The sequence below is a fragment of the uncultured Bradyrhizobium sp. genome, assembly GCF_936943645.1.
In the GTDB taxonomy this organism is placed as follows: Bacteria; Pseudomonadota; Alphaproteobacteria; order Rhizobiales; family Xanthobacteraceae; genus Bradyrhizobium.
On record NZ_CAKZJO010000040.1, the window covers coordinates 1 to 57,269 of the forward strand.

The 57,269-nt window shown below is 64.4% G+C and carries 49 protein-coding genes and 1 tRNA gene (1 of these 50 running past the window's edge); 20 read left to right on the plus strand and 30 right to left on the minus strand.

The genetic code is table 11. The features are described from left to right. Positions 1-106: 106 nt before the first annotated feature. Both phbB and Q0743_RS04870 read right to left on the minus strand, forming a co-directional pair. Complete coding sequence (phbB, locus tag Q0743_RS04865; protein ID WP_100180835.1) at positions 107-832, minus strand: acetoacetyl-CoA reductase; 726 nt, start codon at positions 830-832, stop codon at positions 107-109. A 263-nt stretch (positions 833-1,095) separates the two neighbouring features. Continuing rightward, positions 1,096-2,274 carry an acetyl-CoA C-acetyltransferase gene (locus Q0743_RS04870; RefSeq protein WP_298240453.1) on the minus strand — a complete coding sequence of 393 codons (1,179 nt, stop codon included), beginning with the start codon at positions 2,272-2,274 and terminating at the stop codon, positions 1,096-1,098. Positions 2,275-2,588: 314 nt separating this feature from the next. Here Q0743_RS04870 and phaR point away from each other — a divergent pair, with 314 nt between their 5' ends. Further along, complete coding sequence (gene phaR / locus Q0743_RS04875; protein WP_298240454.1) at positions 2,589-3,179, plus strand: polyhydroxyalkanoate synthesis repressor PhaR; 591 nt, start codon at positions 2,589-2,591, stop codon at positions 3,177-3,179. Between the two features lie 43 nt (positions 3,180-3,222). Then, positions 3,223-3,843, plus strand: a complete 621-nt coding sequence (locus tag Q0743_RS04880) for a trans-aconitate 2-methyltransferase (RefSeq protein ID WP_298240455.1) — start codon at positions 3,223-3,225, stop codon at positions 3,841-3,843. 125 nt (positions 3,844-3,968) lie between these two features. On the opposite strand, the gene Q0743_RS04885 is transcribed toward Q0743_RS04880, so the two are convergent. Continuing rightward, the gene (locus Q0743_RS04885) at positions 3,969-4,856 is read right to left on the minus strand and encodes a branched-chain amino acid aminotransferase (protein WP_298240456.1); all 888 of its coding nucleotides are present in this window, start codon (positions 4,854-4,856) and stop codon (positions 3,969-3,971) included. Between the two features lie 117 nt (positions 4,857-4,973). Between Q0743_RS04885 and Q0743_RS04890 the strand changes: the two genes are divergently transcribed. Then, positions 4,974-5,909: an alpha/beta hydrolase gene (locus Q0743_RS04890; protein WP_298240457.1), complete on the plus strand. Its 936-nt coding sequence runs from the start codon at positions 4,974-4,976 to the stop codon at positions 5,907-5,909. Positions 5,910-5,951: 42 nt separating this feature from the next. Here the strand turns inward: Q0743_RS04890 and Q0743_RS04895 are convergent, their stop codons facing one another. Continuing rightward, positions 5,952-6,197: a hypothetical protein gene (locus Q0743_RS04895; protein WP_298240458.1), complete on the minus strand. Its 246-nt coding sequence runs from the start codon at positions 6,195-6,197 to the stop codon at positions 5,952-5,954. 227 nt (positions 6,198-6,424) lie between these two features. Between Q0743_RS04895 and Q0743_RS04900 the strand changes: the two genes are divergently transcribed. Together Q0743_RS04900 and Q0743_RS04905 are read left to right on the plus strand one after the other, a co-directional pair. Beyond that, positions 6,425-7,282 (plus strand): hypothetical protein, encoded by an 858-nt coding sequence (locus tag Q0743_RS04900; protein ID WP_298240525.1) that lies wholly within the window; start codon positions 6,425-6,427, stop codon positions 7,280-7,282. Positions 7,283-7,463: 181 nt separating this feature from the next. After that, the gene (locus Q0743_RS04905) at positions 7,464-9,047 is read left to right on the plus strand and encodes a sensor domain-containing diguanylate cyclase (RefSeq protein WP_298240459.1); all 1,584 of its coding nucleotides are present in this window, start codon (positions 7,464-7,466) and stop codon (positions 9,045-9,047) included. A 16-nt stretch (positions 9,048-9,063) separates the two neighbouring features. On the opposite strand, the gene Q0743_RS04910 is transcribed toward Q0743_RS04905, so the two are convergent. From Q0743_RS04910 to Q0743_RS04920, 3 genes are all read right to left on the minus strand, one after another. Next, the gene (locus tag Q0743_RS04910) at positions 9,064-9,624 is read right to left on the minus strand and encodes a carboxymuconolactone decarboxylase family protein (RefSeq protein ID WP_298240460.1); all 561 of its coding nucleotides are present in this window, start codon (positions 9,622-9,624) and stop codon (positions 9,064-9,066) included. 128 nt (positions 9,625-9,752) lie between these two features. Then, entirely contained in the window at positions 9,753-10,898 is a 1,146-nt protein-coding gene (locus tag Q0743_RS04915; protein WP_298240461.1) for a PLP-dependent cysteine synthase family protein, read from the minus strand. Positions 10,899-10,943: 45 nt separating this feature from the next. After that, positions 10,944-11,408: an Lrp/AsnC family transcriptional regulator gene (locus tag Q0743_RS04920; protein ID WP_298240462.1), complete on the minus strand. Its 465-nt coding sequence runs from the start codon at positions 11,406-11,408 to the stop codon at positions 10,944-10,946. 159 nt (positions 11,409-11,567) lie between these two features. Here Q0743_RS04920 and Q0743_RS04925 point away from each other — a divergent pair, with 159 nt between their 5' ends. Beyond that, positions 11,568-12,584 (plus strand): 1-aminocyclopropane-1-carboxylate deaminase, encoded by a 1,017-nt coding sequence (locus tag Q0743_RS04925; protein WP_298240463.1) that lies wholly within the window; start codon positions 11,568-11,570, stop codon positions 12,582-12,584. A gap of 208 nt (positions 12,585-12,792) precedes the next feature. On the opposite strand, the gene recQ is transcribed toward Q0743_RS04925, so the two are convergent. The 4 genes from recQ to Q0743_RS04945 all read right to left on the minus strand — a co-directional run bounded on the left by recQ (position 12,793) and on the right by Q0743_RS04945 (position 18,066). Then, positions 12,793-14,658, minus strand: coding sequence for a DNA helicase RecQ (gene recQ / locus Q0743_RS04930; protein ID WP_298240464.1), 1,866 nt, complete (start codon positions 14,656-14,658; stop codon positions 12,793-12,795). A gap of 247 nt (positions 14,659-14,905) precedes the next feature. Then, positions 14,906-15,649 carry a polysaccharide deacetylase family protein gene (locus Q0743_RS04935; protein WP_367184845.1) on the minus strand — a complete coding sequence of 248 codons (744 nt, stop codon included), beginning with the start codon at positions 15,647-15,649 and terminating at the stop codon, positions 14,906-14,908. Positions 15,650-15,711: 62 nt separating this feature from the next. Next, positions 15,712-16,752 (minus strand): homoserine O-succinyltransferase, encoded by a 1,041-nt coding sequence (locus Q0743_RS04940; protein WP_298240466.1) that lies wholly within the window; start codon positions 16,750-16,752, stop codon positions 15,712-15,714. Positions 16,753-16,764: 12 nt separating this feature from the next. After that, entirely contained in the window at positions 16,765-18,066 is a 1,302-nt protein-coding gene (locus Q0743_RS04945) for an O-acetylhomoserine aminocarboxypropyltransferase/cysteine synthase family protein (protein ID WP_298240467.1), read from the minus strand. Positions 18,067-18,572: 506 nt separating this feature from the next. Here Q0743_RS04945 and Q0743_RS04950 point away from each other — a divergent pair. After that, positions 18,573-19,871, plus strand: coding sequence for a TadE/TadG family type IV pilus assembly protein (locus tag Q0743_RS04950; protein WP_298240468.1), 1,299 nt, complete (start codon positions 18,573-18,575; stop codon positions 19,869-19,871). Between the two features lie 54 nt (positions 19,872-19,925). On the opposite strand, the gene Q0743_RS04955 is transcribed toward Q0743_RS04950, so the two are convergent. Further along, complete coding sequence (locus tag Q0743_RS04955; protein ID WP_298240469.1) at positions 19,926-21,506, minus strand: amidase family protein; 1,581 nt, start codon at positions 21,504-21,506, stop codon at positions 19,926-19,928. 312 nt (positions 21,507-21,818) lie between these two features. Between Q0743_RS04955 and Q0743_RS04960 the strand changes: the two genes are divergently transcribed. Then, positions 21,819-22,874, plus strand: coding sequence for an AI-2E family transporter (locus tag Q0743_RS04960; RefSeq protein WP_298240470.1), 1,056 nt, complete (start codon positions 21,819-21,821; stop codon positions 22,872-22,874). 96 nt (positions 22,875-22,970) lie between these two features. Here the strand turns inward: Q0743_RS04960 and Q0743_RS04965 are convergent. Then, a tRNA-Ser gene (locus Q0743_RS04965) sits at positions 22,971-23,060 on the minus strand. 193 nt (positions 23,061-23,253) lie between these two features. On the opposite strand from Q0743_RS04965, the gene Q0743_RS04970 reads away from it, so the two are divergent. Continuing rightward, positions 23,254-23,595, plus strand: a complete 342-nt coding sequence (locus tag Q0743_RS04970; protein ID WP_298240471.1) for a hypothetical protein — start codon at positions 23,254-23,256, stop codon at positions 23,593-23,595. 52 nt (positions 23,596-23,647) lie between these two features. Here the strand turns inward: Q0743_RS04970 and Q0743_RS04975 are convergent, their stop codons facing one another. The 3 genes from Q0743_RS04975 to Q0743_RS04985 form a co-directional block, all read right to left on the minus strand. Next, a complete protein-coding gene (locus tag Q0743_RS04975) occupies positions 23,648-25,111 on the minus strand; it encodes a trehalose-6-phosphate synthase (protein WP_298240472.1) in 1,464 nt (487 codons plus the stop codon). Positions 25,112-25,353: 242 nt separating this feature from the next. Further along, complete coding sequence (otsB, locus tag Q0743_RS04980; protein ID WP_298240473.1) at positions 25,354-26,172, minus strand: trehalose-phosphatase; 819 nt, start codon at positions 26,170-26,172, stop codon at positions 25,354-25,356. Between the two features lie 4 nt (positions 26,173-26,176). Then, positions 26,177-27,661: an MFS transporter gene (locus tag Q0743_RS04985; protein WP_298240526.1), complete on the minus strand. Its 1,485-nt coding sequence runs from the start codon at positions 27,659-27,661 to the stop codon at positions 26,177-26,179. Between the two features lie 180 nt (positions 27,662-27,841). Between Q0743_RS04985 and Q0743_RS04990 the strand changes: the two genes are divergently transcribed. Continuing rightward, on the plus strand, positions 27,842-28,210 hold the full coding sequence (locus Q0743_RS04990; protein WP_298240474.1) for a DUF3175 domain-containing protein: 369 nt from the start codon (positions 27,842-27,844) through the stop codon (positions 28,208-28,210). 290 nt (positions 28,211-28,500) lie between these two features. Here Q0743_RS04990 and Q0743_RS04995 read toward each other — a convergent pair whose 3' ends face one another. Further along, positions 28,501-30,534, minus strand: coding sequence for a methyl-accepting chemotaxis protein (locus Q0743_RS04995; protein ID WP_298240475.1), 2,034 nt, complete (start codon positions 30,532-30,534; stop codon positions 28,501-28,503). A gap of 371 nt (positions 30,535-30,905) precedes the next feature. After that, entirely contained in the window at positions 30,906-32,945 is a 2,040-nt protein-coding gene (locus Q0743_RS05000) for a methyl-accepting chemotaxis protein (protein ID WP_298240476.1), read from the minus strand. A gap of 248 nt (positions 32,946-33,193) precedes the next feature. Here Q0743_RS05000 and Q0743_RS05005 point away from each other — a divergent pair, with 248 nt between their 5' ends. Beyond that, the gene (locus Q0743_RS05005) at positions 33,194-34,360 is read left to right on the plus strand and encodes an FIST N-terminal domain-containing protein (protein WP_298240477.1); all 1,167 of its coding nucleotides are present in this window, start codon (positions 33,194-33,196) and stop codon (positions 34,358-34,360) included. Beyond that, positions 34,357-35,715 (plus strand): hybrid sensor histidine kinase/response regulator, encoded by a 1,359-nt coding sequence (locus tag Q0743_RS05010; RefSeq protein WP_298240478.1) that lies wholly within the window; start codon positions 34,357-34,359, stop codon positions 35,713-35,715. Before Q0743_RS05005 ends, Q0743_RS05010 begins: the two co-directional genes overlap by 4 nt. A 7-nt stretch (positions 35,716-35,722) precedes the next feature. Here Q0743_RS05010 and Q0743_RS05015 read toward each other — a convergent pair whose 3' ends face one another. The 5 genes from Q0743_RS05015 to Q0743_RS05035 all read right to left on the minus strand — a co-directional run bounded on the left by Q0743_RS05015 (position 35,723) and on the right by Q0743_RS05035 (position 41,057). Continuing rightward, entirely contained in the window at positions 35,723-36,409 is a 687-nt protein-coding gene (locus Q0743_RS05015; RefSeq protein ID WP_298240479.1) for a response regulator transcription factor, read from the minus strand. Positions 36,410-36,513: 104 nt separating this feature from the next. Continuing rightward, positions 36,514-37,200 (minus strand): response regulator transcription factor, encoded by a 687-nt coding sequence (locus Q0743_RS05020; protein WP_298240480.1) that lies wholly within the window; start codon positions 37,198-37,200, stop codon positions 36,514-36,516. Positions 37,201-37,323: 123 nt separating this feature from the next. Then, on the minus strand, positions 37,324-38,514 hold the full coding sequence (locus Q0743_RS05025; protein ID WP_367184847.1) for a transporter substrate-binding domain-containing protein: 1,191 nt from the start codon (positions 38,512-38,514) through the stop codon (positions 37,324-37,326). Positions 38,515-38,642: 128 nt separating this feature from the next. Continuing rightward, positions 38,643-40,358, minus strand: a complete 1,716-nt coding sequence (locus Q0743_RS05030; protein WP_298240481.1) for a PQQ-dependent methanol/ethanol family dehydrogenase — start codon at positions 40,356-40,358, stop codon at positions 38,643-38,645. A 249-nt stretch (positions 40,359-40,607) separates the two neighbouring features. Then, on the minus strand, positions 40,608-41,057 hold the full coding sequence (locus Q0743_RS05035; RefSeq protein ID WP_298240528.1) for a carbon monoxide dehydrogenase subunit G: 450 nt from the start codon (positions 41,055-41,057) through the stop codon (positions 40,608-40,610). Positions 41,058-41,564: 507 nt separating this feature from the next. Here Q0743_RS05035 and Q0743_RS05040 point away from each other — a divergent pair. The 4 genes from Q0743_RS05040 to Q0743_RS05055 all read left to right on the plus strand — a co-directional run bounded on the left by Q0743_RS05040 (position 41,565) and on the right by Q0743_RS05055 (position 46,607). Then, positions 41,565-42,050 carry a (2Fe-2S)-binding protein gene (locus Q0743_RS05040; RefSeq protein ID WP_298240482.1) on the plus strand — a complete coding sequence of 162 codons (486 nt, stop codon included), beginning with the start codon at positions 41,565-41,567 and terminating at the stop codon, positions 42,048-42,050. A gap of 85 nt (positions 42,051-42,135) precedes the next feature. Beyond that, positions 42,136-44,478: a xanthine dehydrogenase family protein molybdopterin-binding subunit gene (locus Q0743_RS05045; RefSeq protein WP_298240483.1), complete on the plus strand. Its 2,343-nt coding sequence runs from the start codon at positions 42,136-42,138 to the stop codon at positions 44,476-44,478. A gap of 15 nt (positions 44,479-44,493) precedes the next feature. Continuing rightward, the gene (locus Q0743_RS05050; RefSeq protein ID WP_298240484.1) at positions 44,494-45,294 is read left to right on the plus strand and encodes a xanthine dehydrogenase family protein subunit M; all 801 of its coding nucleotides are present in this window, start codon (positions 44,494-44,496) and stop codon (positions 45,292-45,294) included. A gap of 203 nt (positions 45,295-45,497) precedes the next feature. Then, positions 45,498-46,607 carry a CaiB/BaiF CoA-transferase family protein gene (locus Q0743_RS05055; protein WP_298240485.1) on the plus strand — a complete coding sequence of 370 codons (1,110 nt, stop codon included), beginning with the start codon at positions 45,498-45,500 and terminating at the stop codon, positions 46,605-46,607. A gap of 102 nt (positions 46,608-46,709) precedes the next feature. Here the strand turns inward: Q0743_RS05055 and hppD are convergent, their stop codons facing one another. Continuing rightward, positions 46,710-47,828, minus strand: a complete 1,119-nt coding sequence (hppD, locus tag Q0743_RS05060) for a 4-hydroxyphenylpyruvate dioxygenase (protein WP_298240486.1) — start codon at positions 47,826-47,828, stop codon at positions 46,710-46,712. A 121-nt stretch (positions 47,829-47,949) separates the two neighbouring features. Between hppD and Q0743_RS05065 the strand changes: the two genes are divergently transcribed. After that, positions 47,950-48,429 carry an Lrp/AsnC family transcriptional regulator gene (locus Q0743_RS05065; RefSeq protein ID WP_298240487.1) on the plus strand — a complete coding sequence of 160 codons (480 nt, stop codon included), beginning with the start codon at positions 47,950-47,952 and terminating at the stop codon, positions 48,427-48,429. A 71-nt stretch (positions 48,430-48,500) separates the two neighbouring features. Then, entirely contained in the window at positions 48,501-48,812 is a 312-nt protein-coding gene (locus Q0743_RS05070; RefSeq protein ID WP_298240488.1) for a DUF1272 domain-containing protein, read from the plus strand. A gap of 118 nt (positions 48,813-48,930) precedes the next feature. Here Q0743_RS05070 and fahA read toward each other — a convergent pair whose 3' ends face one another. The 5 genes from fahA to Q0743_RS05095 all read right to left on the minus strand — a co-directional run bounded on the left by fahA (position 48,931) and on the right by Q0743_RS05095 (position 54,639). Beyond that, positions 48,931-50,202, minus strand: coding sequence for a fumarylacetoacetase (gene fahA, locus Q0743_RS05075; protein ID WP_298240489.1), 1,272 nt, complete (start codon positions 50,200-50,202; stop codon positions 48,931-48,933). Between the two features lie 210 nt (positions 50,203-50,412). Continuing rightward, positions 50,413-51,759, minus strand: a complete 1,347-nt coding sequence (gene hmgA, locus Q0743_RS05080) for a homogentisate 1,2-dioxygenase (protein WP_298240490.1) — start codon at positions 51,757-51,759, stop codon at positions 50,413-50,415. A gap of 2 nt (positions 51,760-51,761) precedes the next feature. Beyond that, positions 51,762-52,718, minus strand: a complete 957-nt coding sequence (locus Q0743_RS05085; RefSeq protein ID WP_298240491.1) for an MBL fold metallo-hydrolase — start codon at positions 52,716-52,718, stop codon at positions 51,762-51,764. 36 nt (positions 52,719-52,754) lie between these two features. Next, a complete protein-coding gene (locus Q0743_RS05090) occupies positions 52,755-52,979 on the minus strand; it encodes a DUF2783 domain-containing protein (RefSeq protein ID WP_025032749.1) in 225 nt (74 codons plus the stop codon). A gap of 16 nt (positions 52,980-52,995) precedes the next feature. Next, positions 52,996-54,639: an FAD-dependent oxidoreductase gene (locus Q0743_RS05095; protein ID WP_298240492.1), complete on the minus strand. Its 1,644-nt coding sequence runs from the start codon at positions 54,637-54,639 to the stop codon at positions 52,996-52,998. 108 nt (positions 54,640-54,747) lie between these two features. Here Q0743_RS05095 and Q0743_RS05100 point away from each other — a divergent pair, with 108 nt between their 5' ends. Then, positions 54,748-55,290 carry a MarR family transcriptional regulator gene (locus Q0743_RS05100; RefSeq protein WP_298240493.1) on the plus strand — a complete coding sequence of 181 codons (543 nt, stop codon included), beginning with the start codon at positions 54,748-54,750 and terminating at the stop codon, positions 55,288-55,290. A 225-nt stretch (positions 55,291-55,515) separates the two neighbouring features. Here the strand turns inward: Q0743_RS05100 and Q0743_RS05105 are convergent, their stop codons facing one another. Then, positions 55,516-56,322, minus strand: a complete 807-nt coding sequence (locus Q0743_RS05105) for an N-acyl homoserine lactonase family protein (RefSeq protein ID WP_298240494.1) — start codon at positions 56,320-56,322, stop codon at positions 55,516-55,518. A gap of 381 nt (positions 56,323-56,703) precedes the next feature. On the opposite strand from Q0743_RS05105, the gene Q0743_RS05110 reads away from it, so the two are divergent. After that, a protein-coding gene (locus Q0743_RS05110; RefSeq protein ID WP_298240495.1) for a caspase family protein crosses the window boundary here: on the plus strand, positions 56,704-57,269 show its beginning. It continues 979 nt past the right edge of the window; 566 of the gene's 1,545 nt are visible here — the first part of the coding sequence; its start codon is at positions 56,704-56,706; the stop codon falls past the right edge of the window.

The window sequence follows — 57,269 nt, forward strand, 5'->3', positions numbered from 1 at the left end:
CCATCCACGTTCATCCGTGGCGACGGTCGTTGTAAGGCCGTGGATGCCCGGGACAAGCCCGGGCATGACGGGACATTGGCTTATGATCGCACCTGATGCGATCGCATCACACCATGTACTGGCCGCCGTTGACCGTCAGCGTCGAGCCGGTGATGAAACCGGACTCGTCGGCCGCGAGGAACACGACCGCGCGCGCGATCTCCTCGGGCTCGCCGAGCCGGTTGGCCGGGATTTGCGGGATCACGTTCTTCTCGAGAACGTCCTTCGGCACCGCCTGCACCATCTCGGTGTTGATGTAGCCGGGGCAGATCGCGTTCACGGTGATGCCGCCCTTGGCGTTCTCCAGCGCGAGCGCCTTGGTGAAGCCGATGTCGCCGGCCTTCGCCGCGGAATAATTGACCTGGCCGAACTGTCCTTTCTGGCCGTTGATCGACGAGATCGAGATGATGCGGCCGAACTTGCGCGAGCGCATGCCCTCGATGACCTGGCGTGTCATGTTGAAGAGCGAGCCGAGATTGGTGTTGATGACGGCGTTCCACTGCTCGAGCGTCATCTTGTGGAAGGCGGTGTCGCGGGTGATGCCGGCATTGTTGACGAGCACCTCGATCGGCCCGAGATCGGCCTCGACCTTCTTCACGCCTTCGGCACAGGCATCGAAACTGCTGACGTCCCATTTGTAGACGGCAATGCCGGTCTCGGCCTTGAACTTCTCCGCGGCCGCGTCGTTGCCGGCATAGCTCGCAGCAACCTTGTAGCCAGCCGCCTTCAGTGCCTTGCTGATCGCAGCACCGATGCCCCGCGTACCACCCGTGACCAATGCAACACGTGCCATATCGTATTCCTTCCCTTGGACTCTTCCTTGGACTCTTCGGACGTTTCTGGAGTGATTGTTTTTAGCGTTGGATTATGCGGGTGGTTTGACGGACATCAAGAACAAAACGCCCGGCGTTGAGCCGGGCGTTTGTATTTAGTCGAGGCCTGCGCGGTTGCGAAGAATATTTGATTTGCAACCGCTGCCTTTTTAATCGCGTGCAACGCACTCACCGACGTGTGCAGCGCACGCGCAACAGCATGTCAGCTTCGCGTCAGTTACCTTCAGTCGCGCGCCAGACACATCGCGATACCCATGCCGCCGCCGATGCACAGCGTGGCAAGGCCCTTCTTCGAATCGCGCTTCTGCATCTCGTGCAGCAAGGTCACCAGCACACGTGCGCCGGATGCGCCGACGGGATGACCGATCGCGATCGCGCCGCCGTTGACGTTGACCTTGGAGGTATCCCAGCCGAGGTCCTTGTTGACGGCACAAGCCTGCGCTGCGAAGGCCTCGTTGGCTTCGATCAGATCGAGATCGCCGACGTTCCAGCCGGCCTTCTTCAGCGCGGCGCGCGAGGCCGGGATCGGGCCCGAGCCCATGATCTTCGGATCGACGCCGGCCTGCGCCCAGGACACGATGCGCGCGAGCGGCTTCTTGCCTTCCTTGGCCGCCTGCTTGGCGGTCATCAGCACCACGGCGGCGGCGCCGTCATTGATGCCGGAGGCAGAGCCCGCGGTGACCGTGCCATCCTTCTCGAAGGCGGGACGGAGCTTGGCCATCGCGTCGAGCGTCGCGCCATGACGCGGATATTCGTCGGCACTGACGACGGTGTCGCCCTTGCGGCCCTTGATGGTGACGGGGACGATCTCGTCGTTGAACTTGCCCGCCTTCTGCGCCGCCTCGGCCTTCTGCTGCGAGGCGACCGCGAACTCGTCCTGCTGGGCGCGGGTGATCTGCCACTGCCGCGCAACGTTCTCGGCGGTGTTGCCCATGTGGTAGCCGTTGAAGGCATCCCACAGGCCGTCCTTGATCATGGTGTCGACAAACTCGACCGCGCCCATCTTGACGCCGCCACGCAGATACTGGGCGTGCGGGGCCATGCTCATGGATTCCTGGCCGCCAGCGACCACGATTTCGGAATCGCCGTTGAGCAGCGCCTGATAGCCGAGCGCAACCGTGCGCAGGCCGGAGCCGCAAAGCTGGTTCACACCCCAGGCCGGGCTCTCCACCGGGATGCCGGCGGCGATCGAGGCCTGGCGGGCCGGGTTCTGGCCCTGGGCGGCGGTCAGGATCTGCCCCATGATGACTTCGGAGACGCGGCCGGGCTCGATGCCAGCGCGCTCCAGCGCGGCCTTGATGGCGACGGCGCCGAGATCATGGGCGGGAAGGGTCGCGAACGCTCCGTTGAAGCTTCCGACCGGGGTGCGGGCGGCGCTGACGATGACGACATCGTCTGACATGGGCATCTCCTGAGGCTTGAGGTTCTTTGAAAGGGGCAGGCGGGGCTAAAGAAACGGCTCGCCAGTCTCGTGAGCCATCCTGTTAACGTCGTTGAGGCATGTCAATCGGCCGGCGACCGAATTCATGCCGCAGCGCATTCAAAATAGCGTTCTTGGCGCTTTCGCAAGCAAGATTTTGCTCCGCGATTAACCGTGCCGCACAAAACGGTAGCGTAAGCCCTTTGAAAATGCTTATTTTGTTGCGTTGCGTACTCTTCCCGCCCTGCGGCATGGCCCGCCGGGTTCCCGTTCTCCGCGTTTGCAAGTGAGAGCCCATGGCGAAATCAGACCAACCCACGACCATCAAGAAATACGCGAACCGCCGGCTCTATAACACCGGGACGAGCACCTACGTGACGCTGGAAGACCTCGCCGCGATGGTCAAGGATGGCGAGGATTTCCTGGTCTATGACGCCAAGACCGGCGACGACATCACCCGCTCCGTGCTCGCCCAGATCATCTTCGAGCAGGAGAACAAGGCCGGCCAGAACCTGCTTCCCACTACCTTCCTGCGCCAGCTCATTCGCTTCTACGGCGACAGCATGCAGATGGTGGTGCCGAAATATCTGGAACAATCGATCGCGACCCTGACCCAGGAGCAAGAGAAGTTCCGCAAGCAGATTGCCAACACGCTGTCCGGCACTCCTTTTGCTCCGTTGGAAGAACAGGTCCGCCGCAACATGGAGCTGTTCCAGCAGACCTTCTCGATGTTCAAGCCCTTCGCCCAGCCGCAGCGCTCGACGGCGGCCGAGCCGGAACCCGACGCGAATGCCGAGGCGCCGAAGGACAGCAACATCGACGATCTGCGCCAGCAGATGAAGGAAATGCAGGATCGCCTGGAGCGGATGTCGAAGAAGGACGAGTAGGTCATCCTTCTCCTCGGCAGCCGAACGAGCCGGAGGATACGACATGTCCGACCGAAGCTCCCATTGGGACGGAGTCTACGCCACCAAGGGCGAGGCCGAGGTCAGCTGGTTTCAGCATAGCCCCTCGACCTCGCTCGCGATGATCCGGGCGGCCGGCCCAGATCATGACGCGGCCATCATCGATATCGGCGGCGGCGCGTCCCGTCTGGTCGATGCATTGTTGCAGGACGGATATCGCGACGTCTCCGTGCTGGATCTCTCCGCCAACGCGCTTGACGCCGCCAGGAAGCGCATCGGCCCCGCCGCATCAGCGGCCAACTGGATCGTTGCCGACGCCACGACGTGGCAGCCCGCGAAGACTTACGAGGTCTGGCACGATCGTGCTGCCTTTCACTTCCTGACCGATCCCCGCGACAGGGCGGCCTACGTTGAACGCCTGCGGTCTGCGGTTGCCCCCGGCGGCCACATCATCATTGCGACGTTCGCGCCCGACGGTCCGGAGAAGTGCAGCGGCCTGCCGGTGCAGCGCCATGACAGCGCGAGCCTTCTGGCGGAGCTCGGGCCGGATTTCGAGCTGGTCGAGACCCGGCGCGAGACGCATCATACGCCGTGGGATTCGACGCAAGCGTTTCAGTTCAGCCGGTTTGGGCGGCGAGGCTCGTGAGCGAACGCCGCACGCGCCACAGGCTCGTCATTGCGAGCGCAGCGAAGCAATCCAGACTGCCGCCGCGGAAAGATTCTGGATTGCTTCGTCGCAAGGGCTCCTCGCAATGACGGAGTGCGCGGCGCCTACGCCGCCAGCTTCACCGCATGCGCAAAATCCCAATAGAGCTTTCGTGCCTTGGCGTAGAACGGGCCCGGCTTCAGCTCGCGCTCGTCGATGCGGATCACGGGCGCGACCTTGGCGAAATTGCCGGTGGAGAAGATCTCGTCCGCCGCCAGGAAATCGGCATAGCGCAGCGTCTTCTCGACCACGGTGACGCCGTCGCCGCGCAGCAGGCTGATGACGCGCTGGCGCGTGATGCCGTTGAGGAAGGTCCCGTTCGGCACCGGCGTGAAGACCACACCGTCCTTGGCCATGAACACGTTGGAATTGCCGAACTCGGCGACGTTGCCGAGCATGTCGAGCATCAAGGCGTTCTGGAAGCCGCGCGAGGCGGCTTCCGCAAGCGCGCGCGAATTGTTCGGATAGAGGCAGGCCGCCTTGGCCTCGACCGGCGCGCATTCGGCGGTGGGCCGGCGGAACGGCGACAGCGTGATGGCGTTGCCTGTTGGCTTCGGCATCGGCGCCTCGTAGATGCACAGGCACCAATTGGTGGTTTCAGGATCGAACAGCACGCCGCCGCCCGAGCCGTTCTGCGCCCAGTACATCGGACGGACATAGAGCTCGGCATTGGCCGCAAAGCGCGCAATGCCTTCGGTCGAGAGACCGAGCCAGGTGCCGGTATCGACGACCGGCTTCAGGCCGAAATTGATCGCGGATTGGTTGGCGCGCGCGACGTGACGGTCGAGATCGGGCGCGACGCCCTCGAAGGCGCGCGCACCGTCGAACACCACCGAGCCGAGCCAGGCCGCATGCGTGCGCGGCCCCATGATCGGCACGTTGCCGTCGTGCCATTTGCCCTCGAAGAAGGTCCAGCTCGGCGAGTATTCGATCGGTTTCTTGATCTCGGCCATATCAGGCCTCCTTTGGCGTGATGCCGCATTATAGCGCCACTATTGGGCGCAACATCTAAAGGATTCCCTGCGGGGAAGTGGTGGGCTACCCTGTCCTGCCAGGAAAAGGGAAGCAGCATGCCGCTCGATCCGCTCGCAAAGCGCTTGTTGACCATGATGGCCGCGGCTGCGCCACAGGCGAGAGCCCGGCCGAGCGTGGAGGCGCGGCGGCAATCGCTGGCAAAACTGATGCAGTTTGCCCGCACCGATGCGCCTGGCGTGACGACGCGCGACGGCGTGCTGCCCGGCCGCGTGGGCGAGGTGCCCTATCGTCTCTACGCGCCTGCAAATGCCGAGGAGCTTGCGCCGGGCTTCGTGTTCTTTCATGGCGGCGGTCTCGTTGCCGGCGGCATCGCCACGCATGACCGCATCGCGGCAGCGCTGGCGCATGCCACCGGCTGCCACCTCGTCTCGGTCGACTACCGGCTCGCGCCGGAGCACCAATTTCCCGCCGCCGTCGAGGACGCGATCGCCGCCACCGAATGGGTTGCGCGCGAGGCCGCCTCGCTCGGCATCGACGCGGATCGCCTGGTGGTCGGCGGCGATTCCGCCGGCGCAACGCTCGCGGCCATCGTATGCCAGGAAGCGGCACAGACCGCAGGCCTTGCCATCGCCGCGCAATGTCTGATCTGCCCAGTGCTGGATTTCGAGGAGACCTCGCCCTCACGCGAAGCCTTTGCCGAGGGCCATCTGATCGACCGCGTCACGATCGAGGCTGATCTCGCCGACTATCTGCCTGAGGGCATCGACACCGCCGATCCCCGCGTGTCTCCCCTGCGCGCAACACGGGTCGCTGGCCTGCCGACCGCGATCATCCACACTGCCGAATACGACCCGATGCGCGATGAAGGCAATGCCTATGCCCGCAAGCTGCTCGCCGCGGGCGTCGCCGTCGAGCATGTCTGCCACGACGGCATGGTTCACAATTTCCACGCCATGGGGGCCATCCTGCCGCAAGCGCAGCTGGTGCTGTCGCAGATCGGCGAGCAGGTGCGGCGAGCGGTGGAGAGATAGGGCACTTTCTTACCCTCACCCGTCGCGGGAGAAGGAAGAAATTTACGCGCGCGCGTCGATCACGGCCCGGGCGGCCATGACGTAGTCAGGCCAATGCGTGTCCGCATAGCGCTCCGCCCGGCGGGCACAGGTGACGTCGGGCGCATGCGCGGCCGCGATCATGCGCGCAAAGCGTTCCTCGGCAACCGTCGTGTCATCGGGCACCGGCGCGGGCGCAGCCGCCGCGGCGGCGGGAGCGACGGCAAGCCCCGCCATTCCAGCGAGCAGGATGCGGCGTGACGTGGTCATGGCTGTCGTCCTCCGTTGTCCGGCCGATCTCGACCGGCGAGCGAGTCAGTGCGATCGCGGCAAGGTAGCCGCGCCCGTCGATGCAGTCCATGGTTTGCGGATAGCGCTTGACCGCGGGAATGATCACGTTCCATCTAGCTCACGATTTCGCCAGCACGGCCCACGCGTCGGATTGTCACGTGTCCCCTCACCGCCCACCGCTTCGTCCGACCTTGCGCATTATCGCGATGGCACTGGCCTGTCTGGTGGCTTCGGCCAGCGCGGCCTTCGCCGCCGACGATGAGGAGGATGCACCGGCGAAGCCCGCGACCCCGAACCTCTATCTCGATCTGCGTACGAGCTATGCGACGATCCCGGCGGGGACGCTCGGGCTGGGCTTCGGCACCACATCGCTCTCGACCGCGCTCGAGGCTTTGGCGGTGCGCAGAGGTGTGACACTGCCGAACGGCCTGCCTGCTGCGAAATCGATTGCCGTCGACCTGCCGCTGACCGTCGATGTCACCGACCGCGTCTCGCTCTATGGCGGCGTGTCGGGCTCGACGACCGACATCGGCGGCGGCTGGTCGACGTTCGACGTCACGAGCTGGAACATTGGCGTGCAGGCCGACCTCTACCGCCAGGATGGCGGCTCGATTCCGACCATCACGCTGCAATCGACCCTGACGCAATCGGTGCCGAACGAGCAGGGCATGACGAATTCGTTCAACAACATCCTGGAATTCGACTACGCGCTCGACGAGGACGAGACGCGGGGCTGGCTGGCCGGCATGCAACATACCTACACCACCATCGCCAGCCCGTTCGCCAGCATCCGGCCAAACACGATCCTCTATGCCGGCGGCTATTACCAATGGCCGAGCAATTGGAAATTCACCGGACGCCTCGGCGTGCAGTCGTTCGGCGGCGCGCAGCTCGCCGGCCGGACGCTGGCGGAGTCCTTCACGCAGCCGATCCTGCGGCTCGACCTCGATCGCATGGATGACAACGACAACCGCTTGTTCGGCATCACCGCGCAGATCGCCTGGATGCCGAAGCCGTCCTACCAGCTGACCCTGCGAACGCCGCTCTACGCCGTGCGGAACTGACTGCGGCCACGCAGGATTTCGATGATGCGCAGCATCGGCAGTCGCCGCCGGGTGGCCGCACCGCTCCGTCAACCAATTGTTAATCCTCATCCCAAAACCCCGATTGCGTTACGCCGCCGCAAGGAAGCTTGAGCCAAACTGGACCGACCTTTCGCATCGTGTTCGCTTGGGAGGCCCGCGAATGTCCCATCTGGTTCCGGAACGGACGTTGCTTGCTGGGAAGATCTTCTTCAATTTCGGCCAGTCCACGATCGATTGCGTCGTACGCCGGCTGACCGAAGAGGCCGCAACGCTGGAGATGGAGAGCAGCCTCGGCGTGCCCGAGCGTTTCCAGCTCAGGCTGGCGGGACGCGAGATGCTGTCCTGCCGCGTGATCTGGCGGTCCGACCGGCAGGTCGGCATCGCCTTCGAGCAACCGAACGGCATCGAGCGCCACGCCGGCGAGGAACGGGGACGCTCGTCCGACGCGATGATGCGCGGGCAGATGCTCGCGCTTCGCGCGGCGCTGGATTTCGTCCCGCTCGGCATCGTGTTGCTCGATGCAAATCTGCGCGCCAGGTTGATCAACCACGCGTTCCGGCAGATGTGGCTTTTGCCGGATGACGTCGCCAACAGCTATCCGTCATTCGTGACGTTGATGCATCATGGCCGCGATACACTCGCTTACGAGATCCTGCCGGCCGAACTCGATGCCTACGTCGCCGAGCGGGTTCGTCACGTCCAGGCGGGTGACGCCTCGCCGCTCGATCTGCGCCGCACCGGCGGCGACGTCGTTCGCATGCAATGCACGCCGCTGCCCGACGGCGGGCGCATGCTGACCTATACGCCCGTCACCGACATCGTGCACTATGCCGACGAGCTCAAATTTCTGCGCGACGCGCTCGAAAATGTCGAGGACGGCGTGCTGCTGCTCGATCGCGATCTCAACACCAGCTTCATGAACCGGCGGATGCGCCGATTCTGGGAAGTCAGCGAGCAGGAAGCAGCGAGCCGGCCGACCTATGCATCGCTGGTGAGCCGGGCCCATCGCGCAAGCGCGCCGAACCTGCCGGCAAATGAACTGACGCGATTTCCGGCCAGGCGGGTCGCAGAGGTCAAGGCCGGCGACCACGTCCGCGACCTGCAGACGCCGGACGGACGGCGCATCAGGGCCCATTGCACCACGATGTCGAATGGCGGCCGCATGCTGACCTATGTCGACATCACCGACCTCACGCAAAAGGCGGCGATGCTGGAGACGCTCGCGACCACCGACCCGCTCACCGGCCTCTATAATCGCCGCCACTTTCTCGAGTGCCTTGATGCCGAAGGGAGCCGGTTCCAGCGCTACTATCGCTCTGTCTCGGTGCTGATGCTCGATATCGACCACTTCAAGTCGGTCAACGATCGCTACGGCCATGCCGTGGGCGATGCCGCGATCAGGGCCGTTGCCTCCGCCTGCCTCGACGGCAAGCGCAAATCGGACATCGTCGGCCGTCTCGGCGGCGAGGAGTTTGCGATTGTGCTGCCCGAGACCAGCCTGTCGCGCGCGAAGACCGTCGCTGAACGCATCCGCAAGCGCGTGATGAGTGCGCAGATCGTGGCTGGGCACATTCAGTTCGGCGTCACCGTGAGCATCGGCATCGCGGAGGCGACCGCGAGCATGTCGGGCGTCGACGCGCTGATGAGCGCCGCCGATTCGGCGCTCTACCAGGCCAAGGCCGAGGGCCGTAATCGCTGCGTCGCCTTCGTGCCTCCCTTGCCGGCCGACAAGGCGGCGGAGTGACCGAAGGCTGCTTCTGTTACTCCGGCACGGGCACGTCGAACGTGTTGAGCGTGACCGAAACCATGCAATAGACGCCGACGAGATAGGACAACTCCGCCGCGCCGTGCTCGCCGAATTCCTTCACGCCAGCGCGATAAGTCAGCTCGGGCAGCACGCCGCCGCTCACCAGTGCCGAAGCCATGTCGTAGGCGACCGCCTCCTGCTTGGTGAGATCGGCCGGCCGCTGGCCGGCGACGATGGTCGCGAGCTTCTCGTCGGAGAGGCCGCGCTGCTCGGCCACCAGCACATGGGCATAGAGCTCGTAGCCGGAACGGAAATGCGAGCCGGTGACGAGGATCGCGACCTCGCGCACCGGAGCCGGCAGCAGCGGGTTCGACGCGATCGCCTTGACCAGATCCCACACAGGCTTGCCGAAGCGCGGCTCGCGGACCCAGGGATTCCAGGGTCCGAGCAACGCACCGTCCTCGCGCATGTTCACGAAGCCCTTGAAATGGTCCTTGATGCCGGCCCGCATGTCGTCATAGAGCGGCTTCTGTTCGGCGGTCAGATCCTTGGGATCGAGAATGGGAAGGCGCACGGCGGGAGTCTCCTCGTTGAGAGGGCGCGAGGCTCGCCTGCTCCCCCGCGCAAGGCAAGTGAAGTTGCCGTGACGGCCGTGCAATTCTGCAAATGGCGGGGAGACATGGATTGGAGCCCGTCGAGGCTTCACACGTTCTGCGGATTGACGACGTCGTCGACGTCCAGCGCCAGTGGCGCACCTGTCTCGAGGAACGACGACAGCGCCGCTTCGAACGGCGCCGGATCGAGACCGCGCGCCTTCAGCCATTCGCCCTCATAATAGGTCTGTCGATAGCGCTCGCCGGAATCGCAGATCAGCGTCACCAGCGACCCTGCTACGTTCGCCTGCCGCATCTCGGACGCGAGGCGGCACAATGCCAGGAAATTGGTGCCGGTGGAGCCGCCGACCGCCCGACGCAGCCGGCGCGACAGCACGTTCATCGCCGCGATCGTCGCCGCATCCGGGATCTTCATCATGCGGTCGACCACACCAGGCACGAAGGACGGTTCGCAGCGCGGCCGTCCGACGCCCTCGATCAGCGACGGCCGGTCGCAAACACGGGAGCGGTCCTGCGAGCGGAAGCAGTCAAAGAAAGCGGAGTGCTCGACATCGGCGACGCACAGCCGCGTCGGATACTGGCGATAGCGCAAATAGCGGCCGATGGTGGCCGAGGTGCCGCCGGTCCCCGCGCCCATCACGATCCAATCCGGCAGCGGACGCGGCTCGCCCTGCAATTGGCTGAAGATCGATTCGGCGATGTTGTTGTTGCCGCGCCAGTCCGTGGCGCGCTCGGCGAAGGTGAACTGGTCCATGTAATGGCCGTTCAGACGGGCGGCGAGCGCAGCCGCCTCCGCATAGAGCGCGCGGCCGTCGTCGATCAGATGGCAGTTGCCGCCATAATGCTCGATCGCCGCGATCTTCTCCGCCGAGGTCGTGCGCGGCATCACGGCATAGAAAGGCACGCCGATCATCTCGGCGAAATAGGCCTCCGACACCGCGGTCGATCCCGAGGAAGCCTCGACCACGGGCGTGCCTTCGCGGATGTGACCGTTGCAGAGCGCGTAAAGAAACAGCGAACGCGCCAGGCGATGCTTCAGGCTGCCGGTCGGATGCGTGGACTCGTCCTTCAGATAGATGTCGATGCCCGACAGCGCCGGCACGATCAGCCGGATCAGGTGCGTATCGGCGGTGCGGCACTGGTCGGCCTCGATCGCGGCGACGGCTTCGTCCACCCAGCCGCGCCGATAGGTCGGCCCGGCCGGATTGTGCTGGCGGAAGGGGAAAGTCTGCATCGAACGAATCTTTCATGATGCGTTTCGCGCATCAATAGCCTTCGCTCAGAATTCCAGCGGCGCGTTGTCGACGACCTCCTTCATCACGAAGAACGTGCGGGTCTGGCGCACGCCGGGCAGCGCGATGAGCTGCTCGCCGTGGATGCGGTTGAAATCCTCCATGTCGCCGACCCGGATCTTGAGGAAATAGTCGAAGTCGCCGGCGACCAGGTGACAGTCGAGCACGAATTTCAGTCTTGCGATCGCCTGCTCGAAGGTCGCAAAGCTCTCCGGCGTCGAGCGGTCGAGCACGACACCGACCATCACCAGCGTGCCCTTGGCCACCTTCTTGGGCGCGACCATGGCGCGCACGGCGGCAATGAAACCGTCCTCGAACAGCCGGTGGGTGCGGCGATGGCAGGTCGCGGGGCTGATTGCCACGGTTTCCGCGAGCTCGGCATTGCTCAGTCGGCCGTTATTCTGCAGCAATCTCAGGATCTTAAGGTCGGTGCGATCAAGCCGGGCAGCCATGAAAGAAGCTTTCATATAGTTCCAATAACTTGAGAGATTTCTTAGCACTATTCGTCGTTAGCGCAAGAATTCGCGCAATGTGGGCGCAGTATTTGAGAGCACATTTTCAGGGAGCGGTGCTAGGCAGCAGCCAGCATCAACGCCAATCGGGATGACCCCATGAAGCTCGACAAATTTCCGCGCTATCCGCTGACCTTCGGCCCGACGCCCATCGAGAAGCTGGAGCGGCTGTCGAAGCATCTCGGCGGCAATGTCGAGGTCTATGCCAAGCGCGAGGACTGCAATTCCGGCCTTGCCTATGGCGGCAACAAGCTGCGCAAGCTCGAATACATCATCCCCGACGCGATCGCCTCCAACGCCGACACGCTGGTCTCGATCGGCGGCGTGCAGTCGAACCACACCCGCATGATCGCGGCCGTCGCCGCCAAGATCGGCATGAAGTGCCGCCTGGTGCAGGAAGCCTGGGTGCCGCACGAGGACGCCGTCTATGACCGCGTCGGCAACATCATGCTCTCGCGCATCATGGGCGCCGACGTGCGCCTGGTCGACGACGGCTTCGACATCGGCATCCGCAAGAGCTGGGAGCAGGCGATTGAGGAAGTCAAAGCGGCGGGCGGCAAGCCCTACGCGATCCCCGCCGGTGCCTCCGTGCACAAATTCGGCGGCCTCGGCTATGTCGGCTTCGCCGAGGAAGTGCGCAAGCAGGAAGCCGAGCTCGGCTTCAAGTTCGACTACATCGTGGTCTGCACCGTCACCGGCTCCACCCATGCCGGCATGCTGGTCGGCTTCGCCGCCGACGGCCGCGCCAGAAGGGTGATCGGCATCGATGCATCTTTCACGCCTGATCAGACCAAGGCCCAGGTGCTCGATATCGCGCAGAACACGGCAAAGCTCGTCGAGCTCGGCAAGGATCTCGTCGCCGACGACGTCGTGCTGATCGAGGACTACGCCTATCCCGCCTATGGCGTGCCCTCGGAAGAGACCAAGGAGGCGATCCGCCTCACCGCGCGCCTCGAGGGCATGATCACCGACCCCGTCTATGAGGGCAAGTCGATGCAGGGCCTGATCGACCTCGCGAAGAAAGGCTATTTCGAGAAGGGCGCGAAGATCCTCTACGCCCATCTCGGCGGCGCGCCCGCGCTGAACGGATACGCGTATGCGTTCAGGAATGGGTGAGGGAGGCATAGCGCTCGCGCCTCAGACACCGCCGTCGTCCCGGGCAAGCGTCAGCGCAGACCCGGGACCCATACGCCGCGGCAGTCGTTTTGCGAAGACTCGGAGTTGCCAGCGCGTCGCAGCAACTTCGTCTTGTGGCCATGGATCCCGGATCTGCGCGCGCTTTGGGCGCGCTTGTCCGGGATGACGGTGTGGAGAGATCGGGCGCCTACCGCGTCCTGACGATCTGCAGCAGCTCGTCGCCGTAGTGCTCGAGCTTCTTGTCGCCGATGCCGGGGACGTTGCGAAGCTCGTCCAGCGTGGTTGGCCAGGCCCGGACGATGCCGTCGATGGTGGCATCGTGCAGCACGACATAGGCCGGCACGCCACGCTCGCGCGCGATGTCTGACCGCCAGGACCGCAGCCGCGCGCGCAGCTCGGGATCGACATCGCCTTGGGGCGTGCCCGCCGAGGGCGCGAGATCGCTGCGCCGGGACTTGGCGCGGCTGGCGCGAACGCGGGTCTGCGGCGCCTCCTCGCGCAGCCAGACCTCCGTTTCGCCGCGCAGCACGCCGCGTGCGCTCTCCGTCAGCTTCAGCGCGCCATAGGCTTCGCTGTCGCTCTGCAAATGGCCCATCGCCACCAATTGCCTCAGCACTGTGCGCCACTGCTTCTCGTTGAGCTCGCGGCCGATGCCGAACACCGACAGTTTGTCGTGGCCGAACTGCGTCACCTTCTCGGTCAGGCGGCCGACCAGCACGTCGATCAGATGCATCGCGCCGAAACGTTGCCCGGTGCGGTAGACGCAGGACAACAGCTTCTGCGCCAGCACCTTGCCGTCACGCATCTTCGGCGGCGTCAGGCAGTTGTCGCAATTGCCGCAACTCTCACCCATCACGATCTCGCCGAAATAGGCGAGCAGGCGCCGGCGCCGGCAGTGCGGCGTTTCGGCAAGGCCGACCAGGGCATCGAGCTTGCCGATCGAGACCCGCTTGAAGTCGTCGGAAGCGCTGGACTCGTCGATCATGCGGCGCTGCTGCACGATGTCCGAGAGGCCGTAGGCCATCCAGGCCGCCGACGGCTTGCCGTCGCGGCCGGCGCGGCCCGTCTCCTGGTAATAGGCCTCGATGCTCTTGGGCAGGTCGAGATGGGCGACGAAGCGGACGTCCGGCTTGTCGATGCCCATGCCGAACGCGACGGTCGCCACGATGACGATACCGTCCTCGTTGAGAAAGCGGTCCTGGTTGCGCGAACGGACACTGCTGTCGAGCCCCGCGTGATAGGGCAGTGCCGCAATGCCGGCGTCATCGAGCGCGGCGGCGACCTCCTCCACCCGATTGCGCGACAGGCAGTAGACCACGCCGGCATCGCCCATGTGACGCTCGCGGATGAACTCCTTGAGCTGCGACACGGCGCTGCGCTTGTCGACGATCTCGTAGCGGATGTTCGGACGATCGAAGCTGGAGACGAATTGCGGCGCGCCGGTCAATTGAAGCCGCTCGACAATCTCCTTGCGCGTCAGCTCGTCGGCAGTCGCGGTCAGCGCGATGCGCGGCACGTCGGGAAACCGCTCGGCGATGACGGAGAGGCCGACATATTCGGGCCGGAAATCATGACCCCATTGCGAGACGCAATGCGCTTCGTCGATCGCGAACAGCGCGACCTTCGCCTGCGCGAGCAGCGACAGGCAGCGTGGCGTGACCAGGCGTTCCGGCGCGACATAGAGCAGATCGAGATCGCCCGCGAGCAAGCGCCGCTCGATCTCGGAGGCTTCCTGGAACGACAGCGACGAATTCAGCGCCGCGGCATTGACGCCGGCCTCGATCAGTCCCGCGACCTGATCTCGCATCAGCGCGATCAATGGCGACACCACGATGCCGCAGCCCTCGCGCAGCAGCGAGGGAAGCTGGTAGCACAGCGATTTGCCGCCGCCGGTCGGCATCAAGACCAGGCAATTGCCGCCATCCGTGACGTGCCTGACGATCTCACCCTGCGCGCCGCGGAAACCCGGCAGGCCGAACACCGAATGCAGCACCGACAGCGCGTCGCGGCCGTTGGCCGGCGCAGGCAGCGAAGCAGTGGAAGGAGCGGACATCGGAGGCTGGAACCAGGACCGTGGATTCGTCACAAGGCCAGTCGCATGGCGGGACGAGCGTGGCAAGACCGTTTGAGGGGCGCACCGCTGCTTCCACTCCCTCTCCCCGTTCTTACGGGGAGAGGGGTGGGGTGAGGGGCCTCTCTCCCCGCATGAGATCGTCGACGGACCTGTACCCCCCTCACCCGGATCGCATCTCCGATGCAATCCGACCTCTCCCCGCAAGCGGGGAGAGGTGAAGTAAATACTACGCCCCGATCCTTCGCAGCGCTTCGGCCACCGTCACGATCGGCATGTTGCGCCGTCCAGCGGCCTCCAGCGCATGGCGCATCAGCTTCGGCGTGCAGCCATAGGGGCTCGGCGCGTTCGCAACGTCATGGCCGTAGAAGATGAGCCATCCCCCGCTCGCGACGGCCTCGTCGAAATAGCGATCGACGCCTGCTTTGTCGATCTCGCGATCGACCAGGGGCGAAGCGCGCAGGAACTGGAGATCGATGACGTCGCTGTTGACGCCGGGGAGGATGCCGCGCGCCGAACGGAAAGCCTTGGCGAGCTGCGGCTTGCGCCAGACCGAGGCGATCCCATAGGGATAGGCGAAGTTCTCCAGATTGATCGACGAATCGATCGCGCGGAAATAGCAACGATTCTGGTCGATCTCGCGCGCCATCGCAGCCTCGTCGAGATTGGCCGAGCTCTGGTGCGAGAAGGTGTGGCAGGCGATCTCGTGACCTCTGCGGTGAAGCCGAACGATCGCATCGTCCGACAAGCCGTGCCAATGATCCGACGGTTGACCGATCAGGCTGCCGGCGAGATAGAACGTGCCTCGGCCGCCATGCTGTTCCAAAAGCTCGGCCCCCTCGCCTGCGGCGCTGTCGGGGGCATCGTCGAAGGTGAAGCTCACGATCGGCGCGTGCGCCGGCAGCCGGTGCGGCGCGGCGCGGAAATGCCGGGCCAGCCGATTGCTCACGCGTCCCTGGAGTGCCGACCACACGATCGCGTTCCCGTGATTACATATTTCCGTACTGAAACATTCGCGTGCCGGTCGAGGCAAGCTTAACGCCTGGGTAATCCTAACGCGGAACCAACGTCTTTCGATTGACGCGCAGGAACCGACGCCTCGGCTTCAGCGCTGAGATATTGCAGCCAATTGCGGAAAAGCACCGCCGCCGCGCTGCCGGCGCCGATATCCGCCCGCAAATTCAGCGCGGGCAGCTCGTTGGTGAGGGCCGGGTGGCGCTGGTGCGCCGCCTTCTTCTCGAAGCGGGCGAGTTTCTCTTCCGTCGCTGCGTCAAAATAGCTCACGGGCAGGCGCGGATAATTATCCCGCTCCCGCGCGAGATAGCGGCCGATATCGCGCAGATATTCGCGCTGGAGCGACAATGCGTCGTATTCCGGGTGACCCTGGAAGAACACAAAGCGGCTGGCATACTGGCGGACGAAAACGTCGACGCCGGCCGTCTCGGAGCGAGTCAGCACCTGATACCCGGCCTCCACCAAATCGCTCTCCGCGATCTCGTTCAGGCGCGAATGCGAGACCTTCAGTGGCCCCGATGCGGCGCGCGTCATGGAATCACTCGTCACGACATCGCAATCGAAGATGCCGTGGCATTTGGCCGGCAACCGCCGCCGGGCGATGCTGTCCAGATGCAGCACCGCCGCATGCGCGGCAAGGCACGACCAGATGGTCGAACGCGTGTTGGCCTTGGCCCAGTCGATGAGCTCGGTGAGGTCGTGCCAGTACGGCTCCTGGTCTAGCTCGGGCGCCACCGGCTCCGCGCCGGTCACGATCAGCCCGTCGAATTTCTGCTTCTTCAGATCGGAGAGATCGGAATATTCGCTCTCGACATGCCACCGCGCTTCCGGCGATCGCTTCACGCTCGGAAGCGAGAAGCAGTGGAAGCGGATGCGGCACGGGCCTGCTGCGGCCTGGAGCAGCTTCATGAACTGCCGCTCGGTCGCCTTCAGCGCCGGATCCGGCATGTTGTTGACGAGCCCGATCGTAAGTTCGGCGCCGTGATCGCGCGCGAGATCGCGCTCGGTCGGCACCAGTGCCGGGCTCGAGATGACTTGATCCCTGTCGATCAAGATCGTCATTGGCGGAGCCGCCTACTCCGCGGCCTCGAGGCGCGCCGACCCGCAGGCCTTGTCCAGCGCCTGGTCGATGTCCTCGATGATGTCGGAGATGTGCTCGATGCCGATCGAGAGGCGGATGGTTTCCGGCAGCACGCCGGCCACGCGCTGCTGCTCTGCCGACATCTGGCGGTGGGTGGTCGAGGCCGGATGGCAGGCCAGCGACTTGGCATCGCCGATATTGACGAGGCGCGTGATCAGCTTCAGCGCATCGTAGAAGGTCTTGCCGGCTTCCATGCCGCCCTTGATGCCGAAGGTGAACAGCGAGGAGGCGTTGCCGTCCAGATACTTCTGGACCAACGGGTAATACGGACTATCGGCGAAGCCGGTGTAGTTGACCCAGGCCACACGGGAATCGCCGCGCAAAAACTCGGCGACCTTGCGGGCGTTCTCGACGTGGCGCTCCATGCGCAGCGCCACGGTCTCGATGCCCTGCAGCAGCAGGAAGGCGTTGAACGGTGACAGCACCGAGCCCATGGTACGCTGATAGACGCTGCGCGCGCGCTCGATATAGGCGGTCCGGCCGAAGCGCTCGGCATAGACGAGGCCGTGATAGGAGGCGTCCGGCTTGTTGTAGGCCGGGAAGCGCTCGGCGTATTTCGCCCACGGGAAGTTTCCGGAATCGACGATGGCGCCGCCGAGCGTGGTGCCGTGACCACCCAGGAACTTGGTCAGCGAATGCACGGCGATGTCGGCGCCGTAGTCGAACGGCTTGAGCAGGATCGGGGTTGCGACCGTGTTGTCGACGATCAACGGCACGCCATGCGCATGCGCGACCTTGGCCAGCGCCTCGATGTCGCAGACATTGCCGGCGGGATTGCCGATGGTCTCGGCGAACACCGCGCGGGTGTTCTCGTCGATCAGCTTCGCGACCGCATCCGGTCCGTCGCTCTCGGCGAAGCGGCCGGTGATGCCCTGCCGCGGCAGTATGTGCGAAAGCAGCGTGTGGGTCGTGCCATAAAGCTGCGGCACGGAAACGATGTTGCCGCCGTGATCGGCGACGTTGACGAAGGCGAAATGCAGCGCCGCCTGGCCGGTCGCGACCGCGAGCGCGCCGACGCCGCCTTCGAGCTGGGCGATGCGCTTCTCCAGCACCGCGCTGGTCGGATTGGCGATGCGGCTGTAGCGGAAGCCTTCGGCTTCGAGATTGAAGAGCGCCGCGCCGTGATCGGCGCTGTCGAAGGCATAGGCCGCGGTCTGGTAGATCGGCACGGCGACCGCGTGCGTGGTGGCTTCGGGCTCGTAACCGGCGTGAATAGCGATCGTCTCGTTGCGCATCGTGCCACCTCCGCGTGGGCGGGCCGCACTTATTGGCCTGGAATGAGGCATGTGCGTTGTCCGCCTCGCCCGTGTTAGAGGCGGGTGGTAAAGCGGACAATAATTCGCTTAGAGATCGAGGAAGTAACCCTAACACTTGTGGGCGAATTGGCCGGAATTCGGGTTAAAGCGCATTAACGAATTTGCACCCTTTGGCGGTCCGACCAGAAGCGCCGTCCGCTTCGTGGCAACGGCGCAGCATGCGCCTCCGTCCGGGGGCATCGATCCGGGACCCGTGCCGGGACGCCGGCCCAGCTTCGCAAGATCATCCTCCGCCGCGACACGATCGAGCGCCCCGCCGTCGCAATCGTCACGGCGAGGCCATCGAATCATTTCGCGACATCTCTCAAGGTCCCGGCGACACGATCCGCAATCAGCGGACATCAGCGATCATGCAACGGTCAATCGTTGCGTAAGCTCGTGGATTTTACGCTCGCGCATCGTTCTTTGCTTTGGGACATGCCGGCTTGACGAACGCCAATGAAAGTCACCTGCTCTCGCGCTTTGCCGCCGACCGGCGCGGCAACATTGCCGTCATCTTCGCGCTTGCGCTGTTGCCGCTGCTGTCCTTCGTTGGCGCCGCCGTGGACTACTCTCTTGCCACCCGAGCGCGAGCGAAGCTGATCGCAGCACTCGACGCCGCGGTGCTGGTCGCGACGGCAAAGAGTGAAATCACCAACAGCGCGTCGACCGCGCAGAGCGATGCGCTGAACACCTTCGCCGGGCAGATGTCGGCGACCGGCCTGACGGCGAAATCGGTGACCATCACCGTGACCGACAGCGTCACCACGCGCACCGCCACGGGAACGGCGTCGTCGTCCGTGACGACCTATTTCATGGGAATCCTGGGTCACAAGACCCTGGAGTTTTCGGCTTCCTCGAGCGCGGCGGCCTCGCTGCCGTCCTACATCGACTTCTACGTGCTGCTGGACAACTCGCCATCGCAGGGGCTTGGCGCCACCACGGCCGACATGACCGCGCTCCAGAGCGCGACATCCGACAGCTGTGCCTTTGCCTGCCACGACACCTACACGTCCAGCTCGAAGAAGACCAAGCAGACCAACAGCTACTACTCGATCGCGAAGAAGCTCGGAATCAAGATGCGGATCGACCTGGTGCGCGACGCGACGCAATCGCTGACGGATACTGCGACCGCGAGCCAGCTCGTCAGCAATCAGTATCGGATGGCGGTCTACACCATGGGCAGCGATTGCAGCTCGATCGGATTGACCACGATCTCGGCGCTCACGTCGAGCCTCTCCTCCGTCAAGACCGCGGTTTCCGCCGTCGACCTGATGACCATTCCCTACACAAACTACAACAACGACATGTGCACCGACTTCGACGGCATATTGTCGTCGATGAACGGCGCGATCCCGACACCCGGAGACGGTTCGTCATCCTCGCCGCAGAAATGGCTGTTCTTCGTCTCCGATGGCGTTGCCGACTACTATTATCCTTCGAGCTGCAGCCAGACCGTGATCGCCTCTTCGGGCCGATGCCAGGAGCCGCTGACAACGACGATCTGTGACACCATCAAGGCGCGCGGCGTCAAGATCGCGGTGCTCTACACCACCTATCTCGCGATCACCAACAACAGCTGGTACAACACCTACATCGCGCCATGGCGCAGTTCGATCTCGACCAAGATGCAGGCCTGCGCGACGTCCGGCTATTACTACGAGGTTTCGAGCGATTCGAGCATCAGCGATGCGTTGAGCGCGCTGTTCCAGAAGGCGATCACTTCCGCGCGTCTCACGAACTGATCGATCCTTCCCGAGGGCTCCGCGCGTGGGGTGCGCAGCCCTCGGGAGCGGTGGTCAGTCCATCATCTCCCAGAGGCGACGAACGAGCACGCCCGCACGCTTCTCGATCGCGGCCGCGGCATCGAGCGCGAGATCCTCGCGATAGCGCCCGGCAATGAGCTGCACGCCGATCGGCTTGCCGTCGTGGACGGCCACCGGCACCACGGCGCCGGGCAGGCCGAGCACGTTGATCGCCGAGATGAAGCGGATCTCGCCCCAGAAGATCTCCTGCACGCGCTCGGCGCTGACGGTGTCGTCGCGCGGGCCGGGCGTCGGCTTCACCGTGGTCGGCGCCAGCACGACCGGATAGTCCTCGAAGAACAATTGCCAGGCGCGAATGTGGCCGTTGCGCGCGGCGGTCGCCTGCATCCAGGCCTTGAGATCGAGCACGTTCGCCTTGGCCTTCATGCCGCCCCAGGCCTTGTGGAAGTCTTCCGACGTGACCTTCAGCATGCCGGCCTCCTGCATCACCACCGTCTCGTTGGTGATGATGTCGCACCAGGTCTGCCAGACGCCGTTGATGTCGGGCACCTCGACTTCGCTGACGCGGTAGCCGGAACGTTCGAGATGGTCCGCGGCCTGGCGCAGCGCCGCGGCGACGGAGGGATCGACGTCCATGTCGTCGGGGATCTTGGCCAGCGCCACCTTGATCGGCCCCTTCGGCTTCTCGCCGACCAGCGGCGCCGGCACCCACCAGGGATCGCGCGGATCGCGCTGGCTCATCACCTCCAGCCCAAGGCGAACGTCGGCGACATGGCGCGCCAGCGGCCCCTGCGCCGACATCAGATGCGCCAGCATCGGCCGCTCCGCCGTGGCGCTTGCGTTGAATGCGGGGATGCGCCCCTGCGTCGGCTTGATGGTGGCAATGCCGTTGCAATGCGCCGGCCAGCGCAGCGAGCCGCCGATGTCGTTGCCATGGGCGATGGTGCCGATGCCGGCGGCGACCGCCGAGCCTGCGCCGCCCGACGAGCCACCGCAGGTGATATCGGGATCCCAGGGATTGAGCGTCAGCCCGTGCAGGGGATTGTCGGTGAAGCCGCGGAAGGAGAATTCCGGCGTGTTGGTGAGCCCGATGACGATCGCGCCCGATTTCTTCAGGTTGCGCACGACCGGCGCATCCGACGGGGCGATCAGGTCCTTGTTGGCGGGCACGCCGTTGAAATTCGGCCGGCCCTGGTAATCGACGTTTTCCTTGATCGTGATCGGTACCCCGTGCAGAAGGCCGAGCGCAGCTCCCTTGGCGCGCTGCTTGTCCGCCGCATGGGCGGCGGCAAGCGCCTCCTCCGAGAGATCGACGACGACGGCGTTCAGCTTCGGATTGACCGCGCGCATCCGTTCGAGATGCGCTTCCACGGTCTCGACTGCCGAGATCGCCCCGGAGCGGATTGCGGCTGCGGTCTCCACCGCCGACCATTGCCAAGGCGCGCCCTTGGGACGCGGAGGTGCAGCCGGCTTGCGCGGGGAGGCCTTCTTCGCACCTGACTTCTTCGCACCTGACTTCGCAACAACGCCCTTCCGGGCTGAAGATGTCTTGCGCGATGCTTTCGTTGCCGATTTCTTGGAAGCAATCTTCTTGGCCGCCGCCTTCTTCGCCACCTGGTACCTCCTTGAGTTACGCGGCGCGAGGTTACGGAGGCGGATCGGACCTGTATAGGTGCGTTTCTGCATGGCGCGCTGGCGAGAGCCGCCAATGCGACCAATCGTCAGGAGACGTTGCCGCACCCCGCGCCATTCGCAAGACCATGTCGCGAAGCACAGCCGTCAACTGGGACCATGGCCGTCGCACGCGCGTCCGATTGACTCAAATCAAGCGGCCGCGCGTCAGGCCCGTCATATGCATGCTCATGATCGGCAGCTTGCTTTTCGCGCCATAGCCAGACGATGAAACAGGACGGTCAGACTCGCCCCATGCTCCACGCGCCGCAAATTCCGGATCGCAGGCTGGCTTCGATCAATCTGGCCGTGGTCATCGCTCTGGGCCTCGCCATCAGTGCGTTCATGGCAAAGCCATTCCTGGCGGCTCTGGTCTGGTCGACGACGCTTGCCGTCTTGTTCGCGCCGGTCGATAACGCGATCAGCAAGCGCGTCGGGTCCCGCGGTCTTTCGGCCCTGATCACGACCATGATCACTGCATGCATCGTGGTCGTTCCGGCGATCCTGATCGCGGGGACCCTGCTCAACGAGGCCGTCAAGAGCGCGGCGCTGGTCGTGCCCATGTTCGACGCGGAGGACTGGACGCGGCTCATGGGCGAGCATCGCTGGCTGGCCCCGGCGCTGCAATGGCTGCACGACAAGGTGGATTTTCCGGATTTGATACGAACGGCGACGGCGGCGCTCGCCAACTGGAGCGGCTCGGTCCTGCGCGCCTCCTTTTCCGGAGTGGCGAACCTGCTGTTGACGTTCTACTTCCTGTTCTACCTCTTGCGCGATCGGGAAAAGATTGCGGAGGCCGCGGAGCTTCACCTACCGCTGTCGGAGCCTGAATTCTCGCAGGTCGTACGTCGGATGATCGACACGATCTTCGCGACGGTGTTCGGCACCCTTGCGGTCGCGGCGCTGCAGGGTGGTCTCGGGGGATTAATGTTCTGGTGGCTGGGCCTGCCCGCTCCGGTGTTCTGGGGCGTGCTGATGGCCCTTCTCGCGATCGTTCCGTTTCTCGGCGCCTTCGTGATCTGGGCGCCCGCCGCTGCGTTTCTCGCCCTGAGCGGCGCTTACAGCTCCGCGGTCATCTTGGCGATCTGGGGAACGCTGGTCGTCGGGCTCGTGGACAACGTGGTCTATCCAATGCTGGTCGGCAACAAGCTTCGGATGCACACCATGCTGTCGTTCATCGCCGTCGTCGGTGGGCTGGTGTTTCTCGGAGCGCCGGGTGTGGTGCTCGGTCCGTTGCTGCTCGCGGTCACCCTGACCTTGCTGCAGATCTGGCGCGGCCGGGCCGCAGCCCCGACCGAAGCGCGGCCGTAACCTTCTCCGACGGCCCGGAGACGGGCGAGCCGCGTCGAGCGGACAACCTCAAAAGTTCCGCGACAAGCCAAATTCGTATTTGATTTCAGATGGATATGGCGGAGAGAGTGGGATTCGAACCCACGGTACGGTTTCCCGCACACACGCTTTCCAAGCGTGCGCCTTAAGCCACTCGGCCATCTCTCCGGAGCGCCTCTCTTGAAGGGGCGCTGATGATTTTGCAAGTGATCGCGGGTCAATCCGGTCGATTTTCCGCAACTTGTTGTAGTTACAAGGTAATATCCGTTGCGCCAATCCGCCGGCCCGCCACCCCGGCTGAACCCGAGACGGGTTTGGCGCGACGATTCACGGGAAGCCGCCAAACACTCGCAGGGACCCCATGACCATCCGCAAGACCTTCGCCGTACTGAGCCTGATCCCGGCCCTTGTCCCCGCCTTCGCCGTGCCGGCAGTGGCCCAGGTCTGCACCCGGCAGGGCGTCGACGTGAGCTGCGACGACGGGCGGCGCGGGATGCTGTCCGGCGATGCCATCCTCTGGCCGGACGGCACGCGCTCAAGCTCGACGCCGCATCCGAGCGTGATCATCGGCAACAAGAGCTCGGTGCATGTCGGACCCGGCGTATTCGTCGGCCAGGGCAAGGGCATGGTGCCGATGGACGATCCCAACGCGCCGAACAAGCGGCAATGTGCGATCCTGGATGGGGTTTCGTATTGCTATTGAGGTGCGCTCGTCCTTCTCCCCTTGTGGAGAGAAGGGAGGAGCACCGAGCCTCTTAGATCAACCGCACGCCTGAGATCGCCGACTTCAGCCAGCGCAGCGCCTGCGGCGGTTGGGACGCGAGCGGGGCGACGGCGGCCTTCTCGGTCCGGCACGTCTCGAGCTCGGCGACGAAATCGGCCGACCATTGCTGGATGGTGTGGCCGCGCAGCTTCTTCATCATCGCGTCCCAGCGCATCTTGCGCTCGGTGAGCGGCATTGAAGCTGCGACTGCGATCGCGCGCGCCATGCCGTCGATGTCGTGCGGATTGACCAGGAGCGCGGCGTCGAGCTCGTTGGCGGCGCCCGCGAATTTCGACAGCACCAGCACGCCGGGATCGGCCGGGTTCTGGGCTGCGACATATTCCTTGGCGACGAGGTTCATGCCGTCATGCAGCGGCGTCACCACGCCAATTTGCGCGGTGCGATAGAGACCCGCGAGCACGGCCTGGCTGAAGCCCTTGTTCAAATAGCGGATCGGCGTCCAGTCGACCTCGCCGTGCCGGCCGTTGACATCGGTGACGAGGCGCGCGACCTCGTTCTGGAGGTTGCCATAGGCCTCGATCGCGCCGCGCGAGGGATTGGCGATCTGAAGCAGCGAGATGCTGCGCGCAAACTGCGGCTGATCGGTCCAGAGCCGGTCGAAGGCGCTGATGCGGTTGACGAGGCCCTTGGAATAGTCGAGCCGGTCGACACCGATCGCGAGACGTTCGCCGTTGAGGCTGCGCCGCAGCCGCGACACGTCCGGATGCGAGGCGGACTTGGCGGCATAGGCTGCGAACTTCTCCGCGTCGATCCCGATCGGGAAGACTTCACAGCGCGTGCGGCCATGCTGAGAGATCGCAACATTATCCTCGATGGTGAGGCCGAGCTCTCCGCCGACATAGCCGAGGAAGTTCTGGCAATCCTCGTTGGTCTGGAAGCCGAGCAGATCGTAGGCCAGCATCGCATTGATCAGCTCGCGATGATTGGGCACGCCCTGCATCACCGCAGCGACGGGCCACGGCGTATGCAGGAAGAAGCCGATCGGATCGTCGACACCGAGGTCGCGCAGCTCGGCACCGAGCGCGAGGAAATGATAATCCTGCACCCAGAACGCCGTCTGCGGTTTGCGAAAGCGCAGCAGAGCGCGCGCCATGAAGGCGTTGACCTCGCGATAGCTGACATAGTCCTCGCGCGAGACGCGGATCAGGTCGCTGCGCGAATGCAGCGCCGGCCACAACGCAGAATTGGCAAAGCCTTCGTAATAGCCACCGTAATGTGCCGCCGGCAGATCCAGTGTCGCGATTGCGCCCGTGCCCAGTGCTTCGATTTCGGCGAACGGTTCCTTCTGATGGCCATCACGCACACGGCCCGAGGAACCCACCCAAATCGCGCCCGAATGTTCCACCACCGGCAGCAACGCCGCCGCAAGACCGCCCGTCATGGGCTCGTTAGGTTTGCCGCGGGCGACGCGATTTGAAACGACGACTAAATTCACAGGTCGTCCCCTCCTGTTTCATTCCACCCCGTTTAACTGCCGTTCATCAATATGGTTCCTGATCATCGTTTCAACCAATTGAAACCAAAATCGGGCACGTGCGTTGGAACTGGTTTCCCTCGAGGGAACCCGGAATTTTGCTGCAAAGACAGCTGTTGCGATAATGTTGCGCAGCACGCATTGCAGCGCGCGACAGCGCCGTTTCCAAAGCTTCATGTCGGCGGCGTGGCGCTGCCTTTCTTTCACCTTGGATCGAGCAGCCGGGCAAGGAATGCACGCACATCGCTCGGCGCGTCGAAATGGCCGTTCACGCCCATGGCACGGCGGCCGACCGAAAAGGCGAGCCCGTTCATGTCGGGCATGATCGCGAACACGGTTTCATCGGTGACGTCGTCGCCGATGAAGATCGGACGCCGTCCCCTGAACGGCTCCCGCTTCATCAGTTCACGCACGCCGGTCGCCTTGGTGAATCCGGAATGCTTGATCTCGCAGACGAACTTGCCGGGCAGCACCTCGATCGGGGCATTGGGCAGGTCGGCCCGGATCACCGAGACGGATTCGTAGATCGCCTTCTCCGCATGCGGCGCGAGGCGGTAATGCAGAGCGAGCGAATAGCCCTTGTCCTCGAGCAGAATGCCGGGCGAAAGCTTGGCGATGGCGGCCAGCCGCCGCTTCAGCTCCTTGTCGAGCGGCGGCGCGTGGACGTCATCGGCTTCGTTGTCCACCGACAGTCGCATCTCGGCGCCGTGGCCGGCAACGGCGCGAAACACGTCGGGTGCGAAGATCAGGTCGATGTCGTTGAGCGAGCGGCCGCTGACCAGCGCCAGCGCGCCGGACGTGCGCTCGGTGAGGCGATTGAGCGTATCTGACAGGCCCGGCGGCACCCACACCTCGCGTGGCGTCGGCATCAGGTCGAGCAGCGTACCGTCGATGTCGAGCAGGATCGCGGTCTCGTCCAGATGCGGCACCAGCGCATGCGGCACCGGCACCGCATCCGGCGCCTCGTCCTCTCGCATGGTGTGCTGCTCGTCCATCGCCATTTCCGCAAGTTCTGATTTCATCAGTCTACTCCATAAAGGCGAGCGGCCGCGCGATTTGTTCGAGCGATTTGCGCTCCGCGGAGACGGCGTAGCGCCACGCCACGATCGCGGCCGCGATCATCAGGAAGGCCCCCAGCAAATAGCCCGCGAACACGCTGGTGCGTGATCCCGTGTCGATCAGCACGCCGAACAGTGCCGGTCCGATCACGCCGCCAATGCCGGTGCCGACCGCGTAGAATACCGCGATCGCCAGCGCGCGAACCTCCAAGGGAAAAGTCTCGCTGACGGTGAGATAGGCTGCGCTCGCCGCGGGCGAGGCAAAGAAGAAGATCACCATCCAGGCAATGGTCTGGCCCTGCGCGTCGAGGACGCCGATGGAGAACAGATAGCCCGAGAGCGCCAGCAACAGGCCCGACACGCCATAGGTGAACATGATCATGGTGCGGCGCCCCAGCGTATCGAACAGCCGGCCGAGCAGGAGAGGCCCGAGGAAATTTCCGGCGGCGAAGGGTAGCAGGTACCAGCCGACGTGATCGGCCTTGATGCCGTAGAAATCGGTCAGCACCAGCGCGAAGGTGAAGAAGATGGCATTGTAGAAGAACGCCTGCGCACTCATCAGGACGAGACCGACCAGCGCGCGCTGGCGGTACGCCGAGAACAGCGTGTGCACGACCTCGCGGATCGGCGTGTGATCGCGCATCTTCAGCCGCATCTTCGCGAAGCGCGCTTCGCTCGCATCCTGGTCATGTCCGATCACGGAGCGTTCGATCTCGTCGACGATCGCATGGGCCTGATCGGGACGGCCATGGATCATCAGCCAGCGCGGACTTTCCGGGATCCACATCCGCATCAACAGCACGACGAGACCGATGCTGGCGCCGATCAGATAAGCCAGACGCCAGCCGAGATCGGGCGCGATCACGGCGGGATCGAGCAGCACGATGGCCGCAACCGCCCCCATCGCTGCGCCGATCCAGAAGCTGCCGTTGATGACGAGATCGGTCCAGCCGCGGTAGCGCGCGGGCACCAGCTCCTGGATGGTCGAATTGATCGCGGTGTATTCGCCGCCGATGCCGGCACCGGTGAGGAAGCGAAACATCGCGTAGCTCGCGACATCCCATGACAGGGCGGTTGCGGCCGTTGCCGAGAGGTAGAGCGCCAGCGTGATGAAGAACAGTTTCTTGCGGCCGATGCGGTCGGTGAGCCAGCCGAAGCCGAGCGCGCCGAGCACGGCGCCGGCGAGATAGGCGGAATTGGCAATGCCGAGGTCGAGATTGGAGAAATGCAGCGAGGGGCTCTGCTTCAGGGCACCGGAGAGCGCACCGGCCAGCGTCACCTCGAGCCCGTCGAGGATCCAGGTGATGCCGAGCGCGAGCACGACGCGGGTGTGAAAGCCGCTCCAGGGCAGCGCGTCGAGCCGTGCGGGAATGCTGGTCTCGACGATGCGATCGGTCGCGTCCGCCGCGACCCCAGATGCGTAGTTCAGCGCTGGGCTTTGCTGCAATTCCATCGGGCTGTTGCGTTCGATCAATGGAAGCGGCCCCGGTTCACATGATGTGGACGGGGCGTTCCGATCACGGGGGTGCGGCATTCCGCCTGCCACCTGCGACAACGTCTGCGGCAAGGCCGGGTTCCCCGGGAACGGTGCTTATGGCCGCCCGTTTCCGTTGGTACCGCAAGGAGTTGACGCATGGCTCATGTCAGAAAGACGACACAATCTCGCAAACCCGCGCACAAGAAAGCCAGCGCAAGACGTAAGCCTGCGCGCAAGAGCCCGAAGCGCGCCGCACCGAAGCGCTGGTCGCAGCGTGTGACCAGGCAGAGCGACGCACTCGACCTCAAGCAGGGTGTGTTCAAGCTGGACAGTCCGAAGAAGATCGCGACGTCATTGAAGCGATCGGCCGAGCACAGCGCGCGTCGCAAGGCCGGCGCCTATCGCTCGGCGCTGTCGATGCTGACCTTCTACATCAACCGCGCCGGCAAGACGCTGCCGAAGACGCAACGCACGCGGCTGGAAAAGGCGAAGGTGGAATTGAAGCGGGCGTTTGGAAGGGAGTGAGAGGGCGGAGGATCGCATCCCCTGCTCCGCTGTCGTCCCGGACAAGCGTAGCGCCTGGCAGCGCGAAGCGCTGTCAGGCGTGGAGCGCCGATCCGGGACCCATACTCCCAGGGAATGGTTGTGGAGCGACGCAGGTAACCCCAAGTCGTCGCCAAACCCAATCCTGTGGCTATCGCGACGAGCGCAAGCGCTCGCGCGGAGGTCCCGGATCTACGCGCGCCTTAAGGGCGCGCTTATCCGGGACGACAGCGAAGGATGAGGCGAAAGCGAAGACTGCCGAGGCAGCGCACTTACGCCGCCCTGATATTGCCCATGAAGCGATCGAGCTCGGCGCGCAGGCGGGTGCTCTCGCTCGACAGCGTCTTGGCCGAGTGCAGCACCTCCCCCGAGGCCGCGCCGGTCTCGGCGGCGCCGCGGTTGACCTGGCCGATATCGGTGGCCGCGGTCTGGGTGCCCTGCGCCACGGTCTGGACGCTGCGCGCGATCTCCTGGGTGGCCGCACCCTGCTGCTCGACCGCGCTCGCGATCGAGGTCGCGATCGACGAGATCTGCCCGATGGTCGCGCCGATCTCCTTGATTGCCGCAACCGATTCGGCCGTGGCGCCCTGCATGCCCGTGATGTGCGAGGAAATCTCGTCGGTCGCCTTCGCCGTCTGGCTCGCCAGCGACTTCACCTCGCTCGCAACCACCGCGAACCCGCGGCCGGCTTCACCGGCACGCGCGGCCTCGATGGTGGCATTGAGCGCCAGAAGATTGGTCTGCTCGGCAATCGCCGTGATCAGCTTCACCACCTCGCCGATCTGCTGGGCGGCGTGCGAGAGCTTGCCGATGCGGCCGTCGGTTTCCCTGGCCTGCACCACCGCGGCTTCCGCAATGCGGTTGGAATCGCGGACCTGGCGGCCGATCTCCTCGACCGAAGCCGAGAGCTCTTCGGTCGCGGTCGCGACCGACTGCATGTTGGACGAGGCCTGCTCGGACACGCCGGCGACCTGGCTCGACAGGCTCTGGGTGGTCTCGGCGGTGCGCGTCAGCGTGGACGCTGCCGATTCCAGCTGCACGGCCGAGGCCGAGACGTTGGAGACGATGGCGCCAACCGCGCTTTCGAAATCGTCGGCGAAGCGGATCAGCTCGGCACGGCGGCTCGCGGCCTGCTCCCGGTTCTGAACTTCGCTGGCGGCGGCATCGCGCTCGGCCTTGGCCACCGCCTGAACCTTGAATTCCTCGACCGCGCCGGCCATCTCGCCGATCTCGTCCTTGCGGCCGAGGCCCGGCAGCACCACGTCGAAATTGCCCGAAGCCAGCTCGCGCATCGCCTTGCACATCGCGATCATCGGACGCGAGATGCCGTTACCAAGCCACAAGGCCAGCACGGCACCGATGGCAAGGCCGCCGAGCGCCATCATCAGCATCAGCCGCTCGGTCTCGCCGATCGTCTCGTTCGCGCTCGCCTCGATGCGCTGCTGGTCGGCAGTGAGATCCGAACGCAGCTCGCCCGAGAGCTTGAGAATGGTCGCCGCCGTCTTGGTCATCTCGCCATTCGACTTGACGATGACTTTCACGTTCTCGGTCAGCTTTGCGAACGAGGTGCGGTACTGTTTCAGGAGATCGCCGATCTCCTTGACGCGATCCGTGATCTTCTGGTCATTCGCATAGATGGAGACCAGCAAGGTCTCCAGGAACTTGATACGGGCGATCACGCCATCGGCGGTCTTGGGCTCCGGCTTGGCGACGAAGGCGCTGACCGAGGTGGAGACCGCCAGATATTGCGAGGTGATGTCCTTGGCCGTGGTCTGGACCGATGCCAGTCCCGCCAGCGCGGCGGTGTCGGCGAGATCGTCGAACTTGAAGCGGATCTTGTTGCCGACACTGTTGAGCTCATCGGCAGCGATCTTGTTGTTCTCGCGCGTCAGGGTAATGATCTCCCCGAACACCTTCGTGAAGCGCTGGAACTCGGCCTCGAGCTTGCCGACCTGCTCACGGCGTGCAGCGCCGGTGGTGGCCGACATCGACTTGGCGATGGCGCTCTTCAGATTCTGTTCGGCGGCCTTGGCCGCGGTCTCGTCATCGTTCGCCCCGGTCAGGGTGTAGGCCCGTGCCAGCCCTTGATAGGCGATCAGCTCGCGATCGACCGTCCGGGCGAGATCGGCTTCCGACACGCTGGCGCGGTAGGAAGCCACGGCGGCCTGAATCCGCTCGAAGCCGAAATAGGCGAAAGCCATGCTGACGGCGAGGATGGCTAGCACTGCCACGAAGCCGAGGATGATTTTTGCGCGAAAACGCAGCGTTGGCAGCTTCGATTGGCTCGACTTCGACTTGACCGACATTCCCCCACCCCATTCCATTCGCGGAAAACCAGGCGCAGCCCGGAAGCAGCCCGCTTCCTGACTCGTCCGCACGGTAATCGGCAAAGGATAAGCTGTGGTAAATTTATGGCGCCGCAACTGGCGGTTAGGTGACGCAGGGAATTTGTTAAAGCGGGCTTTCCCGCGCTGTTACAAATCGACTGCCGCCCCGATCACTTCGCTGTCGTCCCGGACAAGCGCGCCCAAAGGCGCGCGCCGATCCGGGATCCATAGCCACAGGAGGTGGTTTGGCGAAGACTCGGAGTTACCGGCGTCACTCCATATCCACGCCCTGTGGTTATGGGTTCCCGCGTGCGCGGGGACGACAGCGGAGTGTGACGCGACAGCTCGCCCTACGCCGCCCTGATATTGCCCATGAAGCGATCGAGCTCGGCGCGCAGGCGGGTGCTCTCGCTCGACAGCGTCTTGGCCGAGTGCAGCACCTCCCCCGAGGCCGCGCCGGTCTCGGCGGCGCCGCGGTTGACCTGGCCGATATCGGTGGCCGCGGTCTGGGTGCCCTGCGCCACGGTCTGGACGCTGCGCGCGATCTCCTGGGTGGCCGCACCCTGCTGCTCGACCGCGCTCGCGATCGAGGTCGCGATCGACGAGATCTGCCCGATGGTCGCGCCGATCTCCTTGATTGCCGCAACCGATTCGGCCGTGGCGCCCTGCATGCCCGTGATGTGCGAGGAAATCTCGTCGGTCGCCTTCGCCGTCTGGCTCGCCAGCGACTTCACCTCGCTCGCAACCACCGCGAACCCGCGGCCGGCTTCACCGGCACGCGCGGCCTCGATGGTGGCATTGAGCGCCAGAAGATTGGTCTGCTCGGCAATCGCCGTGATCAGCTTCACCACCTCGCCGATCTGCTGGGCGGCGTGCGAGAGCTTGCCGATGCGGCCGTCGGTTTCCCTGGCCTGCACCACCGCGGCTTCCGCAATGCGGTTGGAATCGCGGACCTGGCGGCCGATCTCCTCGACCGAAGCCGAGAGCTCTTCGGTCGCGGTCGCGACCGACTGCATGTTGGACGAGGCCTGCTCGGACACGCCGGCGACCTGGCTCGACAGGCTCTGGGTGGTCTCGGCGGTGCGCGTCAGCGTGGACGCTGCCGATTCCAGCTGCACGGCCGAGGCCGAGACGTTGGAGACGATGGCGCCAACCGCGCTTTCGAAATCGTCGGCGAAGCGGATCAGCTCGGCACGGCGGCTCGCGGCCTGCTCCCGGTTCTGAACTTCGCTGGCGGCGGCATCGCGCTCGGCCTTGGCCACCGCCTGAACCTTGAATTCCTCGACCGCGCCGGCCATCTCGCCGATCTCGTCCTTGCGGCCGAGGCCCGGCAGCACCACGTCGAAATTGCCCGAAGCCAGCTCGCGCATCGCCTTGCACATCGCGATCATCGGACGCGAGATGCCGGTGCCGAGCAGGAAGGCAAGCACCGCACCAAGCAGCGTACCGCCGATGGCGAGGATCAGAACCAATTGCTCGGTCTTGCCGATGGTCGCCTCCGATTCCGAGTCCAGCCGCTGCTGCTCGGCAACGAGGTCGGCCTTCATGGCCGTGGCGCCTTGCAGGATCGCACCGGCCGAGCCGCTCATCTCGGTGACGAGGTCGTCGACCAACTTGGCTTTCGCGATCAGCTTCTCCAGCGCTTCCCGATACGCGCCGAGGAACGCTTTGGCCTCCTTCAGGCCGGCGACGATCTTGTCATCCATCGAATAGACCGCGCCGAGCGAGTTCTCGACGAACTTCAGTCGCGCCATCGCACTTGCGCCGACGGCCTGGTCGGAGTTGAGGATGAAATTGCTCGCGGCCGCGCTCGCGGTCTGGAACTGGGAGTTGACCTGCTTGGTGCCGAACTCGATCGCCTGCGCTTCGGAGTCGGAGGCATTGTTGCCGATATCGTCGAGCTTGTATTTCAGGAGATTGGCGTTGCGCTGAAGCTGGTTCTGGACCAGGAGCGCGCTGTCGCGCTTGGCCTGCAGAATCTTGGCGAAGGTCGCCGAGAAATTGGAAAATTCCTTGGCGAGCTTGTCGAGGCTCTCGAGCCGCGCCGGTTTCTTGGCATTCTTGACCGCCTGATCGATGGCATTCTTCAGGCTGGCCTCGGCGTCCAGCGCCGCCTTGGCGTCGTCTTCCTTGCCGGTCACCACGAAGTAGCGGGCGGCGGAACGATAGCCAAGCAATTCGCGATCGATATTGCGGGCGAGATCGGCCTCCGAGACGCTGCTGCGGTAGGATCCGACGCCCTGCGAAACGCGCTCGAAGCCGAAATAGGAGAAGGCCATGCTGCCGGCGGAGATCGCCAGCACCGCGGCAAAGCCGAGGATGATCTTGGCGCGGAACCTGAGGGTCGGAAATATTGTGCGCTTAAACGGCGACGCGATACGCCCGGACATTCCCAACCCCCAATGTAATTCTTGCATTGTGCAGATCGGCCCGGGAGCAGCCCTTCCCGAACCTGCGATGAAAATTAGGGCAGAAACGTCAAGGGGCGGTAAATTCTTCCAGCCCGAGCCGCCTGACGGTGACCACACGTTCCGCGGAACTGGTCGCCATGTTGCGACCAGACGAAAAAGGCCATATTCTCTGGACACTTGTCAGGCACTTGGCATCAGACCAAGCGGGTCCTTGAGGGAGAAACGGAGTGGGGCAAACCGACTTTCGGTTTGGCGGTGCGTCTGGCGTTGCCGTCGCGAAGTCGAAGGCCGCGGGCGCCGAGCAAGCCGTTGCCGACCTCGCCGCCCAGCTTCCATCCGACGAGCTGGCGCTCGTTCTGCTCTTCGTCTCCCCGAGCTACGATCCGCACCAATTCATCGCCGAAATCAGCCGCCAATTCGAAGGGATCCCGGTTTGCGGTTGCACCACGGCCGGCGAGCTGGCGCCTGACGGCTGGGACGAGAACAGCGTCGTCGCCCTCGCCTTCAGCAGTGCCGATTTCTCGGCCGTGGTACGCCCGATTCTCAATCTCGACAGTTTTCACGTCGAGGACGGCCGCAGGATCAGCGCCGAGGCCCGGCAGGAATTGCTGCGGGTGTCCTCCCGGGTCGAGCGCGGAAATCCGTTCGGCCTTGTCCTGATCGATGGTCTGTGCCGCCGGGAAGAAGCGGTGATGTCCGCGCTCTATGCCTCGCTGGACGACATCCCCATCGTCGGCGGCTCCGCGGGCGACGGGATGCGGTTCGAGCGGACCTGGGTGTTCCTCGACGGCAAGGCGCACACCAACGCCGCTCTCCTCATCCTCCTGAGCACGTCGCTGCCGTTCCGGGTTTTCAAATGTGACAATTTCGAACCGCGGCCCCAGAAGATGGTGGTCACCGAGGCCGACATCGAGAATCGCACCGTCCGGGAGTTGAACGCCGAGCCTGCCGCCCAGGAATATTCCCGCGTCGTCGGGATCATGGACGCCAAGCTCGATCCGTTCTCCTTCGCCTCGCATCCCGTTCTGGTCCGCGTCGGCGGCTCCTACTATGCCCGCTCGATCCAGCGCGTCGAACCGGACGGGTCGCTGCACTTCTTTTGCGCCATCGACGAAGGCATGGTGCTGACGGCGGCAACATCGCGCAGCCTCGTCGGCACGACGCGCGCGGCCTTCGCGGAAACGCGCGACCAGATCGGCGACGTCTCGCTCTATATCGGTTTCGAGTGCCTGCTGCGCCGGCTCGACGCCGAGCAGCACCAGCTCGCCCGCGACATGTCCGAACTCTACCGGCAGAATCGCGTGGTCGGCTTTCATACCTACGGCGAGCAGTTCGGCTCGATGCATGTGAACCAGACCTTCACGGGCGTCGCCATCGGCAGGCGTCCGTCGTGACCGAGCTGTGGCAGGACCCCGACACGGTCGAGCAGTTGCAGCGCGAAACCGCGAAGCTGAAGAAGATCAATGCCGCGCTGATGTCCCGCGTCGAGCGCTCGATGGACCAGCAGCTCAACGCGTTCTCCCTGTTCGAGACCGCCATCGCGCTCGACCGCCAGGTCCGGGACCGGACCACCCAGCTGCGCGAAGCCCTGCATTCGATCGAACGCGCCAATGAGGGGCTGTATCGCGCCAAGCAGCAGGCCGAGGCTGCAAGCTCGCTCAAATCGTCCGTTCTGATCTCCGTCACCCACGACCTGTTGCAGCCGCTGAACGCGGCGCGGCTGACGCTCTCCGCGCTGGCCGAGATGACGGAAACGCAGGAGTCGGGCCTGCTGGTCGACCAGGTCGATCGCTCGCTGGTGACGCTGGAGGATCTGCTGCGGTCGTTGCTGGAGATCGCCAAGCTCGACGCCGGCGCGCTCAGGCCCGAAGTGCGTCCGTTGGCACTGGCGCCGCTGTTCGAGCAGCTTCGCAACGAATTCGCGCCGATCGCGGCGCGGCAAGGCCTGTCCTTACGCATCCGCACCTCGCCGCTCGCGGTGTCGTCGGACGCGATGATGCTCCGGCGCATCCTGCAAAATCTGCTCGCCAATGCCATCCGCTACACCCGCAGCGGTGGCGTGGTGATGGGATGCAGGCGCAGCAACGACCGCATCTGTGTCCAGGTTTCCGATACCGGACCGGGAATTGCGCAGGCGCAGCAAGAGGCGATCTTTCGCGAATTCCAGCGCGGCGAAGCCAGCGCGACCGACCAGGCCGGGTTCGGGCTCGGCCTCTCCATCGTGCGCCGCTTCGCAACCGTGCTCGGACATGAGGTGCGGCTGTCGTCGCAGGTCGGCAAGGGATCGACCTTCGTCCTGGAGCTCGAGCCGGCCGATCCCTCCGAGGTCAGCGACGAGGTGCACGAGACCAAGCTCAGCGAACGTCGCTATGGTGGCCTCGAAGGCGCCAAGATCCTGCTGGTCGAGAACGACCCGTCCGGCTCCGAAGCCATGGCCGCCTTGCTGGAAGGGTGGGGCTGCGACGTCGCGACCACGCCATCGGCGGCGGATGCGCTGCTGCGCCTCAACGAGCTGGGCGGCGCGCCCGACGCGGTCATCGCCGATCTTCATCTCGATCACGGCGAAAGCGGATTGTCGGCGATTGCCGACATCCGGCAGCATCTGAAGCTCGACGTGCCCGCGATGATCATCACCGCCGACTATTCCGAGAAGGCCGCCAAACAGGCGAGCCTCTCCGGCCTCGAAGTGCTGAAGAAGCCGATCAAGCCTGCTGAGATGCGCGCACTGCTGTCGTTCCTGCTGACTTGACGGCCTTCTATTCCGACTGTGCGCGATCGTGCTTTGCCCGGCTTTCGTCGCTTGCCAGCGTCGCAAAATCGATCTTCGACATCTCGACGATCGCCTTGGTGCGGCTCACGACGTTCAGCTTGCGCAGGATGTCCGAGACATGGACCTTCACGGTCGTCTCGGAAATCTTCAGCTCATAGGCAATCTGCTTGTTCTGGAGGCCGCGCTTGAGCATGTCGAGGACACGCAATTGCTGCGGTGTCAGATCATGCAGCCGTTTCAGCAGATCATGGGCGGGACTTGGAGCGCGCTGCGGCCGGAGTGCACGATAGGCATGGGGAAGACAGACGATCCCCTGCAGCGCCTCGCCGATCGACCGGGCGAGCTCCTGCTTGGACGAGGATTTGAAGATGTAACCGGCCACACCGAGCGACAAGGCGCTCGAGATGATCCTGGGATCCTGATGTCCCGACACGATGACGACCGGAACCCTCGGAAAGGCCTTGCGGATGCGCACGATGCCGGAGAGGCCGGTGGTGCCCGGCATCGACAGATCGAGCAGGAGGAGATCGAGCTCGGCGCCCGCGGACAACTGCTCGAGCGCACCGTCGACTGAAATCGCCTGCAGGACTTCGGCCCCGGGCGCCACCATCTGCAGCGCACCTTCGAGCGCCTCGCGGAACAACGGATGGTCTTCGACAATCAGAAATCGCATCACGCGTCAGCCATTTCCAAATCGTTGCCGGACTTCGAGCTTCAGTTGAGCATGGATCAGCCGGCGCACGCCGGCTTGATCGAGGTCAACAATGGCGGCGCCGATCATTGCGGCCTCCCGCGGTCGACCCGCGCATACGGCCGGTTCCTGGGATCGGGCAAGTCCATCTTGCCGATCTCGATGATCGCCTTGTTGCGGCTGAACAGCCCGAGCTTGCGCAGGATCTCGGTGATGTGCGCCTTGACCGTGGACTCGGCGAGCTGCAGTTCCTGCGCGATCTGCCGGTTCGGATAGCCGCGGCGGAGCAGGTCCAGAACCCTGAGCTGCTGCGGCGTGAGCTCGCGGAGCTTGACCTCGAGAGCCTTGCTGGTTTCGGCTTTCCGCCGCTGCGGCGTTGCCACGAAATCTCGCGGCACCGACACCGATCCGGACAGCACGCCCTCGATCGACTGGGCCAGCTCGCGCTTCGACGTCGATTTCGGCAGATAGCCGGCGGCGCCGAGCGCCAGCGCCTCGCGGACCACGTGCTGGTCTTCCTCGCTCGAGACGATGGCGACCGGCAGGCGCGGATAGGTCTCGCGCAAGCGGAGGAAGCCGGAGAAGCCGGTCGCATCCGGCAGCTGCAGATCGAGCAGCGCGAGGTCGATCCCCTGCTCGGCCGACAGGATGTCCAGTGCGTCCTCGATCGACATCGCCTCCAGGATACGGGCTTCCGGCAAGGCCAGCCGCACGGCATTGCCCAGCGCTTCGCGAAACAGCGGATGATCGTCGATGATCAGGAAGCTGGCCATGGCGCCTTCCAAAAGATCCGCCGCGGCAGCGGCAGCAGCGCACCCGTCCTGGGCCGGTCCGGCACCGGGAAGATGCAAGGTGGATATTACCACATCTTCCCGCTTCCGTCCGGTCAAGGCCGTTCAGTCGTTCGATTCGACCTGGACGCTCAGCAGGAAGGAATAGATGCTGGCGAACTGGTCGTCAGTGAAGACCTCCTTCCACGACGGCATGCCCTTGGCGGGACGCCCCTCATGCACGGTCTTCCAGAACGTGTCGCGCATGTCGTCGCCGTAGCGGTGACGCAGGAGCCGCAGGTCGATCTTCCGCTCGCTCTGGATGGCGTCGGGGCCGTGGCAATGCGCGCAGGTTCCGTTGAAGATCTCCTTGCCCGCACCGGCGATCTCCGTATTCGGCACGGCCGCATCGCCCTTGGTCTCGGTCGCCACCACGCTTGCGACCTGCGGCGCGACGGGCCCCGGACCGGTCCCGGTCGTGGTTTCCGCGGGCACGGCTTCAGTCGTGCCGAAGCGGACCGGCTGTCCGACCGGCAAGCCGTATTTCATCGCGAGATCGGCGATGGTGCGCTGAAGCGTCGGCAGGATCGCATCGACCCGATCGCGCAGCTCGCTCGATCCCTTGGCAAAGCCGATCGCGGCATCCCATGACAGGGCCTCGCCTTCAGTGAGCCGGATCTGATAGCGATCGCCGTAGGCGGTCATGTTGAGCCAGCCGGCGACGGGCCCCCAGATGAAGGCGACGTCCGCCCTGCCCTGGTCGAGCGCCTGCATCGCTTCCTCGGGCGACAGCACGGTCACCTTCTGGATGTCGTCACGGGTCGCCAACAGGTTCTGCGGCGTGCTGGCGTACTGGACCGCGACGCGCTTGCCCCTGAGATCGTCCACGCCGCCGATCGCCTGCCCCTTCGCCGCGACCAGGGCATAACCCTCCTTCGCAAACGTGCTGGAGAAGATCACGGCCGGCCCCATGAAGTCCTCGGAGCGCGGCAAACCGATCATGGCATCGCACTGCTTGCCGAGCAGCGTGACCCGCACGGTCCGTTTGCCGAAATAGGATTTGTACCAGTCGTAAGTGATGGGCTGGCCGAGCGCCTGCGCCAGCGCCTGGCCGATCTCGACATAGAAGCCCGGCTGCGACGGATTATCGCTCGAGAACGGCAGATTGGTCGGATCGGCGCACAGACGGAACGGCTTGGTCTCGTCGGCATGGCCGGCGGTGGCTGATGCGATCACCGCAGACGCGGCGAGCCATGCGAGCCGTCCCGCGATGGCGCGAGGTCGGCTGTTGCGATTCCCTGGATTGATCGGACGCATCCTCATCTCCGGCATTTGGGAATGGTTGGATCAGGCGTTGCGGCCCAGGATCTGACTGGCGCCGCCGCTGCGCGATGTCGAGAAAGCACGCGCGTATCCCGTCTCCTTCGGGACACGCGCGCGAGTTGTCACTGGACGGAGAACACGAAGAGCGAACCGCCCTCGGGGGCTGCGGCTGTCATCTTCTTTCCAATATCGCCCAGGAACGCAGGTATCGCGGCCGTACGCCCGACGACGATGGCAACGTATTGCTTGCCGCCAACCTCATAGGTCACCGGCCCCGCGCCAATGCCGGAGCCGAGATTCCTGCTCCAGAGCACCTTGCCGTTCTTCGCATCGATGGCGCGGAAGTCGCCGTGAAGGTTGCCGGCGAACACGAGGCCGCCGCCGGTCGTCAGCGTTCCGCCGTTGAACGGCAGATCTTCCTTGATCGACCAGACCTTCTTCTGCGCCACCGGATCCCAGGCCACGAGCTCGCCGAGGAAGCCGCCGGGACCTTCCTTGGTCGGGAATTCGGCGCCGAGATAGAACACGCCGCGCTTGTAGGAAACGTCGGAGACCGACCAGTCCATGCAGACGTTGTTCGAGGGGATGTAGACGAGGCCGGTCTGCGGGTTGAACGACATCGGTTGCCAGTTCTTGCCGCCGATCAGGTTCGGGCAGATGTCCTTGGCGGGATGGTTCGGTCCCGGACGCTTGTCCGGATCCTCTTCCGCGCGCATCGTGTTGACGTCCCACTTCTTCGCCCAGTTCGAGAAGACATACTTCTCCGCCGAGAGAACCTTGCCGGTCTCGCGGTTGGCGACGAAGAAATAGCCGTTGCGATCCGCCTTCATCAGTGCCGGAACGGTGCTGCCGCCGATCTTCAGATCCGCCAGCACGGCCTCGTTGACGCCGTCATAGTCCCAGGCATCGGCCGGCGTGGTCTGGATGTGCCATTTGATCTTGCCGGTGTTGGGATCGAGCGCGAGCGTCGAAGCGGTGTAGAGATTGGTCAGCTTGCCGAAATTGCCGTCGCCGGTCGAACGCACGCCGGTGTTCCACGGACCGGGATTGCTGGTGCCCCAATAGACCGTGTCGGTCTTGGCATCGTAGGAGCCGACCAGCCAGGCCGCGCCGCCGCCGTGCTGGGCGGAATCGCCCTTCCAGGTATCGCCGCCGGGCTCGTCCGGGCTGGGAACGGTGAAGGTCTGCCACAATTGCTTGCCGGTGTTGATGTCGAAGGCCTGCAGCGAGCCGCGCACGCCGTACTCGCCGCCGCCGAAGCCGGTGATGACCTTGTCGCGCACGATCAGCGGAGGCGAGGTGATGACCGAGCCTTGCTTGTAGTCGACGACCTTGGTCGTCCAGAGCGACTTGCCGGTCGCGGCATCGAGCGCCGTCAGCTTGCCGTCGAGACGGCCGACGAAGATCTTTCCATCCGCATAGGAGACGCCGCGATTGTTCACGTCACAGCAGGCATATTGCAGCACGTCCTCGGGAATTTCGGGCTCCCAGGTCCACTTGCGCTGCCCGGTCGCGGCATCGAGCGCGTAGACGTATTTGGGTCCCCAGGAGCTCGACACGTACAGCGTGTTGCCGACGACGATCGGCGAGGATTCGTTCGAACGCAACGACGCCAGCGAGAACGAATAAGCGAGCGTCAGCTTGCCGGCGTTCTCGGTATTGATCTGCTTCAGCGGACTGAAGCGCGTGTTGCCGTAGTCGTGGCCGGCAACGGCCCACTGGTTCTGGTCGGATTGCGCCTTGATCAGCGAGTCGTTGGCGCGGACGCCCGACGTGACGGCGGCAAGCATCGCAATCATCGAGATGCCAGCCAAGAATCCCTTTGTTCCAAAGGTCATGTATTCCCTCCACGATGTTGTTGTGCACGCCACGTTGGGCGTCGGAGCGCGTTGCGCCGTGATGCGCAGTTCGTCTGCGAGCCATCGTTCGAAATTACAGCATCGCCGTTTCGCGCTTAGTATAGGCGGAAGGTAGTAGTGCAAATCATTGGCAGCTTTCGCCGCTCATCCCGTTGTCGCGACTTGCGTCTTTGCCCTTATTTTACAGCTCGAAATGCGCCATCGAATTGAGGCGGCATCCCGCATCGGTCACGATGATGGCGCTACCACCGCTGCAAAATTGTCGAAGAAGTTCGCGGCGAGTTTTCGCGACGTCGAGTCGATCAATCGCGCGCCGAGTTGCGCGAGCTTGCCGCCGATCTGCGCGTCCGCCTCGTAGTGCAGGATGGTGACGTCAGGTGATTCTTCTTCCAGCCTGACCTTCGCGCCACCCTTGGCGAAGCCCGCGACGCCGCCGGCGCCTTCGCCGATGATGCGGTAACCGTTCGGCGCATCGATGTCGGCCAGCGTCACCTTGCCGCTGAACGTGGCTTTCACCGGACCGACCTTCAACACCACCGTCGCCGTCATCTCCGTCGGCGAAGTCATCTCAAGCGATTGGCAGCCGGGAATGCAGCGCCTGAGAATGTCGGGATCGTTGAGCGCGGCCCACACCTTGGCTTTCGACGCCGGAATCCGCTGGCTGTCGTTCATCTGCATCGCTTCCACCCTCAATTGTGTTTGTTCAGCGCGGATAAGGCGGCACTCGCCGTCGATCAATCGCCAGGAAGTAGGAGGGCGGGCAGACGCCGCGCCCAGGCGAGATGATCCCCACACACGACCACAACGAAATCAATGGCTTAGCTTCTTTTTACGTACTACCAAGATCGCGATTACAAAGCCGCGGGCACGTGCTCCTATTCGCGGCAACGAACGAAACATTGGGGGAGAACGATTTGCCACAGGGCTGAATCCGCATGGCCGATCGCGGCGCCCTGCGGCATCGACGATGCGGCCTTCGCTGCGGACGACAAACCAGACTTTCCAGATTTGCCCGAGAGCTGCGCCAGGGATGGTGACGGCCCGGAGCATCATGATCGATTCGCGCGCCGTGACGGCCGCCCCGATGACCTTTCCATGACGCGAGGTCACCAAAATGCCAGTTGCAAAGTTCCGTTGCGCTGTTTCTAATTAGAACCAATCAAAATCATTCTGGGAGGACTTCACGTGTCTACAGTCAAACTGACGGTGAACGGCAAGGCCGTTGCTGTCGAGGTCGAGGACCGCACTCTGCTGGTCCAGCTCCTCCGCGAACACCTCAATCTCACGGGAACCCATGTCGGCTGCGACACCAGCCAGTGCGGCGCCTGTGTCGTGCACATGGACGGCCGCGCGGTGAAATCCTGCACCATGCTGGCGGGCCAGGCCGACGGCGCCAGCATCACCACCATCGAGGGTATCGCCAAGGGCGACGAGCTGCACCCGATGCAGGCCGCCTTCCGCGACAATCATGGTCTTCAATGCGGCTATTGCACGCCGGGCATGATCATGTCGGCGATCGACATCGTGCATCGCCATGGTGGCCAGCTCGACGAGGCGACCGTCCGCGCTGAGCTGGAAGGCAATATCTGCCGCTGCACCGGCTACCACAACATCGTCAAGGCCGTGCTGGATGCGGCCGGCCGCATGAAGGTCTCGCAGGCGGCCGAATAAAGCGGCGCGCCTCGATAGAACAAATCACCGCTGCCGCTCTCGAAGGAAAGCGCAGCCATAAAATTTCCGGTCGGGAGGACCAGACATGGGTGTTGAAGGCATCGGCGCACGCGTCGTGCGCAAGGAAGACAAGCGTTTCATTACCGGCAAGGGCCGCTACGTCGACGATATCAAGCTGGTCGGCATGACCCATGCTCATTTCGTCCGCAGCCCCCACGCCCACGCCAAGGTCAAGGGGATCGATTCCTCCGCCGCGCTGAAGATGCCGGGCGTAATCGCGGTGCTCACGGGCCAGCAGATCGTCGACGACAAGGTCGGCAACCTCATCTGCGGCTGGGCCATCACCTCCAAGGACGGCAGCCCGATGAAGATGGGCGCATGGCCGGCGATGGCGCCGGAGACGGTGCGCTTCGTCGGACAGGCCGTCGCCGTCGTGATCGCCGAGAGCAAGAATCTGGCGCGCGATGCCGCGGAAGCGGTCGTCGTCAATTACGAGGAGCTTCCGGCGGTCGCCGACGTCCAGGCCGCGATCAAGTCGGGCGCGCCGCAGCTGCATCCCGAAGCCCCCGGCAACCAGGTCTATGACTGGGTGATCGGCGACGAGGGCGCCACCGATGCCGCCTTCGCCAAGGCCGCCAACGTCGTCAAGCTCGACGTCACCAACAACCGCCTTGCTCCGAATGCGATGGAGCCGCGCGCAGCGATCGCCGATTACGACGCGGCGGAAGAGCACTTCACGCTCTACACCACCTCGCAGAACCCGCACGTCGCCCGCCTCGTGCTGTCGGCGTTCTACAACATCGCCCCCGAACACAAGCTTCGCGTGATCGCTCCCGACGTCGGTGGCGGCTTCGGCTCCAAGATCTTCATCTATCCCGAGGAGATGGTGGCGCTGTGGGCCTCCAAGAAGGTCGGCCGTCCCGTGAAATGGACCGGCGACCGCACCGAGGCCTTCCTCACCGACGCGCATGGCCGCGACCATGTGACCCATGCCGAGATGGCGTTCGACGCCAGCAACAAGATCATCGGCCTGAAGGTGAAGACCTACGCCAATTTCGGCGCCTACATGTCGCTGTTCTCGTCGTCGGTGCCGACCTATCTCTACGCGACGCTGCTGTCGGGCCAGTACAACATCCCGGCGATCCACGCCGAGGTGGTCGGCGTCTACACCAACACCACGCCGGTCGACGCCTATCGCGGCGCGGGCCGCCCCGAGGCGAGCTATCTCATCGAACGGCTGATGGAGACGGCGGCACGGCAGCTCAAGGTCGATCCGGCGCAGCTGCGTCGGACCAACTTCATCACCCAGTTCCCGCACCAGACGCCCGTGATCATGGCCTATGACACCGGCGACTTTAACGCCTCGCTCGACGCCGCGATGAAGGCGATCGACTATACCGGCTTTGCCGGACGCAAAGCCAAGGCGAAAGCTGACGGCAAGCTGCGCGGCATCGGCGTGTCCTGCTACATCGAGGCCTGCGGCATCGCACCGTCCAAGGCGGTCGGCAGCTTGGGTGCCGGCGTCGGCCTGTGGGAATCGGCCGAGGTCCGCGTCAATCCGGTCGGCACCATCGAGATCCTCACGGGCTCGCACAGCCACGGCCAGGGTCACGAGACCACGTTCTGCCAGCTGGTCGCCGAACGTCTCGGCGTTCCCATCAGCCAGGTCTCGATCGTCCATGGCGACACCGACAAGGTGCAGTTCGGCATGGGCACCTACGGCTCGCGCTCGGCCGCCGTCGGCCTCACCGCGATCCTGAAGGCGATGGAGAAGATGGAATCGAAGGCCAAGAAGATTGCGGCGCATGCGCTGGAAGCTTCCGAGGCCGACATCGTCATCGAGAACGGCGAGTTCAAGGTGACCGGCACCGACAAGGCGATCGCCTTGCCGATGGTCGCGCTCGCGGCCTACACCGCGCATAATCTGCCTGACGGGATGGAGCCGGGCCTGAAGGAAAGCGCCTTCTACGATCCGACCAACTTCACCTTCCCGGCCGGCACGTATATCTGCGAGCTTGAGGTCGATCCCGGCACCGGCAAGACGAGCTTCGTCAACTTCGTCGCGGCCGACGATTTCGGCCGGCTGATCAACCCGATGATCGTCGAGGGCCAGGTCCATGGCGGCCTGGTTCAGGGCATCGGGCAGGCGCTGCTCGAGCACGCCATCTACGATGCCAACGGCCAACCGGTCACGGCCTCGTTCATGGATTACGCCATGCCGCGCGCCGACGACGTGCCCTCCTTCAACCTCTCCCACACCACGACGCTGTGCCCGGGCAATCCGCTCGGCATCAAGGGTTGCGGTGAGGCCGGCGCGATCGGCGCCTCCGCGGCCGTGATCAACGCGATCACGGATGCGATCGGCAAGAACAACCTGGAAATGCCCGCAACCCCGGACCGGGTGTGGCGCACGATCCACGCGGCTTAAAGAGGAGGACCGAAGATGTACCAGACCACCTATCATCGCGCCTCCTCGGTCGACGAGGCCGCCAGCCTGTTCGGCAAGAGCAGCGAAGCCAAGTTCCTCGCCGGCGGCCAGACGCTGCTGCCGGTGATGAAGCAGCGCCTCGCCAGCCCCTCCGACGTCATCGACCTCGGCAAGATCAAGGAGCTGCAGGGCGTCGAATTGTCGGGCGATACGCTGACCATCAAGGCCGCCACGATCTACTACGACATCATGACGAATGCCGATGTGAAGAAGGCGATCCCCGCGATTGCCCATCTCACTTCGGTGCTCGGCGATCCCGCCGTGCGTCACCGCGGCACGATCGGCGGCTCGATCGCCAACAACGATCCCGCCGCGGATTTCCCGGCTGCGCTGCTCGCGCTCGGCGCCACCGTGAAGACCAACAAGCGGTCGATTGCGGCGGATGACTTCTTCAAGGGCCTGTTCACCACGGCCCTGGAAGACGGCGAGATCATCACCGCCGTGTCGTTCCCGGTGCCGGCGAAGGCGGGCTACGAGAAGATGCGGCATCCGGCCTCGCGCTTCGCGCTGACCGGCGTGTTCGTCGCGCAGACCAAGTCGGGCGAGGTTCGCGTGGCCGCCACCGGCGCCTCGCAGAACGGCGTGATGCGCGTGCCCGCGATCGAAGCCGCGCTGAAGGCGAACTGGTCGCCGTCGGCGATCGACGGCGTGACGATCTCGGCGAACGGACTGCTGGCCGATATCCACGGCTCGGCGGAGTACCGCGCCAACCTCGTCAAGGTAATGGCACAGCGCGCGGTGAAGGCTGCGGGCTGATCACACCGCCAGCGTCTCGACACAAATTTTCCGCGGCGCGCACTTCGGTGCGCGCCGTTTTATTTTGGCCGTGCGGCATGAAAACCGCTTGCCTCACCAGCACGAAGGCGAGAAAAGTTAATCAGCCGATTAATTCTCTAAGAAGAAGGTCCGCGGCGATCGCCGAAGCATCGGTACTGCCCGCGACCCGAGGAAACAAAAACGTGCTCGACAAATCAGCCCCGACATCCTCCGTCCGCACCTCCGGCCCGCTCTCGGGCTTCCGCATCGTTGAATTCGCCGGCATCGGGCCCGGCCCGTTCGCCTGCATGATGCTGGCGGACATGGGCGCGGACGTCGTCACGCTGGACCGGATCGGCGCGAAGAAGAGCATGAAGTCGGTGGCAGGACGCGGCCGCAAGGTGATCGAGCTCGACCTGAAGGACAAGGCGGCGATCGCGCAAGTGCTGGACCTGCTCGCCAGCGCCGACGCTCTGGTCGAGGGCTTTCGCCCCGGCGTGATGGAGCGGCTCGGCCTCGGGCCGGACGTCGTGCTCGCGCGTAATCCAAAACTGGTCTACGGCCGCATGACCGGCTGGGGCCAGGAAGGCCCGCTGGCGAATGCCGCCGGCCACGACATCAATTATATCTCCATCACCGGTGCGCTCGCGGCGATCGGCACGAAGGAGGCGCCGGTGCCGCCGCTCAACCTCGTCGGCGATTTCGGCGGCGGCGCGCTCTATCTCGTCGTCGGCGTGCTCGCAGCGCTGCTCGAAGCGCAGAAGTCCGGCAAAGGTCAGGTGGTGGACGCCGCGATGTGCGACGGCGCGGCCTCGCTGATGTCGTTCTTCTTCGACATGACCACGCTGGGACGCTGGACCGAAGGCCGCGACCAGAACTTCCTCGACGGCGGCGCGCATTTCTACGGCGTCTACGAATGCGCCTGCGGGCACTTCGTTTCGATCGGCTCGATCGAGCCGCAATTCTACGCGCTGCTGCGCGAGCATGCGGGCCTGACGGATGCCGATTTCGACGCGCAGATGAACCCCAAGGCCTGGCCGGCGCTGAAGGAGAAGCTGAAAGCGGTGTTCAAGAGCAAGACGCGCGAGGACTGGTGCAAGATCATGGAAGGCACCGACATCTGCTTCGCGCCGGTGTTGACGATGTCGGAGGCGACAAAGCATCCGCACATGGTCGCGCGCAACGTGTTCGTCGAGCGCCATGGCGTGAAACAGCCCGCACCGGCACCGCGATTCTCGCGCACGCCGTCGATGGTGCGCGAGCCGGAAGGCGCCGAGATCGGCGCGGTGACGGCGGCGTGGAAGGGGCGTTAGCCCCTCTGCTGTCGCGTAACTCTCCGCTGTCGTCCCGGATCTGCGCGCGCTTGTCCGGGACGACAGCTTTGGTTGGCGCGCGAGCGTAGCAAACCCGGCAAGCTAAGCCGCGTTCCCCACCTTCAGCACCCCGCGCCGGATCTGGTCCTCCTCGATCGATTCGAACAGCGCCTTGAAATTGCCCTCGCCGAATCCGTCGTCGCCCTTGCGCTGGATGAACTCGAAGAAGATCGGGCCGATCGCGTTCGCCGAGAAGATCTGCAGCAGCACCTTGGTCTGGCCGCCCTCGACCACGCCCTCGCCGTCGATCAGGATGCCGTTCTTCTGCAGCCGTGCGAGATCCTCGCCATGCCTGGGCAGGCGTGCGTCGACCTTCTCGAAATAGGTCTCGGGGGGCGACGGCATGAAGGGCAGGCCGGATTCGCGCAGGCCTTCGATGGTGCGGTAGATGTCACGGCAGCCGCAGGCGATGTGCTGGATGCCCTCGCCGCGATAGGTCTTCAGATATTCCTCGATCTGGCCGGAATCGCCGGCATCCTCGTTGATCGGAATCCTGATCTTGCCGTCGGGGCTGGTCAGCGCGCGCGAGAACAGGCCGGAGGCGCGGCCCTCGATGTCGAAGAAACGGATCTGGCGGAAGTTGAACAGTTTTTCGTAGAAGCCGGCCCAGACATCCATGCGGCCGCGATGGACGTTGTGGGTGAGATGGTCGAGATAGAACAGGCCGGCCCCGACCGGCTTGGGATCGCGCGCACCCAGCCATTCGAACTCGGCATCGTAAGCCGAGCCCTTCGCGCCATAACGATCGACGAGATAAAGCAGGCTGCCGCCGATGCCCTTGATCGCGGGCACGTCGAGCGTCTTCTGCGCGGACGGGACATCAGCGGGCTCGGCGCCGAGCGCGATCGCGCGGTCATAGGCCGCCTTGGCATCGACGACGCGGAACGCCATCGACGGCGCACAGGGGCCGTGCGCGGCCACGAACTCATAGCCGTGCGCGCCGGGCTCCTCGTTGACGAGATAGTTGATGTCGCCCTGGCGATAGACCGTGATCTTCTTGGTCTTGTGGCGCGCGACAGGCGCATAGCCCATCAGCTTGAACAGCGCATGCAGCTCTTTCGGATCGGGATGCGCGTATTCCACGAACTCGAACCCGTCGGTGCCCATCGGATTGTCGGCGCTGACAGTGGCCGGCGGTGCATCGTGCGGAAACGGTCCCATGGTGTTCTCCCGAATGGTGGCTGGGAAGAACTATCCTTCATGGCGCGCGCAAGGAGCGTGCAAACGGGACGCATTTTCGCTATCATATGCACGATCCGCGCACGAATTGGATAAATGACGCATGATTCCGGTTGACGCCTTCGACCTCAGGATTCTCAGTGCCCTCCAGGACGACGGCCGCCTCACCAACCAGGAGCTCGCCGACCTCGCCGGCCTGTCGGCCTCGCAATGCTCGCGGCGGCGGATGCGGCTGGAGGAGGACAAGGTGATCTCCGGCTATCACGCCGATCTCTCCAGCGAGGCGCTGGGCTTCGGCGTGATCGCCTTCATCCAGGTCGGGCTTGCGACCCATTCGCCCGATAATTCCAAACGCTTCCGCGCGCTGGTGAACCGCATCGACGAGATCCAGGAAGCCTATTCGCTGACCGGCGATGCCGATTACGTGCTGAAGGCCGTGCTGCGCGATCTCAAGGGCCTCTCCAACCTCGTCAACGATGTCCTGATGCCGCACCAGAGCGTGGCGCATGTGCGCTCCTCGATCGTGCTCGACCGGTTGAAGGAGAGCTCGCGATTGCCGCTGAAGGAGATCAAGCCCGGCTGAAATCGAGGGAACTACGTCATTCGCGCTAGGTGTGCGGTCTGCGATGATCCGCATCCGTCCGGAGATTTGCCATGGCCCTCCAGCTTCGACCGAACTGCGAATATTGCGATTGCGACCTGCCGCCGGATGCGACGAATGCGCGGATCTGCTCCTATGAATGCACGTTCTGTGCGGACTGCGTCGAGACCAGGCTCTCCAACGTCTGCCCGAACTGCGGAGGCGGCTTTGCGCCGCGCCCGATCAGGCCGACCCAGGAATGGCGGCCGGGCGTCTGCGCGACCCGGCAGGTGCCGTCCGACAAGCGGGTGCATCTGAAATACAGCGTGGAAGACGTCGCCGCGCATTGCGCGCGGATCAGGGGCGTGCCGCCGGAGAGGCGGTAGATTTCTCCACGTCATTGCGAGGAGCCCTTGCGACGAAGCAATCCAGACTGCCGCCACGGAAAGATTCTGGATTGCTTCGCTGCGCTCGCAATGACGGAGTTTGTGGCAACAGCGGATATCACTCCGCCGCCAGGATCGTCCCCTCGACCTCGCCGAAGCCGACCCGATAGCCGTTGCCCTGGCACCAGCCGCGCATGACGAGGCTGTCGCCGTCCTCAAGGAACGAGCGTTTGGCACCGCCGGGCAATTCCACGGGCTCGGTGCCGTTCCAGCTGATCTCGAGCAGGCTGCCGCGCTGATTCTTCTCCGGGCCGGAGATGGTACCGCTGCCGAGGAGATCGCCGACATTCATGGCACAGCCGGAGGAGGCGTGGTGCATCAATTGCTGCACCGACGACCAGTACATGTATTTGAAGCTGGTGCGGCTGATGCTCGCAGGGGCGTTGGCCCCGGCCGCGCGCAAGGACACGTCCAACTCGACATCGTAGTTCTGCGGCTTGGTCTGCTTGAGATAATCGAGCGGCACCGGCTGCTGCTCCGGCCCCTTCAGGCGGAACGGCTCCAGCGCCTCGCGCGTCACCACCCAGGGGCTGATCGAGGTCGCAAAGGCCTTTGCGAGGAACGGGCCGAGCGGCACATACTCCCATTGCTGGATGTCGCGCGCGCTCCAGTCGTTGAGCAGCACGAAGCCGAAGATCATCTCCTCCGCCTGGCTCTCCGTCAGCATGCCGCCCATCGGCGAGGGCTGGCCGATGACGACGCCCATCTCCAGCTCGAAATCGAGCCGCTTGCAGGGACCGAAGCTCGGCAGCTCCACATTCGGCGGCTTGAGCTGTCCGCGCGGGCGCTTCACCTTGGTGCCCGACACCACGACCGTGGAGGCCCGGCCGTTATAGGCGATCGGCATGTGTAGCCAGTTCGGCTGCAGCGCGTTGTCCTTGCCGCGGAACATCACGCCGACATTGGTGGCGTGCTCTTTCGACGAATAGAAATCGGTGTAGCCGGAGACGGCGAACGGCAGATGCAGCCTCGCATCGCGCATCGGCACGAGCGCCCTCTTGCGCAGCTCTTCATTGTCGCGCAGTTCCGGATGGTCGTGCCGCAGCAGCTCGCTGATCCGTGCCCGCGTCCTGGTCCAGACTTTCGGCCCCAGCGCCATGAACGGATTGAGCGAGCCGCCGGAGAACACACCGAGCGGCCCGACGTCGAGCCGGCAATCCTGCTCGAGCTCCCAGAGATCGAGCACATGATCGCCGATCGCAACGCCGACCCGCGGGGTCGGATTGGCCGCTGTCGAGAACACGCCATAGGGCAGGTTCTGGATCGGGAAGTCGGACGAAGGATCGACGGCGATGAAAGAGCGGAGGCTGGGGTCGTTGGGGTGGGGCATTGGTTTCCCGTGGCACAGCGGTGACGGTGTCACCCTCCCCTGGAGGGGGAGGGTCGGCTCATATTGAGCGCAGCGAAATATGAGACGGGGTGGGGTGATCTCTCAACACGGGCAGCATTACTCGCGGAGAGACCGTCACCCCACCCCGCTACGCATACCGCTTCGCTGCATGCGTAACGACCCTCCCCCTCCAGGGGAGGGTAAGGGAGACTACGGCTTGCTCGGATCGAACTTCTTCTCCAATCCCTTCCAGCAATCCGCGTAATCGTCCTGCAGCGTCGAAGCATTCGCCGCATGCGACGTGACGCGCTGCGGGTAGCGGGTCTCGAACATGAAGGCCATGGTGCCCGTGAGCTTCACCGGCTTCAGCTCGCCATTGCTGGCGTGCTCGAAGGCGTCGCGATCGGGGCCGTGCGGCAGCATGCAATTGTGCAGGCTCATGCCGCCGGGCACGAAGCCCTGCGGCTTGGCGTCGTAGACGCCGTAGATCAGGCCCATGAACTCGCTCATGATGTTCATGTGATACCAGGGCGGACGGAAGGTGTTGTCGGCCACCATCCAGCGCTCGGGGAAGATGACGAAGTCGATATTCGCAGTGCCCGCCGTCTCCGACGGCGAGGTCAGCACCGTGAAGATCGAGGGATCGGGATGGTCGAAACCGATCGCCCCGACGGGTGAGAACGTGCGCAAATCGTATTTGTAGGGCGCGTAATTGCCGTGCCAGGCGACGACGTCGATCGGCGAATGCGGCAAATTCGTCTTGAACAGCGAGCCGCCCCATTTCACGTAGAGCTCGGTCGGCGTGTCCTTGTCCTCGTAGTTCGCGACCGGGGTGAGGAAGTCGCGCGCGTTGGCGAGGCAGTTGGCGCCGATCGGCCCGCGCTCCGGCAGCGTGAAGGCGCCGCCATAATTCTCGCAGAGATAGCCGCGCGCCGGTCCGTTCGGAATCTCGACCCGGAACTTGACGCCGCGCGGGACCACCACGATCTCGCCGGGCTCGGCGTCGATGCGGCCGAACTCGGTGACGAGGCGAAGATTGCCCTGCTGCAGCACGAACATCAGCTCGCCATCGGCATTGTAGAAATGCTGGTCCACCATCGACTTGGTGATGAGGTAGACATGCGCGGCCATGCCTGCTTGCGTGTTCACATCTCCCGCCGTCGTCATGGTCTGCACGCCCTGGACGAAGGTCACCTCACCCTTCGGCAGCGGCGTCGGATCCCACCGCATCTGCGCGATCGGCAGGTCGTATTCATGGCACGGCGCCGAACGCCACAGCCCGGCATCGACCTTCGCGAAGCGTCCCGAGTGCTTCACCGAGGGACGGATGCGATAGAGCCAGGAGCGCTCGTTGGTGCCGCGCGGCGCGGTAAAGGGCGAGCCGGACAATTGCTCGGCGTAAAGCCCGTAAGCGCAGCGCTGCGGCGAGTTGCGCCCGATCGGCAGCGCGCCCGGCAGCGCCTCGGTCTCAAAGGAGTTGCCGAAGCCGGACATGTAGCCCGGCGTCACCTGGGCCGAGCTGCGGACGATCTGGTCGGGCGAGGTGTTGATGTTCATGCCTATCCTCCTCCTTGCAGGGCCGCCCACATTTCCTGGTCGCGCTTGTCGGTCCAGATCACGGGATCGTCGATCCCCGACGCCTCGTCATAGGCGCGCGACACGTTGAACGGCAGGCAGTGCTCGTAGATGGCGAAGCTGGAGAATTTCGGATCCATCACCTCGCGCGTCGCCGCCATCGATTCCTTCAAGCTGCGGCCTTTGGCGACCGAGATTTCGGCGGCGCCATAGAGCGAGGTGACGAAGTCGCGCGTCATCGCGATGGCCTCGCGCACCGTTGCCGTCCCCTTCAGCGCGTCGCCGCGGCCCGGCGCGATCGCCTTGGGATTGAAGTTGCGAATCTCGGTCAGCGTCATCGGCCATTCGCGCAAGTGCGCATCGCCGCAATAGCAGGCCGAGTGATATTCGATGAGGTCGCCGGAGAACATCACCTCGGCATCCGGCACCCAGGCGACGATGTCGCCCGAGGTGTGGCCGGCGCCGAGCTGCATCAGGCGCACCTCGCGTTTTCCCAGATAGATCGACATCTCGCCTTCGAAGGTCAGGGTCGGCCAGGTCAGGCCGGGAATGCTCTGCGCATCCTGGAACAGGCGCGGGAAGCGGCCATATTCGGAATCCCAATCCTGCTTGCCGCGCTCCTCGATCAGGCGATAGGTCTCCTGCGATGCGACGATGCCTTGCGCGTGATAGGCCGAGGCGCCGAGCACACGCACCGCGTGATAATGCGACAGCACGACATATTTGATCGGCTTGTCGGTGACAGCCTTGACGCGCTCGATCACCTTGTTCGCCATCGCCGGCGTTGCCTGCGCGTCGAACACCAGGCAGCCGTCGTCACCGACGATCACGGCCGTGTTCGGATCGCCCTCGGCGGTGAAAGCATAGAGATCGGTGCCGATCTCGGAGAAGGTGATCTTCTTCTCCGCGAGATCGCCGGTGGATGCGAAGTTCTTCGCCATCAATTCGTCCTTTGAGCTGTGCTTCGAGTTCTTGGGTTATTGTTGCTGCTGTTGCTGCTGCTGGCCGTCGATCATGCGGCGCTTGGCGAGCCCGATCGCCTCACGCAGCACGTCGATGTCGCCGATATGGTTGGCGAGGATCAGCACCAGCGCCGCGTCGAAATCCGCGCTCTGCTCTTCGGTGAGGCCGCGATGCGCTTCGACGATGGCGCGAAAGGCATCGTCAGGTCGCGCGAAATTGGAGCTGGTCGACAACGGCATGCGAAACCTCGATTCCCTAATTCAAGCCTTGCGCGCGCGACAGCGCCGCAGCGATGGCTTCGCGCGTCGGATGGCGGAAGCGCGCCGCGACATAGCCGTCGGGCCTGAGCAGATAGGCCGTGCCGGGCTCGGCATCATAACGTTTCGCGACAAGGCCTGAGGGATCGCCAAGTCCGCTCCCGCCGATCCGGATATTCCTGACGCCATCGGGCGGATCGATCGCCGCACCATTGCTGAACGACAGCAGGGTGAAGTCCGTTCCACCCTTGCGGAAGGCATCCGTCAGGTAGGACTGCTCGGCGATCGGGCCATCGAGCATGGAGCAGCCGGGAGCCGGCCCACCGCGCCAGGATTCGGCATCGCGCGATGACAGTTGCGAGTCATAGCTGCACGGCACCGACAGTCGCCCGCCATTGACCATGCGCTTGCCGAACTCGGTCTCCTTGGCGAGCGACAGCACCGCCTTGCGCAACCGCGCTTCCTGGTGCGAGTTCGGCGCCATGAAATCGGTGGAGCGGGTGGATTCGCGGATGTTCTCGTCGGCGGCCATGCTGCGCTCGGTGTGGTAGCTCTCCAGCAGGCTCGCGGGCGAGGTGCCGCGCAGCACCCGGTCGAGCTTCCAGGACAGGTTTTCGGCGTCCTCGAGCCCCGAGTTGGCGCCGCGCGCCCCGAACGGCGAGACCTGATGCGCGGAATCGCCCGCAAAGATCACGCGGCCATGGATGAAGCGGTCCATCCGCCGGCACTGGAATTTGTAGAGCGAGATCCACTCGAACTCGAACTTGTCGTGGCCGAGCATGCGCGCAATCCGCGGCCGCACGTTCTCCGGCTTCTTCTCGACCACCGGATCGGCGTAGCGATTGAGCTGAAGATCGATGCGCCAGACGTCGTCGGGCTGCCGGTGCAGCAGCGCGGAGCGTCCCGCGTGGAACGGCGGATCGAACCAGAACCAGCGCTCGGTTGGGAATTCCGCGGTCATCTTGACGTCGGCGATCAGGAACTGGTCCTCGAACACCTGTCCGGCAAACTCGGCCCCGACCATCTGCCGCAGCGAGGAGCGTGCGCCGTCGCAGGCGATGACGTATTGCGCGTGCAGGCGGTAGGCGCCCTCCGGCGTCTCGATCGTCAGCGCCACGCCGTCGTTGCGCTGCTCCAGCGCCGTCACCTTGTTGCGCCAGCGCAGATCGACCCCGGGCAGATCCTGGATGCGATCGACCAGATAGGCCTCGGCGTAATATTGCTGCAGGTTGATGAAGGCCGGCCGCTTGTGGCCGTCTTCGGGCAGGAGGTTGAACTGATAGAGCTGGGAGTCGCCGTGGAAGATGCGGCCGACGCTCCACACCACGCCCTTGGCGACCATGCGGTCGCCGACGCCGAGCCGGTCCCAATATTCCAGCGACCGCTTCGAGAAGCAGATCGCACGCGAGCCTTCGCCGATGCGGTCGGCGTCATCCAGAAGGACGACGCGCTGGCCGCGCTGGGCGAGATCGATCGCCAGCGACAGCCCGACCGGGCCGGCGCCGACAACCACGACCGGATGCTCGGCCGGGCTATGGCCCGTGCGGTCCTGATCGGAATGGCGGCGATAGCCGAACTGGGTCTTGGCCTGATACGTCGTGGCTTGAAGTGTCTTGTCCTGAAGTGGCTTGGCCTGCGCCATACGCGAACCTCGGCTATGGTCAGGAGAGCACTGATCTGCTAGATAGTCTCACGTGCAACTATTTTGGACCGGAGCCGGCCGGCCGTCAACTGGAATTCGGAGTGCCCCGTGGCAAGGACATCCAGCGACACCGCCCTGAAGACGCGCGAGGCCGACGAGGCGTCAACGCGCCCCAAGGCACGGCTCGACCTGTTCAAGTTCGTTCCGTTTCGTCTCAATCGCCTCGCAGCCGAGGTCAGTTCCGCGCTCTCGGTCGAATATGAGGATCGTCACGGCCTCGACATTCCAGCCTGGCGCGTGATCGCCACGCTCGGGTTCCGCAACGATGCCTGCAGCGCCCAGTACATCGCGCAATGCACCCGCACGCATAAATCCACCATCAGCCGCGCAGTGACCATGCTGCTCACCGAGGACCTGATCGAGCGGGTGGAGAACGAAGCCGACCGCCGCGAATTCCGCCTGCAGCTCAGCAAGAAGGGCCGCGCGCTCTACGAAGAGCTGTTCCCGCGCCTGCTGCGGCGGGAGGATGAAATCCTCGCCTGCCTCTCCGCCCAGGAGCGCAAGCAACTCTCGGCGCTGCTCGGCAAGATCGAGGAGAGTCTCGACCTGATCCAGACCAGCAAGGAAGCGGACGCCAAACAGGCGTATTAGCCGACACTGTCATTTCCGGGGCGCCGTTCAAAACTCAGTCGTCGTCCCGGACAAGCCGAGCGAAGCGAGGCGTAGATCCGGGACCCATCACCACAGGACGCCGTGATCACGAAGACCCGTGGTTGCAATGTCCCGCCAAACTCCTCCCTGGGGTTATGGGTCCCGGATCGACGCGCGCTTTGGGCGCGCTTGTCCGGGACGACCAGCAAGGGCAGGCCTCAGCCGTCATTTCGCAAACGAGCGCGTCGGCGGCAGGTGCAGCGCCCAGGCGTCGACCTTGTCGCTGGCACGCGGATAGATCTCCGTCACGATAGGATCGTGGCCGGGGATGAATCGATCAGGATGACCGGCGAGGCGCTCGATCGTTTCCCAGCCCACCGCCATGTCGCCGACATTGTAGACGATCGGAAACGGGCTGCGCCGCTGCAGATTGGCGTAGTAATGCGCGGCATCGGACGCCAGCACCACCGGCCCGCGCGCGGTCTCGACCTTGACCACCTGCAATCCGTCGGAATGGCCGCCGACACGATGCACGGTGACGCCGGGTGCGACCTCGCCGTCGCCCGAATAGAAATTGACGCGCTCGCCATAGACATGGCGCACCATCTGGGTGACGTGCTCGACCGAGAACGGATGTCGCAGCAGGCCGTTGCACATGCAGCGCCCCGTCGCGTAGGCCATCTCGCGCTCCTGGAGATGGAAGCGTGCATTCTGGAAGCGGTCGAGATTGCCGGCATGGTCGTAATGCAGATGCGTCACGATGACGTCGCGAATGCTCGACGCCGCAACGCCAAAGCGCTCCAGCGCATCGACCGGATTGAGCGTCAGCTTGCGCGCCCGCGCGCTCGCCTCCTCGGCATTGAAGCCGGTGTCGACCAGGATGTCGCGGCCGCCACCCCGGATCAGCCAGACGAAATAGTCGAGGTCCTGCGCCGCGCTGTCATGCGGATCGGGCGCAAGAAAATTCATGCTGGGGGTGCGCGGCGACATCGTCGCATAGCGCAGGGCGTAGATTTCGTAGGCGTTTCCCATGGTTTTTGCTTTTGGCTTTGCTTTTCTGAGTGGATCTTTCGGGGACGATCCTGCGCAGCAAGCCATCGTCCGCCGCAAAGGTCAAACGCCACGCGGCGCGAGGGCGGCAGGTTTTCAATGTGAGACCAATCACATTTTCGTCGCCATGCCCGTCCTAACGTGCGGCCGATAGGATCGAGCTGGACCCACGTCGAGCACAACCATGACACCCCGTTTATTCCCCTTGCGGCCCGCCCCGGCGTTGCGGTCAATCGCCGCGATAACGCCGAATCTCCAAGTGGTTGACGCCTCCCGCCCTCGGTTTGATAATGCAGGGAGCGTAAGTTAAGGTCGCCGCGGCGCAAGCTGGAACGGCGCCTTTTTGGCTGGACCGCGCTGATTATGAAAATTCGCTTCTTTTTTCTTGTGCCCTTGCTCATCTCGCTAGTCACGACGGCCCCATCGCTGGCGGCCGGTGACCGCTTTGCGCTGGTGATCGGCAACGCCAAATATCCGGATGCGGATGCTCCGCTGAAGGAACCGATCAACGATGCGCGCGACGTCGCCGACGAGCTCAAGCGCGACGGCTTTGCGGTCGAGATCGGCGAGAATCTGACCGGCGACGGCATGCGCCGCGCCCTCGACAAGCTCTACGGCAAGATCAAGCCGGGATCGGTGGCGCTGGTGTTCTTCAGCGGCTTCGGCATCCAGTCGGCGCGCCAGAGCTACATGCTACCGATCGATGCGCAGATCTGGACGGAATCCGACGTCCGCCGCGACGGTTTCAGCCTCGAGACCATCCTCGGTGAGCTCAACACCCGCGGCGCCGGCGTCAAGATCGCGCTGGTCGATGCTAGCAGGCGCAATCCGTTCGAGCGCCGGTTCCGCAGCTTCTCGGCCGGCCTGACCCCGGTCATCGCGCCGAACGGCACGCTGGTGATGTATTCGGCGGCGCTCGCCTCCGTGGT

What these genes read in the sequence shown, in the direction of transcription:
- phbB (WP_100180835.1), bottom strand. Translation starts at nt 832, where the DNA reads ATGGCACGTGTTGCATTGGTCACGGGTGGTACGCGGGGCATCGGTGCT.
- Q0743_RS04870 (WP_298240453.1), bottom strand. Translation starts at nt 2,274, where the DNA reads ATGTCAGACGATGTCGTCATCGTCAGCGCCGCCCGCACCCCGGTCGGA.
- phaR (WP_298240454.1), top strand. Translation starts at nt 2,589, where the DNA reads ATGGCGAAATCAGACCAACCCACGACCATCAAGAAATACGCGAACCGC.
- Q0743_RS04880 (WP_298240455.1), top strand. Translation starts at nt 3,223, where the DNA reads ATGTCCGACCGAAGCTCCCATTGGGACGGAGTCTACGCCACCAAGGGC.
- Q0743_RS04885 (WP_298240456.1), bottom strand. Translation starts at nt 4,856, where the DNA reads ATGGCCGAGATCAAGAAACCGATCGAATACTCGCCGAGCTGGACCTTC.
- Q0743_RS04890 (WP_298240457.1), top strand. Translation starts at nt 4,974, where the DNA reads ATGCCGCTCGATCCGCTCGCAAAGCGCTTGTTGACCATGATGGCCGCG.
- Q0743_RS04895 (WP_298240458.1), bottom strand. Translation starts at nt 6,197, where the DNA reads ATGACCACGTCACGCCGCATCCTGCTCGCTGGAATGGCGGGGCTTGCC.
- Q0743_RS04900 (WP_298240525.1), top strand. Translation starts at nt 6,425, where the DNA reads ATGGCACTGGCCTGTCTGGTGGCTTCGGCCAGCGCGGCCTTCGCCGCC.
- Q0743_RS04905 (WP_298240459.1), top strand. Translation starts at nt 7,464, where the DNA reads ATGTCCCATCTGGTTCCGGAACGGACGTTGCTTGCTGGGAAGATCTTC.
- Q0743_RS04915 (WP_298240461.1), bottom strand. Translation starts at nt 10,898, where the DNA reads ATGCAGACTTTCCCCTTCCGCCAGCACAATCCGGCCGGGCCGACCTAT.
- Q0743_RS04920 (WP_298240462.1), bottom strand. Translation starts at nt 11,408, where the DNA reads ATGGCTGCCCGGCTTGATCGCACCGACCTTAAGATCCTGAGATTGCTG.
- Q0743_RS04925 (WP_298240463.1), top strand. Translation starts at nt 11,568, where the DNA reads ATGAAGCTCGACAAATTTCCGCGCTATCCGCTGACCTTCGGCCCGACG.
- recQ (WP_298240464.1), bottom strand. Translation starts at nt 14,658, where the DNA reads ATGTCCGCTCCTTCCACTGCTTCGCTGCCTGCGCCGGCCAACGGCCGC.
- Q0743_RS04940 (WP_298240466.1), bottom strand. Translation starts at nt 16,752, where the DNA reads ATGACGATCTTGATCGACAGGGATCAAGTCATCTCGAGCCCGGCACTG.
- Q0743_RS04945 (WP_298240467.1), bottom strand. Translation starts at nt 18,066, where the DNA reads ATGCGCAACGAGACGATCGCTATTCACGCCGGTTACGAGCCCGAAGCC.
- Q0743_RS04960 (WP_298240470.1), top strand. Translation starts at nt 21,819, where the DNA reads ATGCTCCACGCGCCGCAAATTCCGGATCGCAGGCTGGCTTCGATCAAT.
- Q0743_RS04970 (WP_298240471.1), top strand. Translation starts at nt 23,254, where the DNA reads ATGACCATCCGCAAGACCTTCGCCGTACTGAGCCTGATCCCGGCCCTT.
- otsB (WP_298240473.1), bottom strand. Translation starts at nt 26,172, where the DNA reads ATGAAATCAGAACTTGCGGAAATGGCGATGGACGAGCAGCACACCATG.
- Q0743_RS04985 (WP_298240526.1), bottom strand. Translation starts at nt 27,661, where the DNA reads ATGGAATTGCAGCAAAGCCCAGCGCTGAACTACGCATCTGGGGTCGCG.
- Q0743_RS04990 (WP_298240474.1), top strand. Translation starts at nt 27,842, where the DNA reads ATGGCTCATGTCAGAAAGACGACACAATCTCGCAAACCCGCGCACAAG.
- Q0743_RS04995 (WP_298240475.1), bottom strand. Translation starts at nt 30,534, where the DNA reads ATGTCGGTCAAGTCGAAGTCGAGCCAATCGAAGCTGCCAACGCTGCGT.
- Q0743_RS05000 (WP_298240476.1), bottom strand. Translation starts at nt 32,945, where the DNA reads ATGTCCGGGCGTATCGCGTCGCCGTTTAAGCGCACAATATTTCCGACC.
- Q0743_RS05015 (WP_298240479.1), bottom strand. Translation starts at nt 36,409, where the DNA reads ATGCGATTTCTGATTGTCGAAGACCATCCGTTGTTCCGCGAGGCGCTC.
- Q0743_RS05020 (WP_298240480.1), bottom strand. Translation starts at nt 37,200, where the DNA reads ATGGCCAGCTTCCTGATCATCGACGATCATCCGCTGTTTCGCGAAGCG.
- Q0743_RS05025 (WP_367184847.1), bottom strand. Translation starts at nt 38,514, where the DNA reads ATGCGTCCGATCAATCCAGGGAATCGCAACAGCCGACCTCGCGCCATC.
- Q0743_RS05030 (WP_298240481.1), bottom strand. Translation starts at nt 40,358, where the DNA reads ATGACCTTTGGAACAAAGGGATTCTTGGCTGGCATCTCGATGATTGCG.
- Q0743_RS05035 (WP_298240528.1), bottom strand. Translation starts at nt 41,057, where the DNA reads ATGCAGATGAACGACAGCCAGCGGATTCCGGCGTCGAAAGCCAAGGTG.
- Q0743_RS05045 (WP_298240483.1), top strand. Translation starts at nt 42,136, where the DNA reads ATGGGTGTTGAAGGCATCGGCGCACGCGTCGTGCGCAAGGAAGACAAG.
- Q0743_RS05050 (WP_298240484.1), top strand. Translation starts at nt 44,494, where the DNA reads ATGTACCAGACCACCTATCATCGCGCCTCCTCGGTCGACGAGGCCGCC.
- hppD (WP_298240486.1), bottom strand. Translation starts at nt 47,828, where the DNA reads ATGGGACCGTTTCCGCACGATGCACCGCCGGCCACTGTCAGCGCCGAC.
- Q0743_RS05065 (WP_298240487.1), top strand. Translation starts at nt 47,950, where the DNA reads ATGATTCCGGTTGACGCCTTCGACCTCAGGATTCTCAGTGCCCTCCAG.
- Q0743_RS05070 (WP_298240488.1), top strand. Translation starts at nt 48,501, where the DNA reads ATGGCCCTCCAGCTTCGACCGAACTGCGAATATTGCGATTGCGACCTG.
- fahA (WP_298240489.1), bottom strand. Translation starts at nt 50,202, where the DNA reads ATGCCCCACCCCAACGACCCCAGCCTCCGCTCTTTCATCGCCGTCGAT.
- hmgA (WP_298240490.1), bottom strand. Translation starts at nt 51,759, where the DNA reads ATGAACATCAACACCTCGCCCGACCAGATCGTCCGCAGCTCGGCCCAG.
- Q0743_RS05085 (WP_298240491.1), bottom strand. Translation starts at nt 52,718, where the DNA reads ATGGCGAAGAACTTCGCATCCACCGGCGATCTCGCGGAGAAGAAGATC.
- Q0743_RS05090 (WP_025032749.1), bottom strand. Translation starts at nt 52,979, where the DNA reads ATGCCGTTGTCGACCAGCTCCAATTTCGCGCGACCTGACGATGCCTTT.
- Q0743_RS05095 (WP_298240492.1), bottom strand. Translation starts at nt 54,639, where the DNA reads ATGGCGCAGGCCAAGCCACTTCAGGACAAGACACTTCAAGCCACGACG.
- Q0743_RS05105 (WP_298240494.1), bottom strand. Translation starts at nt 56,322, where the DNA reads ATGGGAAACGCCTACGAAATCTACGCCCTGCGCTATGCGACGATGTCG.